The organism is Nonomuraea deserti (genome assembly GCF_004348685.1).
Classification (GTDB): domain Bacteria; phylum Actinomycetota; class Actinomycetes; order Streptosporangiales; family Streptosporangiaceae; genus Nonomuraea; species Nonomuraea deserti.
Window position 1 is genome coordinate 1 of record NZ_SMKO01000042.1, and the last position, 55,517, is coordinate 55,517.

At 72.4% G+C, this 55,517-nt stretch carries 52 protein-coding genes and 1 pseudogene; 22 read left to right on the top strand and 31 right to left on the bottom strand.

The genetic code is table 11. The features are described 5' to 3' along the window. The first annotated feature begins 438 nt into the window (after positions 1-438). From E1292_RS17900 to E1292_RS17935, 8 genes are read left to right on the top strand one after another with little or no spacing between them, the layout of a single operon-like run. A complete protein-coding gene (locus E1292_RS17900) occupies positions 439-1,473 on the top strand; it encodes a glycosyltransferase family 9 protein (RefSeq protein WP_220446910.1) in 1,035 nt (344 codons plus the stop codon). Continuing rightward, positions 1,470-2,657: a glycosyltransferase gene (locus tag E1292_RS17905; RefSeq protein WP_132596351.1), complete on the top strand. Its 1,188-nt coding sequence runs from the start codon at positions 1,470-1,472 to the stop codon at positions 2,655-2,657. Before E1292_RS17900 ends, E1292_RS17905 begins: the two co-directional genes overlap by 4 nt. Positions 2,658-2,659: 2 nt before the next feature. Beyond that, complete coding sequence (locus E1292_RS17910) at positions 2,660-3,208, top strand: D-sedoheptulose-7-phosphate isomerase (RefSeq protein WP_132596352.1); 549 nt, start codon at positions 2,660-2,662, stop codon at positions 3,206-3,208. Continuing rightward, positions 3,205-4,539 (top strand): PfkB family carbohydrate kinase, encoded by a 1,335-nt coding sequence (locus E1292_RS17915; protein WP_132596353.1) that lies wholly within the window; start codon positions 3,205-3,207, stop codon positions 4,537-4,539. Before E1292_RS17910 ends, E1292_RS17915 begins: the two co-directional genes overlap by 4 nt. After that, the gene (locus E1292_RS17920; protein WP_132596354.1) at positions 4,536-5,210 is read left to right on the top strand and encodes an SDR family oxidoreductase; all 675 of its coding nucleotides are present in this window, start codon (positions 4,536-4,538) and stop codon (positions 5,208-5,210) included. Before E1292_RS17915 ends, E1292_RS17920 begins: the two co-directional genes overlap by 4 nt. Further along, entirely contained in the window at positions 5,201-6,088 is an 888-nt protein-coding gene (locus E1292_RS17925) for a glycosyltransferase family 9 protein (protein WP_132596355.1), read from the top strand. The genes E1292_RS17920 and E1292_RS17925 overlap by 10 nt, the downstream gene beginning before the upstream one ends. Beyond that, a complete protein-coding gene (locus E1292_RS17930; RefSeq protein WP_132596356.1) occupies positions 6,085-7,047 on the top strand; it encodes a UDP-glucuronic acid decarboxylase family protein in 963 nt (320 codons plus the stop codon). Before E1292_RS17925 ends, E1292_RS17930 begins: the two co-directional genes overlap by 4 nt. A gap of 2 nt (positions 7,048-7,049) precedes the next feature. Continuing rightward, entirely contained in the window at positions 7,050-7,589 is a 540-nt protein-coding gene (locus tag E1292_RS17935; RefSeq protein WP_132596357.1) for a cysteine hydrolase family protein, read from the top strand. A gap of 44 nt (positions 7,590-7,633) precedes the next feature. Here the strand turns inward: E1292_RS17935 and E1292_RS17940 are convergent, their stop codons facing one another. The 6 genes from E1292_RS17940 to E1292_RS17970 form a co-directional block, all read right to left on the bottom strand. Beyond that, a complete protein-coding gene (locus E1292_RS17940) occupies positions 7,634-8,005 on the bottom strand; it encodes a winged helix-turn-helix transcriptional regulator (RefSeq protein ID WP_132596358.1) in 372 nt (123 codons plus the stop codon). Positions 8,006-8,421: 416 nt separating this feature from the next. Beyond that, positions 8,422-9,645, bottom strand: coding sequence for a cysteine--1-D-myo-inosityl 2-amino-2-deoxy-alpha-D-glucopyranoside ligase (mshC, locus tag E1292_RS17950; protein ID WP_132596359.1), 1,224 nt, complete (start codon positions 9,643-9,645; stop codon positions 8,422-8,424). A 10-nt stretch (positions 9,646-9,655) separates the two neighbouring features. Further along, the gene (locus tag E1292_RS17955; protein ID WP_132596360.1) at positions 9,656-10,306 is read right to left on the bottom strand and encodes an NRDE family protein; all 651 of its coding nucleotides are present in this window, start codon (positions 10,304-10,306) and stop codon (positions 9,656-9,658) included. Between the two features lie 48 nt (positions 10,307-10,354). Next, entirely contained in the window at positions 10,355-11,119 is a 765-nt protein-coding gene (locus tag E1292_RS17960; RefSeq protein WP_132596361.1) for an SCO1664 family protein, read from the bottom strand. Next, the gene (locus E1292_RS17965; RefSeq protein WP_132516004.1) at positions 11,116-11,664 is read right to left on the bottom strand and encodes a DUF3090 domain-containing protein; all 549 of its coding nucleotides are present in this window, start codon (positions 11,662-11,664) and stop codon (positions 11,116-11,118) included. The genes E1292_RS17960 and E1292_RS17965 overlap by 4 nt, the downstream gene beginning before the upstream one ends. A 9-nt stretch (positions 11,665-11,673) precedes the next feature. Then, entirely contained in the window at positions 11,674-12,360 is a 687-nt protein-coding gene (locus E1292_RS17970; protein WP_132596362.1) for an MSMEG_4193 family putative phosphomutase, read from the bottom strand. A 216-nt stretch (positions 12,361-12,576) separates the two neighbouring features. Here E1292_RS17970 and E1292_RS17975 point away from each other — a divergent pair, with 216 nt between their 5' ends. Both E1292_RS17975 and E1292_RS17980 read left to right on the top strand, forming a co-directional pair. Further along, the gene (locus tag E1292_RS17975) at positions 12,577-13,524 is read left to right on the top strand and encodes an aldo/keto reductase (RefSeq protein WP_132596363.1); all 948 of its coding nucleotides are present in this window, start codon (positions 12,577-12,579) and stop codon (positions 13,522-13,524) included. A gap of 127 nt (positions 13,525-13,651) precedes the next feature. Beyond that, positions 13,652-14,473: a hypothetical protein gene (locus E1292_RS17980; RefSeq protein ID WP_132596364.1), complete on the top strand. Its 822-nt coding sequence runs from the start codon at positions 13,652-13,654 to the stop codon at positions 14,471-14,473. A 239-nt stretch (positions 14,474-14,712) separates the two neighbouring features. Here E1292_RS17980 and fabI read toward each other — a convergent pair whose 3' ends face one another. Together fabI and E1292_RS17990 are read right to left on the bottom strand one after the other, a co-directional pair. Further along, positions 14,713-15,477, bottom strand: a complete 765-nt coding sequence (fabI, locus tag E1292_RS17985; protein ID WP_132596365.1) for an enoyl-ACP reductase FabI — start codon at positions 15,475-15,477, stop codon at positions 14,713-14,715. A 1-nt stretch (position 15,478) separates the two neighbouring features. Then, a complete protein-coding gene (locus E1292_RS17990) occupies positions 15,479-16,174 on the bottom strand; it encodes a beta-ketoacyl-ACP reductase (protein WP_132596366.1) in 696 nt (231 codons plus the stop codon). Positions 16,175-16,251: 77 nt separating this feature from the next. Here E1292_RS17990 and E1292_RS17995 point away from each other — a divergent pair, with 77 nt between their 5' ends. Together E1292_RS17995 and E1292_RS18000 are read left to right on the top strand one after the other, a co-directional pair. Next, positions 16,252-17,745, top strand: coding sequence for a TldD/PmbA family protein (locus E1292_RS17995; protein WP_132596367.1), 1,494 nt, complete (start codon positions 16,252-16,254; stop codon positions 17,743-17,745). Between the two features lie 62 nt (positions 17,746-17,807). Continuing rightward, on the top strand, positions 17,808-19,163 hold the full coding sequence (locus E1292_RS18000; protein ID WP_132596397.1) for a metallopeptidase TldD-related protein: 1,356 nt from the start codon (positions 17,808-17,810) through the stop codon (positions 19,161-19,163). Positions 19,164-19,248: 85 nt separating this feature from the next. Here the strand turns inward: E1292_RS18000 and E1292_RS18005 are convergent, their stop codons facing one another. Together E1292_RS18005 and E1292_RS18010 are read right to left on the bottom strand one after the other, a co-directional pair. After that, on the bottom strand, positions 19,249-19,806 hold the full coding sequence (locus tag E1292_RS18005) for an arsenate reductase/protein-tyrosine-phosphatase family protein (RefSeq protein WP_132596368.1): 558 nt from the start codon (positions 19,804-19,806) through the stop codon (positions 19,249-19,251). Positions 19,807-19,837: 31 nt separating this feature from the next. After that, positions 19,838-20,050, bottom strand: coding sequence for a dodecin (locus E1292_RS18010; RefSeq protein WP_132516012.1), 213 nt, complete (start codon positions 20,048-20,050; stop codon positions 19,838-19,840). 98 nt (positions 20,051-20,148) lie between these two features. On the opposite strand from E1292_RS18010, the gene E1292_RS18015 reads away from it, so the two are divergent. After that, entirely contained in the window at positions 20,149-20,463 is a 315-nt protein-coding gene (locus E1292_RS18015) for a DUF3099 domain-containing protein (RefSeq protein ID WP_132516013.1), read from the top strand. A 300-nt stretch (positions 20,464-20,763) separates the two neighbouring features. Here the strand turns inward: E1292_RS18015 and E1292_RS18020 are convergent, their stop codons facing one another. The 4 genes from E1292_RS18020 to E1292_RS18035 all read right to left on the bottom strand — a co-directional run bounded on the left by E1292_RS18020 (position 20,764) and on the right by E1292_RS18035 (position 24,458). Continuing rightward, positions 20,764-21,555, bottom strand: a complete 792-nt coding sequence (locus E1292_RS18020; RefSeq protein WP_220446908.1) for an NTP transferase domain-containing protein — start codon at positions 21,553-21,555, stop codon at positions 20,764-20,766. Between the two features lie 391 nt (positions 21,556-21,946). Further along, a complete protein-coding gene (gene moaA, locus E1292_RS18025; protein WP_132596370.1) occupies positions 21,947-22,936 on the bottom strand; it encodes a GTP 3',8-cyclase MoaA in 990 nt (329 codons plus the stop codon). Between the two features lie 140 nt (positions 22,937-23,076). Then, positions 23,077-24,051 (bottom strand): Rossmann-fold NAD(P)-binding domain-containing protein, encoded by a 975-nt coding sequence (locus tag E1292_RS18030; RefSeq protein ID WP_132596371.1) that lies wholly within the window; start codon positions 24,049-24,051, stop codon positions 23,077-23,079. Positions 24,052-24,089: 38 nt separating this feature from the next. After that, the gene (locus E1292_RS18035; protein ID WP_181958248.1) at positions 24,090-24,458 is read right to left on the bottom strand and encodes a winged helix-turn-helix transcriptional regulator; all 369 of its coding nucleotides are present in this window, start codon (positions 24,456-24,458) and stop codon (positions 24,090-24,092) included. 105 nt (positions 24,459-24,563) lie between these two features. Between E1292_RS18035 and E1292_RS18040 the strand changes: the two genes are divergently transcribed. Then, a complete protein-coding gene (locus E1292_RS18040; RefSeq protein ID WP_181958249.1) occupies positions 24,564-25,211 on the top strand; it encodes an NAD(P)-dependent oxidoreductase in 648 nt (215 codons plus the stop codon). A gap of 77 nt (positions 25,212-25,288) precedes the next feature. On the opposite strand, the gene E1292_RS18045 is transcribed toward E1292_RS18040, so the two are convergent. From E1292_RS18045 to E1292_RS18055, 3 genes are all read right to left on the bottom strand, one after another. Continuing rightward, a complete protein-coding gene (locus E1292_RS18045; RefSeq protein WP_132596372.1) occupies positions 25,289-25,780 on the bottom strand; it encodes a hypothetical protein in 492 nt (163 codons plus the stop codon). Positions 25,781-25,938: 158 nt separating this feature from the next. Next, the gene (locus tag E1292_RS18050; protein WP_132596373.1) at positions 25,939-26,814 is read right to left on the bottom strand and encodes a hypothetical protein; all 876 of its coding nucleotides are present in this window, start codon (positions 26,812-26,814) and stop codon (positions 25,939-25,941) included. Positions 26,815-26,940: 126 nt separating this feature from the next. Then, positions 26,941-28,782, bottom strand: a complete 1,842-nt coding sequence (locus tag E1292_RS18055; protein WP_132596374.1) for an AMP-dependent synthetase/ligase — start codon at positions 28,780-28,782, stop codon at positions 26,941-26,943. A gap of 151 nt (positions 28,783-28,933) precedes the next feature. Between E1292_RS18055 and E1292_RS18060 the strand changes: the two genes are divergently transcribed. Beyond that, entirely contained in the window at positions 28,934-30,412 is a 1,479-nt protein-coding gene (locus E1292_RS18060) for a peptide MFS transporter (RefSeq protein ID WP_132596375.1), read from the top strand. A gap of 11 nt (positions 30,413-30,423) precedes the next feature. Continuing rightward, on the top strand, positions 30,424-31,032 hold the full coding sequence (locus E1292_RS18065; RefSeq protein WP_181958250.1) for a trimeric intracellular cation channel family protein: 609 nt from the start codon (positions 30,424-30,426) through the stop codon (positions 31,030-31,032). Between the two features lie 7 nt (positions 31,033-31,039). Here the strand turns inward: E1292_RS18065 and yczR are convergent, their stop codons facing one another. After that, positions 31,040-32,470: a MocR-like transcription factor YczR gene (gene yczR / locus E1292_RS18070; protein ID WP_132596377.1), complete on the bottom strand. Its 1,431-nt coding sequence runs from the start codon at positions 32,468-32,470 to the stop codon at positions 31,040-31,042. A gap of 63 nt (positions 32,471-32,533) precedes the next feature. On the opposite strand from yczR, the gene yczE reads away from it, so the two are divergent. The 4 genes from yczE to E1292_RS18090 all read left to right on the top strand — a co-directional run bounded on the left by yczE (position 32,534) and on the right by E1292_RS18090 (position 37,484). Beyond that, on the top strand, positions 32,534-33,136 hold the full coding sequence (gene yczE / locus E1292_RS18075) for a membrane protein YczE (RefSeq protein WP_132596378.1): 603 nt from the start codon (positions 32,534-32,536) through the stop codon (positions 33,134-33,136). Between the two features lie 156 nt (positions 33,137-33,292). After that, positions 33,293-35,047, top strand: a complete 1,755-nt coding sequence (locus E1292_RS18080; RefSeq protein ID WP_132596379.1) for a glycoside hydrolase family 15 protein — start codon at positions 33,293-33,295, stop codon at positions 35,045-35,047. A gap of 148 nt (positions 35,048-35,195) precedes the next feature. Next, a complete protein-coding gene (locus tag E1292_RS18085) occupies positions 35,196-36,893 on the top strand; it encodes a histidinol-phosphatase (RefSeq protein ID WP_132596380.1) in 1,698 nt (565 codons plus the stop codon). Between the two features lie 117 nt (positions 36,894-37,010). After that, positions 37,011-37,484 (top strand): hypothetical protein, encoded by a 474-nt coding sequence (locus E1292_RS18090; RefSeq protein ID WP_132596381.1) that lies wholly within the window; start codon positions 37,011-37,013, stop codon positions 37,482-37,484. 21 nt (positions 37,485-37,505) lie between these two features. On the opposite strand, the pseudogene E1292_RS18095 reads toward E1292_RS18090, so the two are convergent. The 12 genes and pseudogenes from E1292_RS18095 to E1292_RS18150 form a co-directional block, all read right to left on the bottom strand. After that, positions 37,506-38,711: pseudogene (locus E1292_RS18095) on the bottom strand (RNA-guided endonuclease InsQ/TnpB family protein); the annotation flags it as partial. A 238-nt stretch (positions 38,712-38,949) separates the two neighbouring features. Beyond that, the gene (locus E1292_RS18100; protein ID WP_132596383.1) at positions 38,950-39,879 is read right to left on the bottom strand and encodes a lytic transglycosylase domain-containing protein; all 930 of its coding nucleotides are present in this window, start codon (positions 39,877-39,879) and stop codon (positions 38,950-38,952) included. A 265-nt stretch (positions 39,880-40,144) separates the two neighbouring features. Next, positions 40,145-40,831, bottom strand: a complete 687-nt coding sequence (locus E1292_RS18105) for an MBL fold metallo-hydrolase (protein ID WP_132596384.1) — start codon at positions 40,829-40,831, stop codon at positions 40,145-40,147. Positions 40,832-40,912: 81 nt separating this feature from the next. Beyond that, complete coding sequence (locus tag E1292_RS18110; RefSeq protein ID WP_220446909.1) at positions 40,913-41,785, bottom strand: hypothetical protein; 873 nt, start codon at positions 41,783-41,785, stop codon at positions 40,913-40,915. Beyond that, complete coding sequence (locus E1292_RS18115) at positions 41,782-43,221, bottom strand: amidase (RefSeq protein WP_132596385.1); 1,440 nt, start codon at positions 43,219-43,221, stop codon at positions 41,782-41,784. The genes E1292_RS18110 and E1292_RS18115 overlap by 4 nt, the downstream gene beginning before the upstream one ends. Continuing rightward, entirely contained in the window at positions 43,218-44,282 is a 1,065-nt protein-coding gene (locus tag E1292_RS18120; RefSeq protein ID WP_132596386.1) for a C45 family autoproteolytic acyltransferase/hydrolase, read from the bottom strand. The genes E1292_RS18115 and E1292_RS18120 overlap by 4 nt, the downstream gene beginning before the upstream one ends. A gap of 13 nt (positions 44,283-44,295) precedes the next feature. Next, positions 44,296-45,132: an ABC transporter ATP-binding protein gene (locus E1292_RS18125; RefSeq protein WP_132596387.1), complete on the bottom strand. Its 837-nt coding sequence runs from the start codon at positions 45,130-45,132 to the stop codon at positions 44,296-44,298. Between the two features lie 66 nt (positions 45,133-45,198). Next, on the bottom strand, positions 45,199-46,221 hold the full coding sequence (locus tag E1292_RS18130) for an ABC transporter ATP-binding protein (RefSeq protein ID WP_132596388.1): 1,023 nt from the start codon (positions 46,219-46,221) through the stop codon (positions 45,199-45,201). Next, positions 46,218-47,078 carry an ABC transporter permease gene (locus tag E1292_RS18135; protein WP_132596389.1) on the bottom strand — a complete coding sequence of 287 codons (861 nt, stop codon included), beginning with the start codon at positions 47,076-47,078 and terminating at the stop codon, positions 46,218-46,220. Before E1292_RS18135 ends, E1292_RS18130 begins: the two co-directional genes overlap by 4 nt. Beyond that, positions 47,075-48,028, bottom strand: coding sequence for an ABC transporter permease (locus E1292_RS18140; RefSeq protein ID WP_132596390.1), 954 nt, complete (start codon positions 48,026-48,028; stop codon positions 47,075-47,077). The genes E1292_RS18135 and E1292_RS18140 overlap by 4 nt, the downstream gene beginning before the upstream one ends. 3 nt (positions 48,029-48,031) lie before the next feature. After that, positions 48,032-49,558 carry an ABC transporter substrate-binding protein gene (locus E1292_RS18145; RefSeq protein ID WP_132596391.1) on the bottom strand — a complete coding sequence of 509 codons (1,527 nt, stop codon included), beginning with the start codon at positions 49,556-49,558 and terminating at the stop codon, positions 48,032-48,034. A gap of 10 nt (positions 49,559-49,568) precedes the next feature. After that, positions 49,569-50,462 carry a serine hydrolase gene (locus E1292_RS18150; protein ID WP_132596392.1) on the bottom strand — a complete coding sequence of 298 codons (894 nt, stop codon included), beginning with the start codon at positions 50,460-50,462 and terminating at the stop codon, positions 49,569-49,571. An 84-nt stretch (positions 50,463-50,546) separates the two neighbouring features. Between E1292_RS18150 and E1292_RS18155 the strand changes: the two genes are divergently transcribed. Then, positions 50,547-51,572: a LacI family DNA-binding transcriptional regulator gene (locus E1292_RS18155; protein WP_132596393.1), complete on the top strand. Its 1,026-nt coding sequence runs from the start codon at positions 50,547-50,549 to the stop codon at positions 51,570-51,572. On the opposite strand, the gene E1292_RS18160 is transcribed toward E1292_RS18155, so the two are convergent. Further along, positions 51,556-53,412, bottom strand: a complete 1,857-nt coding sequence (locus E1292_RS18160; RefSeq protein ID WP_132596394.1) for a LamG-like jellyroll fold domain-containing protein — start codon at positions 53,410-53,412, stop codon at positions 51,556-51,558. The two genes, E1292_RS18155 and E1292_RS18160, sit on opposite strands and share 17 nt — an antisense overlap. Positions 53,413-53,604: 192 nt before the next feature. Here E1292_RS18160 and E1292_RS18165 point away from each other — a divergent pair, with 192 nt between their 5' ends. Then, a complete protein-coding gene (locus E1292_RS18165) occupies positions 53,605-55,488 on the top strand; it encodes a serine/threonine-protein kinase (RefSeq protein ID WP_132596395.1) in 1,884 nt (627 codons plus the stop codon). Positions 55,489-55,517 lie beyond the last annotated feature (29 nt).

Here is a 55,517-nt window from a genome sequence, read left to right on the forward strand (position 1 = left end):
CCCCGTGGATCGACCACACCCCGCCGCCGGTCAGCAGGAACGACGTCGCCTGCCTCGTCGGCCGGTTGCGCGGCGTGGACGAGGCGGTGGTGCTGTCGTCACCAGCGTGGTGATCCCGCCGGTCGCCTGCGCGCACCGGCTGCGAGGGGAATGGGGGGCACGGCGATGAGCGCTCGCTGGGCGGAAACCGTGTCGTGCGGCTCGGACCCGTGCCGGACAGAGGGCGGGCCGGCCGGCGCGCCCGCCCACACCGGCAGGCCCGGTGGCGGCAGACGCGGGGGCGCCGGAAGACGCGCGGGCGAGCACACGAGCAGGGGCCGGCGGGGCAGGACCGGGCGCGACCGGGCCGTGCACGACAGGTCCGGGCGCGACAGGTCCGGGCGCGACAGCTCCGGGCAGGACAGCTCCGGGCGCGACGCGGCCGAGCAGGAAGAGCCGGTGCGGAGCGGCGCCGGCAGGGGGCGGGTGCTCGTGGCACGCCTGGACGACGCGGGTGACGTGCTGCTCGCGGGACCCGCCGTCAGGGCCGTGCGGACGCTGGCCGCCGAGGTGGTCTTCCTGGCGGGCCCGAACGGCAGGGCGGCCGCCGAGCTGCTGCCGGGCGTGGACCGGGTAGTCGAGTGGCAGGCCCCGTGGATCGACCACACCCCGCCGCCGGTCAGCAGGAACGACGTCGCCTGCCTCGTCGGCCGGTTGCGCGGCGTGGACGAGGCGGTGGTGCTGACGTCGTTCCACCAGTCCGCGCTGCCGCTGGCGCTGCTGCTGAGGCTGGCGGGCGTACGCCGGATCACCGCCATCAGCAACGACTATCCCGGCTCGCTGCTGGACGTCAGGCACGTCGTGGACGAGAGCGTCGACGTGCCGGAGGCGGAGCGGATGCTGGCCGTCGCCGCGGCGGCCGGGTTCCTGCTGCCGCCGGACGATGACGGGAAACTCGCCGTTCAGCGGCCATTGCCGGATATTTCGGCTCGTTTGGGGAACACGTCCGGCGCTGACAAGCGCACGTACGTCGTGGTCCACCCCGGAACCTCGGCCCCCGCCCGAACCTGGCCCGCCGATCTGCACCGGCAGGCGGTGCGGGAGCTGGCCGAGGACGGGCACCAGGTCGTCGTGACCGGAACAGAACGTGATCTCACCGCCCACGTGGCCGGAGACGTCGCCGTCGACCTGGGCGGGATGACCACGCTCGCCGAACTGGCCGCCGTGATCGAGCACGCGGGCGTGCTGGTGGCCGGCAACACCGGCCCCGCGCACCTGGCCGCGGCCGTCGGCACTCCGGTCGTGAGCCTGTTCGCCCCCGTCGTCCCCGCGGTCCGGTGGGCCCCGTACGGCGTGCCCACGGTGCTGCTCGGCGACCAGCAGGCGCCCTGCCTGGACAGCAGGGCGCGCACCTGCCCGGTGCCCGGGCACCCATGCCTGTCCCAGGTGACCAGCGAGCAGGTGGTCAAGGCAGTGAGGGAGCTGACGCAGTGAAGGTGGATCTCATCTCCGAGCACGCGGACCCGCTGGCCGCGGTGGGCGGCGTCGATTCGGGCGGCCAGAACGTGCACGTCGCCGCGCTGGCCGTGGCGCTGGCGGAGCGCGGGCACACGGTGGTCGTCCACACCCGGCGCACCTGCGGCTCGCAGCCCGCCTCGGTGACCATGGCGCCGGGCGTCACGGTCGAGTACGTCCCCGCCGGCCCCGCGGCACAGGTCCCCAAGGACGAGCTTCCTCCGTACATGCCGGAGTTCACCGAGCGGCTCGCGGACCGGTGGGCCGCGCGCCCGCCGGACATCGTGCACGCCCACTTCTGGATGAGCGGGCAGGCGGCCCTGCAGGCGGCCACCGGAGTGCCGGTGGTGCAGACGTTCCACGCGCTCGGCACCGTCAAGCGGCGCTGGCAGGGCGGGGCGGACACCAGTCCCGCGCACCGGATCGCCACCGAACGCGAGATCGCCAAGCGGGCCGACGCCGTGCTCGCGACCTGCACCGACGAGGTGCACGAGCTGCGCGCGATGGGCGTGCCCGAGCAGCGGGTCGCGGTCGTGCCGTGCGGGGTGGACCTGACCGCGTTCTGCCCGGAGGGGCCGGTCGCGCCCCGTACCGAGGGCAGCCTGGTGCTGAGCATCGGCAGGATGGTGCCGCGCAAGGGTGTCGACACGGTCGTCAGGGCGATGCGCGGGGTGCCCGGCGCCGAGCTCGTGATCGCCGGCGGCGGCCAGGACGACGCGGAGGCGCGCCGGCTGCGCGAACTGGCGGGGGCGTACGGGATGGAGCACCGCGTACACGTGATCGGCAGCGTGCCGCGCTCGCACGTGCCGGCGCTGATGCGCTCGGCCGACGTCGTCGTCACGGTGCCGTGGTACGAGCCGTTCGGCATGGTGCCGGTGGAGGCGATGGCGTGCGGCGTCCCCGTCGTGGCCTCGGCGGTCGGCGGCCACCTGGACACGGTCGCCGGCGCCGGCGTGCTGGTGCCGCCGCGCCGCCCGCGCGCCCTGGCCAGGGTGTTGCGCGAGGTGCTCGGCGACCCGCGCAGGCGGGCGGAGCTGGGCGCGGCGGGAGCGCGCCGGGCCCGCGAGAGGTACAGCTGGGCCCGCGTGGCCGAGCGCACGGAGGCCGTGTACGCGCAGGTCATCGACGGCAAGGTCGGCCATCTGGCGGCCCTGGGGGGTTGATCATGGATGCTCATCTGGAGAAGCTCTGGAACACGCTGGAGAAGGTCGACGACCACGCGGTCGCCGTCCGGGCCTGGGGTGGGAAGCTGGCCGGTGTGCTGTCCGCCGGAGGCAGGCTGCTGGCCTGCGGCAACGGCGGCTCCGCCGCGGAGGCCCAGCATCTGACGGCCGAGCTGGTCGGCAGGTTCCGGCACGACAGGCGGCCGTACGCGGCGATCCCGCTGCACGCCGACGGCTCGGCGCTGACGGCGATCGCGAACGACTTCGGCCACGAGGAGGTCTACGCCCGCCAGGTGCTGGCGCACGGCCGCGCGGGCGACGTGCTGATCTGTCTGTCCACCAGCGGCCGCAGCCCCAACGTGCTGGCCGCGGCCGCGGCGGCGCAGGAGTGCGGGATCGTCGCCTGGGCCATGACGGGCCCCGCGCCGAACCCGCTGGCCGGCCTGTGCGACGAGGCGGTCGCGGTGCCGGCGGAGGAGACGGCCACCGTGCAGGAGGTGCATCTCGCGCTGATCCACCTGTTGTGCGACGCGGTGGAGGAGGCGCTGTGAGGGGACCGCTCGTCGTCATCGGCGACTCGCTGCTGGACGTGGACGTCGAAGGCGACGCGGAGCGGCTGTGCCCCGACGCGCCGGTCCCCGTGGTCGACGTGGCCGCCGAGCAGGCCCGCCCCGGCGGGGCAGGCCTGGCGGCGCTGCTGGCCGCCCGCGACGGCGCCGACGTCGTGCTGATCACCGCGATGGGCGACGACCCCGACGGCCACCGCCTGTGCGGGCTGCTGTCCGAGGAGCTCGACCTGGTACGCCTCCCGCTGCGCGGCGGGACCGTGCGCAAGACCAGGATCAGGTCGAAGGGCCAGACGCTGGTCAGGCTGGACACCGGCGACGGCGCCGCCAGGTACGCCCCCAGCGAGGAGGCGGCGCAGGCGATCCTCCAGGCGGGCGCGGTGCTGGTGTCCGACTACGGCAGGGGTGTGGCCAGGATGGCCCGCGGGCTGCTGCGCGACGTCGCCGTTCCGGTGGTGTGGGACCCGCATCCCCGGGGCGAACGGCCCATGCCCGGCTGCGCGCTGGTGACGCCGAGCGAGGCGGAGGCCCGGCTCCTGTGCCCCGACGGCTATCACGGCCCTGACCAGGCGGCCCGCTGCCTGGTGAGGGCCATGCAGGCCAGGGCGGTGGCCGTCACGACCGGCGAGCGGGGCGCCGCGCTGGCCGTGGAGGGCGGCCCGCTGACGGCGGTGCCGCCGCCGGTGCGCGCCGCCGGGCAGGACGCGTGCGGGGCGGGCGACCGGTTCGCCGCCGCCGCCGCGCTCGCGCTGCGTGACGGCACCGACGTGCAGGACGCGGTGACGATCGGCGTCGGCGAGGCCTCGCGGTTCGTCGAGCGCGGCGGCGCGGCCACCGTCAAGGTCCGCGAGCAGCGGCTCGGCGACCGGCCGCGCACGGCGCTGGAGGTGGCCGAGCTCACCCGCGCTCAGGGTGGCCGGCTGATCGCCACGGGCGGCTGCTTCGACCTGCTCCACGCGGGCCACGTGAGCCTGTTGCGGCGGGCCAGGGCCCTCGGCGACGCGCTGGTCGTCTGCGTCAACTCCGACGACTCGGTACGCCGGCTGAAGGGCCCGCCGAGGCCGATCGTGGACGCGCGCGACCGGGTCGAGGTGCTCAGGGCGCTCAGCTGCGTGGACGCCGTGCTGGTGTTCGAGGAGGACACCCCGGCGGCCGCCATCGAGCGGCTGCGGCCCGACGTGTGGGTCAAGGGCGGCGACTACGCGGGGGAGGTCCTGCCCGAATGCGAGGTCCTCGGCAGGCTCGGCGCGGAAACCGTCGTGCTGAGCACGCTGCCGGGGCGTTCGACCACCAATCTGATCAAGGAGATCCAGTGAACATTCTCGTCACCGGGGGAGCCTCCGGGCTCGGACTGGCCACCGCCGAGGCCGTGGAGAAGGAGGGCTGGCGGCCGCTGGTCGTCGACGTCCGAGCGCCCGACCAGCGTTTCGACCACGTCACGGCCGACCTGGCCGACCGGGGGGAGGCCGAGCGCGCCGTCCGCGAGCTGGCCGAGCGGGCCGGTGGCCTGGACGGCGTGGTGACGGCCGCGGGCATCGACGCGTGCGGGCGCCTGGAGGACGTCCCCGCCGACGACTGGGAGCGGGTCATCCGGGTGAACCTGCTCGGCACGGCCTCCGTCGTGCGGGCGGCGCTGCCGTATCTCAAGCACACCCGCGGCACGGTCGTCACCTGCGCGTCGACGCTGGGTCTTCGGCCGCTGAGCGACGCGTCGGCGTACTCGGCGTCGAAGTTCGGCGTGGTCGGCTTCACCAGGGCGCTGGCGACCGAGCTGCGCGGGGAGGTCGGGGTGACCCTGCTGATCCCCGGCGGCATGCGTACGAGCTTCTTCGACGGCCGTCCCGAGCAGTACAAGCCGGGGCCCGAGGCCGGGCTGAACGATCCGGCCCACGTCGCCCAGTCCATCGTCTTCGCGCTGCGGCAGCCGGCCGGATGCGAGGTGAGAGAGCTCGTCGTCTGCCCGTCCACGGAGACGTCATGGCCCTAGATCTGCTGGTGCTCCGCGGGCTCGGCCTGGGCGACCTGCTCACGGCCGTGCCCGCGCTGCGGGCGCTGCGGCAGGCCTTTCCCCGGCACCGGATCACGCTGGCGGCGCCGCGGGCGCTGGACGCCCTCCCGCCGCTGACCGGGGCGGTGGACGCGCAGGTGGACGTGTCGGGGCCGGGGCCGATCCCCATGGACAGGGTGCCGTTCGAGCGCCCCGACATCGCGGTGAACCTGCACGGCAAGGGCCCGCAGAGCATCGAGGCGCTGCGGGACACCGATCCCGGCCGGCTGATCAGCTTCGGCACGGGCCCGCCGTACCCGGACGGTGTGCACGAGGTGCGGCGCTGGTGCGGGCTGCTGGAATGGCACGGCATCGACGCCGACCCCGCCGACCTGACGCTCGGCGTCTCCGACCGTACGGGGCCCGCGATCGTGCACCCGGGTGCCGCCTACCCCGCCCGGCGCTGGCCGCCGGAACGTTTCGCGGAGGTCGCCGCCGCGCTGGACGACGTGGTCGTCACGGGGAACGCCGAGGAGACGCCGCTGGCCAAGCGGGTCGCCGAGCTGGCGGGACTGCCGTCCACGCGGGTGCTGGCCGGGCGGACCACCATGGCCGACCTGGTCGACCTGGTCAGCCGGTCGCGGCTGGTGGTGTGCGGCGACACCGGGGTCGCGCACCTGGCGACGGCGTTTTGCGTCCCGTCGGTGGTGCTGTTCGGGCCGGTCTCCCCCGCCCTGTGGGGGCCGCCGCCCGGCTGGCGTCACGTGGCTTTGTGGGCCGGGCGGAACGGAGATCCGCACGGCGAGCGGCCGGATCCCGGCCTGTTGAAGATCGAAGTTTCCGAAGTCGTCGACGCTGCCTTGGAGGTCACGTCATGAGGGCTCTGGTCACCGGGGGCGCCGGCTTTCTCGGCTCCTACCTGTGCGAGCGGCTGCTGGATGAGGGTGCGGAGGTGGTCTGCATGGACAGCTTCCTGACCGGCGGGCCACGCAATGTCGAGCATCTGATGGACCGGCCGGAGTTCCGGCTGATCGAGTGCGACCTGACCGGGTACATACACGTGCCCGACCGGCTGGACCTCGTGCTGCACTTCGCCTCGGCCGCCTCGCCCGCCGACTACCTGCGCTACCCGATCGAGACCCTGCGGGTGGGCAGCGCCGGCACGCTGCACGCGCTGGGGCTGGCCAGGGAGAAGGGCGCCAGGTTCGTGCTGGCCTCCACCAGCGAGGTGTACGGCGACCCGCTGGAGCATCCGCAGCGCGAGACGTACTGGGGCAACGTGAACCCGGTCGGCCCGCGCAGCGTCTACGACGAGGCCAAACGCTTCGCCGAGTCGCTGACCACCGCCTACCGCCACTCGCGCGGCACCGACACCGGGATCGTGCGCATCTTCAACACCTACGGGCCGCGCATGCGCCCGTTCGACGGCCGGGCGATCCCGACGTTCATCAGGCAGGCGCTGAAGGGCGAGCCGATCACGATCACCGGGGACGGCTCGCAGACGCGCTCGGTCTGCTATGTGGACGACACCGTGTCGGGCATCCTCGCGATGGCCCGCAGCCACTTCGGCGGCCCGGTCAACATCGGCAACCCGGACGAGCTGACCATGCTGGAGCTTGCCACGATGATCAAGGAGCTGGCCGGGTCGTCGTCGGAGATCGTCTTCATCGACCGTCCCGCCGACGATCCCCAGGTCAGGCGGCCCGACACGTCGCTGGCGGCCGAGCAGCTGGGCTGGCGGGCGCGGGTGCCGGCGGCCGAGGGGCTCAGGCGCACGATCGAGTGGTTCACCGCCGAGCTGGCCTCGATGGACCAGCTCGAACAGCTGCAGGTCTGATCATGGCGCGGACCGCGATGGTCGTCGTCGACATGCTCAACCCGTACGAGCACGCGGACGCCGAGCAGCTGGAGCGCGCCGTCCAACCGATCGTGCCCCCGCTGGTCGAGCTCATCGGCCGGGCACGGTCGCGCGACGACGTGGACCTGATCTACGTCAACGACAATTACGGCGACTTCACCGCCACCAGGGACGACCTGGTGACGCGGGCGCTCGGCGGCCACCGGCCGGACCTGGTGGAGCCGATCGTGCCCCCGGAGGACTGCTCGTTCCTGCCGAAGGTGCGGCACAGCGCGTTCTTCGGGACGCCGCTGGAGTACCTGCTCGGGCAGCTGGGGACGGACACGGTCCTGCTGGCGGGCCAGGTGACCGAGCAGTGCATCCTGTACAGCGCGCTGGACGCGTACATCCGGCACTATTCGATCATGGTGCCGCCGGACTGCGTGGCGGCGATCCACCGCGACCTCGGGCTGGCGGCGCTGCGCATGATGGAGCGCAACATGTCGGCCGAGGTCACCCCGGCCAGGGGCTGCCTCACCTAGCGCGGGCCCCGCCGGGCACCTCGAGAGAGCTCTCGGCCAGGAGCTCATCGGGCCCGGGTCTCGTAGGCGGCCCTGCTGGCCTCGATGTGCTCGATGTGCCTGATGGCCCAGCCGGCGAGGGCCAGCGCGGGCGGGATGAGGCTCCGCCCGGTGGAGGTCAGCGCGTATTCGACCCTCGGCGGAACCTCCGCGTACGCCGTCCGGGAGACCAGGCCGTCGCGCTCCAGGTTCCTCAGTGTCAGCGTCCGCTGGGAGATCCCGGGGATCTGCCGATGCAGGTCGGTGAAGCGCAGCCGCTGCTGATCAAGGGTCGCCACGATCAGCAGGGTCCACTTGTCGCAGATCCGGTCAAGGATCGCGCGGATCGTCCGGCCGCCGTTCCCGCGGATCATGCAGGTGTGCTCGTACTCCGACACGACAGCCCCTTGTGCGTAACGCACACGCGTGTGCCTTTTGGAGGGCTCTCAATAGTGACGCATGACGGTGCAACTCACGAACGGTAACCGTGCGCTCGGAGCCCTCATGACCATCGCCTACTGGATCATCGCCGCGCTTGGATCGCGCCGTGGCTCGCCGTCGCCGCCGCGATCGGCCTCGTCCTGGTCCGGATCGGCGGAATCGTGGTCACGTCTCCCGCGGCGAAGTCCGGGTGATCGGACTCAACATCGCCCTCCTGGCCACCGCGGCCGTGACCGCCTGGCTGGGCACCACCTGGTTGTGAACGGGCCGCCCGCCCGCCACCACGGGCGGGCGGCCACCGATCGGCCGTCTCAGGAGGGCGGCCGCCGATCAGCCGCCCGCCGGCGGGAGCTGATCAGCCGCCTCTCCCCTGCTAGAGCTCCACGCCGAGCAGGGCGTCGACCAGGTCCTTGACCAGGCCGGGCGCGCCGGTGTCCGGGCCCTCGCCGGCCAGCGCCTCGGCGGCCCAGGCGTCGACGGCGGCCAGCGCGCCCGGCGCGTCGAGGTCGTCGGCCAGACGCTCGCGCACCGCGACCGCCAACTCCCCGGCGCGCGGCCCCGACGGCAGCGCCGTGGCCTGGCGCCACAGCTCCAGCCTGCGCTCGGCCTCGGCCATCAGCTCGGGCACGTATTCCCAGTCGGCGCGGTAGTGGTGGGCCAGCAGCACCAGCCGGACCGCCATCGGGTCGTGCTTCTCGCGCAGCTTGGAGACGAAGACCAGGTTGCCCTTAGACTTCGACATCTTCTCGCCGTCGAGCGCCACCATGCCGGCGTGCGTGTAGAACTTGGCGAACGGCCACTCCCCCGTGGCCGCGTGGCCCTCGGAGGCGCCGCACTCGTGGTGCGGGAAGATCAGGTCGGAGCCGCCGCCGGCCACGTCGTAACCGGCGCCCAGGTTGTCGAGGGCGATCGCGGTGCACTCGATGTGCCAGCCGGGCCGGCCCCTGCCGAGAGACGAGTCCCAGGCGGGCTCGCCGGGCCGCTCGGCGCGCCACAGCAGCCAGTCGAGCGGGTGCCGCTTGCCCGGCCGGTCGGGGTCGCCGCCGCGCTCGGCGAACAGCGCCAGCATCTCGTCCTCGTCGTAGCCGGAGACCTGCCCGAACTTGGGCGCGTCGGCCACGTTGAAGTAGACGTCGCCGTCGAGATCATACGTGACCCCCTTGGCGGAGAGTCTGGCGATCAGATCGGCGACCTGGTCGACGACCTCGGTCACGCCGACGTACTCGCGGGGCGGCACGATCCGCAGCGCCTCCATGTCGCCGCGGAACAACTCGATCTCCCGCTCCGCCAGCTCGCGCCAGGAGACGCCGGTCTGCGTGGCCCGTTCCAGCAGCGGATCGTCCACGTCGGTCGCGTTCTGCGTGTAGTGCACCTCGTGGCCCGCGTCGCGCCACAACCGGCCGACGAGGTCGAAGGCGAGGTAGGTGTTGGCGTGGCCGAGATGGGTGGCGTCGTAGGGGGTGATGCCGCAGACGTACATCCTGGCGGTCGGCCCCGGATCGGTCTGCCGGACCTGCTTCGCGGAGGTGTCGTGGAGACGCAGCGGGATGCTCTCACCAGGGAGCTTGGGTATGTTCGGGGCAGACCACGATCGCATGTCTTCGAGCCTATCCGTCCCGATCTGCGGTCAGGTCGGCGAAGTCGTACGTCACGCCGCCGGTCCCGATCTCGACCTCCATGACCGAAAGGGAGGCGAAGACGCGGCCGTCGGCCAGCTCGTGCCGGACGATGAGCGCGGCCGGGTCGGAGGACGGCTCCGCCGCGGCCAGGTCGTGCCAGCCGCTCGTCTCCGCGAATCTGGGCAGGTGTGCCAGCACCCGCTCGCTTTTCGGATCGAGGCCCGTGTTGACCACCATGCTGGTGCCCTCGGGCAGCTCGGCCTCGGTGCGCCGCTCGCCGTCCCAGCTGAACAGCCGCACCCGCGACAGGTCGGCCAGCACCAGATGGAAGGGGTCGTAGCGGGTCAGGTCGGCGTCGGGGAAGTCTCCGCCGTACGCGGCCCGCAGCGCCAGGTCGCCACGGGAGATCTTCGTGGTCTCCTGCGCGGCCCGGCCGTGGCCGTTGAGGAGGGCGGCGGCCCGGCGGGCCGCCGGGTTGACGGCCAGCCAGGTGCCGCCGGCCTTGAGGTCGCGCCCGCCGATCACGCCCGGGTATTCGGGCCAGTGCTCACCCGGGCCCTCCCACGGGCGGTCGGTGAACTCGTCTCTCACACCCATGAGCGTCAGCGGCCGCCCGGTTCTCACGATCAGCGTGCACATGGGCAAAGGGTAATAAACGGCTCAAGTCGCGTACCGCCCGGGGTCGGGTCAGATCGGCGGCCAGGGGATGGCGGGCCAGCCCTCCGGCGGGTAGGGGTGCACGCCGGTGTCGAGCAGCCGCCTGACGCGCTGCCAGGTGGCCTCCACCTCCGCCGGGGTGAGCAGCTCGCGCAACCTGCGCCCGAGCGAGCCCGACTCGAGGTCGCGCTCCAGCTTGGCCAGCACCGCCACCGCCTCGCGGGCCAGCGGCTTGCCGCGCCACTGCCACAGCACCGTGCGCAGTTTGTCCTCGACGGAGAAGCAGACCCCGTGGTCGACGCCGTAGACGTGGCCGGTGGGCAGCGGCAGCAGGTGACCGCCCTTACGGTCGGCATTGTTGACCACGGCATCGAACACCGCCATCCGGCGCACGACCGGGTTGCGGCTCTTGACCAGCCGCATGAGGTCGATCTCACGCTCGGTGTCGATCCAGAGCTGGCACATGCCGGGCCCGAAAGGACCGTCGCGGTAGACCGTGGGCGGCACGATGCGCCAGCCGGTCGCCTGTGACACCTCGTAGGCGGCCACCTCGCGGGCGGCCAGGGTGCCGTCGGGAAAATCCCACAGCGGGCGCTCCCCGCGTACGGGCTTGTAGACGCAGGCCGCCGTGCGGGAGCCCAGCTTGACCGAGCAGTAGAGCGTCATGTTGGTCGCCTCGACCAGGCGGCCGGCCACCTCCAGGCGGCCGTCACGCAGGAGCGTGTGGGCCTCGTCCTCGTGCAGGGGTGGCGGCTGGGACGACTTGACGGCCGGTTCGCTCTCAGGAGCGGTCATGAAGCCGCCTCACCCCCGCGGTAGCCGTTGAGTCGCACGCACACGTGACCGGCCGCGTCGAGCGGCTGGCCGCACAGGGGACACGGCGGGCGGCCCGCCGCGACGATCTGCAGCGCTCGCTGGGTGAAGGCCCGGGCGGCCCCGGCGCTGATGCGCACGCGCAGCACCGCGGGGTCGGGGCCGTCGAGGTCGTCCTCGTCGACGGCCTCCTGCGCCTCGATCACCACCTGCGACCTGTCCGAGTCCCATGCGAGCGCCATGGTCCCCACCCGGAAATCCTCCGCGACCGGCACGTCCAGGGGCGCGTCGTCGGCCAGGTCGGCGGGAGCCAGCGCGGGCACGTGCGCGGTGCCCCCGCTCAGGCGCAACACCTCGTCGAGCAGCTCGTCGAGCCTGCCCGCCAGCGCAGCGACCTGCAACTTCTCCAGCGCCACCGTGGTCAGTCTGCCCTCGGCCCTGGCCTGCAGAAAAAAGACCCGCGCGCCCGGCTGCCCCAAGGCACCGGCGACGAACCTCTCTGGTGGGTCGTAGTCGAAGACCGGCATAGCCTGACCTTACGTGGTTCCGGGTCCGCCGCCGACGGCAGCATCGCTCCCGGTGATGTTTTCTCCCCCGTCTTTCTCCTCCGAATCCTCGGGAAGCCTCAATTCCCCCATATCGTTAAGCCTGAGCACAAAGGGACGCAAGGGCGCATAGCGAATGACGGTGAGCGCTCCAGGATCGGCCGTTATCCGCTGAAAATGATCGAGGTGGAGGCCCAGAGCGTCCGCGACGATCGCCTTGATCACGTCGCCGTGGCTGCAGACCAGGTAGACACCCTTCTCCCCGACCCGCTCGTTCCACTCCCTGACCGCCGCGACCGCCCGATGCTGCATCGCCGTCAGCGCCTCGCCGCCGGGAAAGGCCACCGCGCTCGGATGCGCCTGCACGACCTGCCACAGCGGCTCGCGGGCGAGCTCTTTCAGCGGCCGCCCGGTCCACTCGCCGTAACCGCACTCGATGAACCGCTCGTCGATCACCACCTCCGCCGCGCGCCCGTCGGCGACCGCCTGGGCCGTCTCCCTGCATCGTTCGAGCGGGCTGGAGACGATGGCGTCGAGCCCGACGCCCGCGATGCGCCCGGCGAGCGCCGCGGCCTGCGCGCTGCCCGCCTCGCTCAGGTGCACCCCCGGAGTACGGCCGGCCAGCACCGGCCCTGTGAGATCCGTCAGCCCGTGCCGGGCGAGAAGCAACGTGGTCACCCTGCCAGTGTCGCAGGCGTCGATCACAACGGCTCATCGACCCGGACGCGCGACGGGCCGCCCGCTCCCCCGTGGACCCGGACGACAGCCCGCCGGGCAATCTCCTGCCCGCCGATGAGAAAACCGTATGGCTGGCCGCCGTTACAGCCCTGACCACCGACAACAGCGGAGCGGCAGCCTGCTGAGCAGGTTTCTTGTTGGTAACCTGGCGGGATCATGGAGCAGCGCTATGTCGGCCACAGCGGACTGTCGGTGTCCAGGCTGGGGCTCGGCACGATGACCTGGGGGCGTGACACCGACACGGACGAGGCGGCCGCCCAGCTCCGCACGTTCCTCGACGCGGGCGGCAACCTCGTCGACACGGCCGACGTCTACACCGGCGGTGACTCCGAGCGGCTGCTGGGGCGCATGCTGCGCGACTCGGTGCCGCGCTCCGAGCTGGTGATCTCCACCAAGGCCGTGGTCACCCCCACGGGCCGGCGGCCCCGCGACGCCTCACGGCGCCACCTGATCGCCGCCGTCGACGACTCGCTCAACCGGCTCGGGCTCGACTACGTCGACCTCTGGCAGCTGCACACCTACGACGCCGAGGTGCCGCTGGAGGAGACGCTGGCCGCGCTCGACGCGATCGTCTCCTCCGGCCGCGCCGTCTACGCCGGCGTCTGCGACTACGCCGGCTGGCAACTGGCCGCCGCCGCGATCACCCAGAAGATGGTTCCCGGCCGCATCCCGATCACCTCGGCGCAGGCCGAATACTCGCTGCTGGCCCGCGAGCCCGAGCGCGAGCTGCTGCCCGCCGCCACCCACCTCGGCGTGGGCATGCTGGCCTGGTCGCCGCTGGGCCGGGGGGTGCTGACGGGCAAATACCGCGCCGGCGTCCCTGGCGACTCGCGCGCCGCCACCCCGCACTTCGCCGACTTCGTCCGCCCTTATCTCGACGAGCGCAGCCGGCGCGTGGTCGAATCGGTCACGACCGCCGCCGACGGGCTCGGCGTCTCGCCCCTGGCGGTGGCGCTGTCTTGGGTGCGCGACCAGCCAGGCGTCGCCTCCGCCATCGTCGGAGCGCGTACGCACGCGCAGCTCAAGGGCATCCTGCCGGCCGAAGACGTGGTGCTGCCCATAGAGATCCGAGAGGCCCTCGATGACGTGTCGTCACTCGACTGACCGGGAACGAGAGACTCTCTCGTGTATCACTAGTCGATACCGAATCGCAACTTTACCCGGAAAACGCCTGCGTCCCACCGGGGATGTCCATCAGGATTTCTCCCTGAGGCAACGCAGGAGGGGACGGATGGGGAGCAGGACCGCGATCTCGGCTGGAGTTCTCGCGGTGGCGTTGGGAGCCGTTCCGGTGGCGGCACCGGCCGCGGCGGCCGCCACCCAGGACTGCACGCGGGGCGGCGGCCTGCTCTCAGGGGTGACCAACACGTTGTGCGACGTCGTCGGTGCGGTCACCGGCACGGTCGACACCCTGACAGGCGGGGCCACCGGCAAGGTGACCGACGGCCTCGACAAGACCACCGACGAGGTGCTCGGCAGGGTGGGCAGGGTCGTGCCGACCACCAAGCCCAAGACGGCCAGGACGGGCGAGCCGTCCCCGTCGCCGTCGCCCAGGACGACGGAGCAGGAGCGGGAGTCCCCCGAGGGCGAGTGCCTGCCGGAGCCCTCCTGCGCGGACGGCGAGGTCTACGGCACGCTGTCGCCGCCCACGTCCCCGGCCAGGCGCCCGGCGCGGCCGCGCGCGGGCCAGAAGGACTCCTCGTCCGTGCCCGGCACGTCGAGGACGCGCAGGCCGGAGAGCCGGCCGCAGCTCATGGACACGCGCCGGCCGCTGGCCGACAAGAAGCGGGCCGACCCGGAGGAGCCGCGGGTCGACCTGCTGTGGCCCAACCCGTTCGCGCACGAGCTGACCGTGCCGATGCAGCAGCAGCGGGTCGTGCGGCCCAGCCCGCCCGCCTCCGACGTGCTGGGCACGGCGCTGACCATCGCGCTCCTGGGGTCGGCGGTGCTCGCCGCCCGCATCGTCCAGCAGCGCCGCAGCCGCAGCGAACCCACCGAGTCGATCCCCTTCGAGCCGGCCCGCGCCGGCAACGGCCGCCACCGCCTGGCCTGACCACCACCGCCCGGCATCGGTCGAACCTGGAACCGGGCATCGCTGCGACCGCCTGGCCTGACCGCCACCGCCGGCCCCGGCACCGCAGGCATCCAGCGCGGCCGCCTGGCCCGAGTGATGCCGCCAGGCGTGAGCACCGGGATCGGCCGCGACCGCCTCGGCGCCGGCGACGGCCGCCGCCGCGTCGGAGCGCCGGTGACGTCCGCCGCCGTCTCGTCCGAGCCCCGGCGGACGGCGTTTCAGCCGCCGATGGCGTGGACGCCGCCGTCCACGTGGACGATCTCGCCCGTCGTCGCCGGGAACCAGTCGGACATGAGTGCCACGCACGCCCTGGCCGCCGGGACCGTGTCGGACAGGTCCCAGCCCAGCGGGGCCTTCTCCGGCCAGCTGTCCTCGAACTCCTTGAAGCCCGGGATCGACTTGGCGGCCATCGTGCGCAGCGGACCGGCCGCCACCAGGTTGACGCGGATGTTCTGCTTGCCCAGGTCGCGGGCGAGGTAGCGGTTGCAGGACTCGAGGCCCGCCTTGGCCACGCCCATCCAGTCGTAGACCGGCCACGCCTTGGAGGCGTCGAAGTCGAGGCCGACGACGGCCCCGCCCTCCTTCATGAGCGGCAGGCAGGCGACCGCCAGCGACTTGAAGGAGTAGGTCGACACCTGCAGAGCGGTCGCGACGTCGTCCCACGAGGTGTTGAGGAAGTTGCCGCCCAGCGCGCTCTGCGGGGCGAAGCCGATCGAGTGGACCACGCCGTCGAGGCCGTCGACGTGCTCGCCCACCCGGGCCGCGAGCGTGTCGAGGTGCTCGGTGTTCTGGACGTCGAGCTCCAGCACCGGCGCGGGCGACGGCAGCCGCTTGGCGATGCGCTCGACCAGGCTCAGCCGGCCGAACCCGGTGAGCACCACCGTGGCACCCTCCTCCTGGGCCAGCTTGGCCACGGAGAACGCGATCGAGGCATCGGTGAGCACGCCCGTCACGAGGATCCGCTTGCCTTCGAGAATGCCCATGTCAGTGCCCCATTCCAAGTCCGCCGTCGACGGGGATCACGGCCCCGGTGATGTAGGAGGCGTCGTCGCTCGCCACGAAGCGCACGACGCGCGCGATCTCTTCGGGGGCGGCCTGGCGCCCGAGCGGGATGCGCGCCACGATCTGCTCCTGGTCGAGGTCGGCCGTCATGTCGGTGGCGACGAAGCCGGGCGAGACGACGTTGACCGTGATGTTGCGCGAGCCGTATTCGCGGGCCATGGAGCGGGCGAAGCCGATGAGGCCGGCCTTGGAGGCGGCGTAGTTGGCCTGCCCGGCCTGGCCGCTCATGCCGACGACCGAGGAGATGAGGACGATCCGGCCGCGCTTGAGCCGCATCATGGGCCTGATGGCCCGCTTGGCGACGCGGTAGGCACCGGTGAGGTTGGCGTCGATGACGTCGGTGAAGGTCTCCTCCTGCATCATCGCCAGCAAGGTGTCCTTGGTGATGCCGGCGTTGGAGACGACGACCTCGACCGGGCCGTGCTCGGCCTCCACCTTGTCGAAGGCGGCCTCGACGTCGGCCGTGCTGGTGACGTCGCAGCGCACGCCGAACAGGCCCTCGGGCGGCTCCCCTGATCGGTAGGTGACCGCGACGGCGTCGCCTGCCGCGGAGAGTTCACGGGCGATCGCGAGGCCTATGCCGCGATTGCCCCCGGTGACGAGTACAGAGCGTGCCATGGCACCTGACGCTATCTCCTACCGGCGGGTATGCGCTTGTCCGGGTGACACAAGATCGCAGGGTTAGGATCGTGGACATGCGCCAGATCGATCCCGACTTCCTGGAGCTGCCGTTGCGGCAGCTCGCGGACGCCGCCCTGCAACGCGCCCGCGACCTCGGCGCCGAGCACGCCGACTTCCGGCTCGAACGCGTCAGGGCCGAGACGCTGAGCCTCTATGACGCCCGGCTCGAAGGCTCCATGGACGCCGACGACCTGGGCTACGCCGTGCGCGTCGTCAAGGGCGGCACCTGGGGGTTCGCCGCCGGCATCCACCTGACCCCCGAGGCCGCCGCGGTGGTGGCCGAGCAGGCGGTGCGGGTGGCGGAGGTGAGCGCCCCGATCAACAGGGAGCCCATCGAGCTGGCCCCGGAGCCGGTGCACGCCGACACCGTGTGGGTGTCGGCGTACGACGTCGACCCGTTCGAGGTGGCCTCGGCCGACAAGGTGGGCCTGCTGGCCGACTGGTCTGCCGGGCTGCTGAAGGGCGCCGACCACGTCTCGGCGCGGCTGCTGCAGGTCAAGGAGCAGAAGTTCTACGCCGACACGGCCGGCACGGTCACCACCCAGCAGCGGGTGCGGGTGCACCCCAGGCTCAACGCGATGAAGGCGGGCGAGAGCGGGTTCGACGACATGTCGACCATCGCGCCGCCGGTCGGGCGGGGCTACGAATATCTGACGGGCACGGGCTGGGACTGGCAGGACGAGCTGGCCAGGCTGCCCGAGCTGCTGGCGGAGAAGCTGGCCGCGCCCTCGGTCGAGGCCGAGGACTACGACCTGGTGATCGACCCGTCCAACCTGTGGCTGACGATCCACGAGTCGATCGGCCACGCCACCGAGCTCGACCGGGCACTCGGCTACGAGGCGGCCTACGCCGGCACCAGCTTCGCCACGTTCGACCAGCTGGGCGAGCTGGTCTACGGTTCACCGCTGATGAACGTGACCGGCGACCGCACGGTCACGCACGGCCTGGCCACGATCGGCTACGACGATGAGGGCGTGCAGGGGCAGAGCTTCGACATCGTCAGGGACGGCATCCTGGTCGGCTACCAGCTCGACCGGCGGATGGCGCTGATGAAGGGGTTCGGGCGGTCCAACGGCTGCGCGTTCGCCGACTCCCCCGGTCACATGCCGATCCAGCGCATGGCCAACGTGTCGCTCGTGCCGGCCCCCGGTGGGCCGTCCACCGACGAGCTCATCGCGGGCGTCGAGCGGGGCCTCTACATCGTCGGCGACAAGAGCTGGTCGATCGACATGCAACGCTACAACTTCCAGTTCACGGGGCAGCGGGCGTACAGGATCTCGCACGGGAAACTGGCCGGGCAGGTCAGGGACTTCGCCTACCAGGCGACCACGACCGACTTCTGGCAGTCGATGGAGGCCGTGGGCGGGCCGGAGACGTACGTGCTCGGCGGTGCGTTCAACTGCGGCAAGGGCCAGCCGTCGCAGCTCGCGCCGGTCAGCCACGGCTGCCCGGCGGCGCTCTTCAGGGGCGTGCGGATCCTCAACACGGTGCAGGAGGGCGGCAAGTGAACGAGCGCGGCGAGCTGACCGGCGGGCACGGATCCGTGGAAAGCCTCGTCTCCCCCCAGGAGATGGTGGAGAGGGCGCTGGAGCTCTCCCGCAACGACGGCTGCGTGGTGCTGGTGAACGAGGGGTCCACGGCCAACCTGCGCTTCGCGGGCAACACGCTGACCACCAACGGCGTCGCCCGCACGTCGCGGCTGACCGTGATCTCGATCGCGGGGCAGGGCGTCGGGGTGGTGTCGCGGTCCGCCGTACGCGAGGACCAGCTCGCCGGCGTGGTGGCGGCGGCCGACGCGGCGGCCCGCGAGGCCCGGCCCGCCGAGGACGCCGGTGACCTCGTCGCGGGCGTCCCCGCCTCGCCCGACTGGAGCGAGGCGGTACGACCGACCGACATCGGGGTGTTCGGCGGGTTCGCCCCCGCGCTCGGCGACGCGTTCGCCGCCGCGGAGACCGGCGGAGGCAAGCTGTACGGGTTCGCCCAGCACAAGCTGACCACGACGTTCCTCGGCTCGTCCACGGGCCTGCGGCTGCGCCACGACCAGCCGGCCGGGAAGCTCGAGCTCAACGCCAAGTCCGCCGACATGAAGCGTTCGGCGTGGACCGGCGTGTCCACACTCGACTTCACCGACGTCGACGTGGCGGCGCTCGGGTCCACGCTGGCGCAGCGGCTGGAGTGGGCCAAGACGCGGGTCGACCTGCCGGCGGGCCGCTACGAGACGCTGCTGCCGCCGAGCGCGGTGGCCGACCTGATGCTCTACATGTACTGGTCGTCGGGCGCCCGCGACGCGCTCGACGGGCGTTCGGTGTTCGCCAGGCCCGGCGGGGGCACCCGGGTGGGCGAGCAGCTGGCCACGCTGCCCGTCTCGCTGTCGAGCGACCCGGGGGCGCCGGGCATCGGGTGCGCGCCCTTCGTGGCGGCCCACACCTCCGACAGGGACAGCTCGGTCTTCGACAACGGGCTGCCGCTGGGGCCGACCGGCTGGATCACCGACGGCCGACTCGACGCGCTGCTGCAGACCCGCCACTCGGCGGGGCTGAGCGGGCTCCCGGTGACGCCGGGGATCGGCAACCTGATCATGTCGGGTCCCGGCGACGGCAGGTCGCTGGACGAGATGATCGCCTCCACCAGGCGCGGGCTCCTGGTCACGTGCCTGTGGTACATCCGCGAGGTCGACCCCCAGACGCTCCTGCTGACGGGGCTGACCAGAGACGGCGTCTACCTGATCGAGCACGGCGAGATCGTGGGCGAGGTGAACAACTTCCGCTTCAACGAGAGCCCGGTCGACCTCCTGGCGCGGCTGTCGGAGGTGGGCGCGAGCGAGCGCACGCTGCCGAGGGAGTGGGGCGACTACTTCCAGAACACGGTCATGCCGCCGGTGCGGGTGCCCGACTTCAACATGTCCACGGTGAGCCAGGCGAGCTGACCCGGCCGCCGTCTGCCGTCCGTCCGCCGTCTGCCGTCCGTCCGTCCGTCGTCGGTCTGTCCGTCCGCTGCGGGGGCGGGCGGACTCAGCGGGGGCCCAGCAGGGCGCCCAGGGCGTGGCTGAGCGACTCGCCGAGCGTCTTCGCGCACGTGTCGTAGCCCTCGGGCGGGCCTCCGTAGGGGTCGAGCACGTCGGGCGCCGGCTGCCGGCCGCGCCGCCCGGCGGCCGACTCGACGATCGCCCGCGCGCGCTCCGCGGTGTCGGACCGGTAGCGGCGCTGCCCCGTGCCCGCCGCGAGCGCGGCGAACTCGGGCAGCGTGAACGTCTTGCGCGCGGCGGCCGGGTCGAGCCCGACCGCGACGGCGGCGTGCCCGGCCTCCATCGTCAGCAGCAGGTCGGCCGACCTGACCAGGTCGGGGTCGAGCTGCCTGGCCCGGTGCGCCCGGCCGTCGAGGCCAAGCCGGGCGAGCGTGGCGAGCGCGTGCGGCGCCATCGGATGGCCTGTCAGCGCGTGCACCCCCGCGCTCCCCGTGGCGGCGGGCAGGCCCGTGCCGGCGAGCATCGCCCTGGTGATCACCTCCGCCATGGCGGAACGGCAGATGTTCGCCGTGCACACGAGCAGGATGCGGAACTCACCGTTCACGTGGGCCAATCTAGCCGGTGGCGCCCGGCGCTCAGGCGTCTTCCAGGCGGAAGCCCACCTTCATGCCGACCTGGAAGTGCGCGACCTCGCCGGCGTCGAGGTGGCCACGGATTTCCGTCACCTCGAACCAGTCGAGGTGGCGCAGCGTCTGTGAGGCCCTCCTGAGGCCGTTGCGGATCGCCTCGTCGACGCTCTCCCCCGAGGTGCCGACGATCTCGGTGACCCGGTACGTACGGTCCGTCATCTCCCGTCCTCCTTACTCGAAGGCCATGATCGCATGACCTGCCTCCACGTCCGGGGGCGCCGTCGCGCCCTGCTCATCCGAGGTCTACCGTGGAGGGTATGAAGGGGTGGCGCAAGAAGCCGGACGTTCACGCCGTCACAGACGCCAGGCCGTCGCTGACCGCGGACATTCGCAAACGTGAGATCAGCTACCTCATCAAGATGGGCATCCGGACGATCTGCCTGATCCTGGCGGTCGTGGTGCCGCTTCCGTGGCCGTACAGGCTGCTGTTCATCGCCGGCGCGGTCTTTTTGCCATACATAGCCGTAATCGGGGCCAATGAGAGGGGCCAGGCTGCCCCGCCTCCTACCTTTCAGTCGCCGGAGGCTAACCAAACCGAGATACCGCTGCATCGACGCGAGATCGGGTCGTGACTAAGTCTTGACGCATCCCATGGGTTGTAGGTGTACGCTTTAGCCAAGCGCTCCGGTCCCCCGTCGGAGTGCTGGTGCCGGCGTTCCGGGCCCCCGTCGGAACGCCGATGAAGCGACGCCGGGTGGTTTGCCCCCGTAACCACCCGGCGTCGCCCCTTTCCGGAAGTTTTTGATCAGTGCGACGCCGCCGGGCGAGTCGGGTAGGGCTGCTTTCCCGAAATCGTTTACACCCCTCTGCCCCTCATTTCACAGGGAACTTTCAGGGGGCAGGGGGCTTGACTTCAGCAGTTCGTTCGAGTGTCAGTCGTCGGTCAACGTCTCAGTGGTCGCCTGCGACCAGTTTTTCGCCAATGTGATCAGTTTGGCCACGGCGTCCTCGGGTGCGGTGCCGGCGCCCTGGGCGAGCCCGAGCAGATAGGCGGTCAGGGGCGCGGCCGGCCTGGCGACGCCGTGCGCGACCTCCTTGGTCAGGTCGAGAATCAGGTCACGGTCCACGGTGGCCGGGTCGATGCCGAGTTCCTTGCAGGCCAGGGCGGTCCATTCGTTGAGCACGTTCATACGAGCCTCCTCCAGATCGTCCATTGTGTCGCAGTCGAACCACGGCCGCCCGCGCAGTGCCAGGCGCACGGTCACGAGCGGGCCCAGCAGGCCCTTGAGCGAGCGTCCCCGATAGTCCGCGAGTGCCGCCTTCAGTTCGGCGGCCGGCCAGGCGCCGGCCAGCCACTGCTCGCGCCCGCCCGCGTCCACCAGCACGACCCCGCCCGCCCGCTCGGCGGCCCGGAGCATGGCCGTCACGTGGGCCGCCGTCATGAAGGGCAGGTCACCGGCGAGCAGGACCACCCACGGCGCGGTCACCTCGTTCAGGCCGGCGGCGAGCGCTGGCACGGGGCCGCTGCGCGGGGGATCCTCCCTGACGAACACGACACCCGGGATCGAGCGCTCGGGGCCGGCCACGATCGCCTTCCTGGCGCCCGCGACGGCCGCGACCACGTGCTCGACCAGGGTACGTCCGCCCACGGTCAGGCCGGGCTTGTCCGCCCCGCCCAGCCTGCGCGCCGCTCCCCCGGCCAGGATCACCGCGTCGAAATCCACACCCTCACCCCCGGCTCCGTCCACCGCGCACCTCACCACATCCTCCGCCCGCACGACGCGGGCCCACTCCTAAGGCGGCCCCAGGAGCGCGGGCACATGTCCCTCATGCAGCGTTGCCGCGGTCCGGTCGGCTGGATGCCGTGTCACGTGGCTCCACCCTTCCGGGACGGCCGGACGCCCTGGCCCTGATGGCTCGCCTTCCGGGCAGCCAGATGCCCCGGCACGACGCCTCGCCTGCCGGGCGGCCAGAAACCCCGGCGCGACGGCCCGCCTTCCATGGCGCCGGATGCCCTGGCGCGGGGGTTGGCGTTCCGGGCGGGCGGATGCCCTGGCGCGGCGGGTCGCGTTCTGGCATCCGTGGCCACCCCGTTACCGGTCGCGCCGCCGGGGGCTAGCCGCCGATGGCGGACATGGGGCGGGCGGGCTGGAGGAAGGACGGGTCGTCGATGCCGTGCCCGGCGCGCTTGCGCGCGACGGCCGCCATCCACCTCTCGGCCAGTTCGTCGTCGGACGCGCCCGCGCGCATGGGGGTCTTGAGGTCGGACTCCTCGGTGGCGAACAGGCAGTTGCGCACCTGGCCGTCGGCGGTGAGCCGGACCCGGTCGCAGGAGCCGCAGAACGGGCGCGTCACCGAGCCGATCACGCCCACCCGCGCCGGCCCGCCGTTCACGAGGAACCGTTCGGCGGGGGCGCTGCCGCGCTCCTCCAGGTCGTCGGCCGTCAGGTCGAACGAGGCGGACAGCAGGTCGAGGATCTCGTCGGCGGTGACCATGCCCTCGCGGCTCCAGCCGTGCTGGGCGTCGAGCGGCATCTGCTCGATGAAGCGCAGTTCGTAGCCCTGGTCGAGGCACCAGCGCAGCAGCGGCACCGCCTCGTGGTCGTTGACGCCGCGCATGAGGACCGCGTTGACCTTGACGGGTCGCAGGCCCGCCTCGTCGGCCGCGGCCAGCCCGGCGATCACGTCGGCGTGCCGGTCACGGTGCGCGAGCCGCTTGAACGTGCCCGGGTCGAGCGTGTCGAGCGAGATGTTGACCCGGTCGAGCCCGGCGTCGGCCAGCGCGCCGGCCAGGCGGGCCAGGCCGATGCCGTTGGTGGTGAGCGACACCTGCGGCCTGGGGGTGAGCGCGGTGGTGCGTGCGACGACGTCGGCCAGCTCGCGCCTGAGCAGAGGCTCGCCGCCGGTGTAGCGCACCTCGGTGATGCCCAGCCGCTCTACGCCGATCGTCACCAGGCGGACGATCTCGTCGGCGGTGAGCAGCTGCGGGTTGGGGAGCCAGTCGAGCCCTTCAGGCGGCATGCAGTAGGTGCAGCGCAGGTTGCACTTGTCCGTGAGGGACACCCGCAGATCCGTCGCCACCCGTCCGAACGAGTCTCGCAACATGGGGCCGTCACCTCCTGTTCGTTCGCCAGGGGACCAGACTATGACGCATGCCAGGAGGCGCTTGCCATCGCCCCTCCTTGCCAGGACAACACATCTCCATCTTGATCGATTCCTCCCGGGTACGCGAACCGGGCCCCGCCTCAGCCGGCGAGGGCGGCGTCGTCCGCCGCGGTGTCCTCATCCGTCCAGGCGTCCTCCGGCGGGTGGGCCAGGTGCCAGCGCACCGACGCGGCGACGTGCGCGGCCGGGTCGCCCGGCGCCCAGCCGAGCAGTGTCCGGGCCCGGGCCACGGACACCACCAGGTGCTGGGCGGGCGCACCCGACAGCGCCAGGTCGGGCGGGATGCGGTCGTCCGGCACCCGTTCCAGCCGGGCCCGCGAGCCGGCGGCGCCGAGGATCTGCTCGAACCAGGCGCCCATCGTCACCGTGGCCGTCTCCCCCAGGTTGACGGCCAGGCCGTCGGCGGAGCGGTGGTCGAGGGCCGACAGGACGCCGGTCGCCAGGTCGTCGACGTACCCCTTGGTCCAGAGCAGGTTGGCGGCGCCGACCGGGATGCGTTCGCGGCCGGCGCGGACGCGGCGCAGGATCGGCTCCTCCCTGCGCTGCCAGTCGTGCGGGCCGTAGATCAGCGGCAGCCGCAGGACGACGGCGCCGCGCGCCAGCCACCGCTCCTCCACGTCGAGCTTCTCGTAGTCGTCGGGCACGCCGGGGAAGCCTTTGCCGCGGTGGGGGTGGCGTTCGCGGCGCAACGCGGAATCCTCGCTGATCGGTACGGGGGCCAGGCAGCGTCCCGTCTGCAGGCCCGCGAACGCTTCGTACACGTCCTGGCTGGACAGCACCACTGTGGGCACGTGCGGCAGCAGCGGCAGGACGGCGTCCACGTCGGCGCCGGTGAGCGCGTGGGTGTCGACCACGGCCTGCGGCGCGAAGTCCTTGATCCGGGTGGCGTGACGCGCCAGGTCGTGACGGTCGGTGTGCAGGTGGACGCCCGGCACGCCGGGTGCGGAACGGTCGGACCCACGGTGCACGAGGAGGAGTTGGTCGCCGCGGGCCGCGAGGCGTTCGGCTATGCGGCGCCCGAGGAACCACGTGCCGCCCAGCATCAGGACTCTCATGCCCCCACCCTGCCCCATCCGGGACCCCGTGGGGCGGGCTAGGGCGTGCCCGCGTGCCAGGTCTCGCGGGCGCGCATCAGCTCGGCCAGGTGTTTCCTGGACCATTCGCAGCCGGCGTTCATCGGCTCGAGGAGGCTGCGGCCGAGGGCGGTCAGCTCGTACTGGACGCGCGGCGGGATCTCGTCGTATGCGGTCCTGGTGAGCAGGCCGTCGCGTTCCATGGCGCGCAGGGACTCGGTGAGCACCTTGGGGGTGATGCCGCGCAGCGGCCGCTGGAGCTCGGTGAAGCGCCGCGGGCCCGCTTCGAGGCAGCGGATGATCTTCGCGGTCCACTTGTCGCCGACGCGGATGGGCGCGGCGGTCGGAGGACATCCGCGGAACATGTCCGGATCGAGAGGCTCGGCCATGCCCGTCATCGTAGGTAACTATCGTTGCGGAAAGCGACGTCCCGCCCTCTACCGTCGGCGTGGGCGGCCGGGGAGTCCGGCCGCCGGGAGAACGGAGCGTGGACGATGAGCAGGATCGTGGTGTTCGGCGCCGGGGGACGGGCCGGGACGCGGGTGGCGGCGGAGGCGGCAGGGCGCGGGCATGAGGTGACGGCCGTGGTACGGGATCCCGCGAAATATCCGAATCTGTCGAGTGAGAGCGTACGGGTGGTCGCCGGGGACGTCACCGACGCCGACCGGGTGGCGGCGGTGGCGGCGGGTCATGACGTGGCCATCCAGGTCACGGCCCGGCTGGACATGCCGTCGGAGGAGTTCTTCACGGCGGCCTCGCACGCGCTCGTGGACGGGCTGTCGCGGGCCGAGGTGTCCCGCCTGGTGGCGCTGGGCATCGGCAGCCTGCTGGAGGTCTCACCCGGGGTCCGGCTCATGGACACGCCCGGCTTCCCCGCGGACGCCCGAGCGTTCTCGCTGGGACACGCGGCGCAACTGGGGGTGTTCGAGAAGTCGGCGCTGGACTGGGTGGTGCTGGCGCCGCCGCCGGTCTTCCTGGACGATCAGGCGGCCAGGACGGGCCGTCACCGGATCGGAGGCGGGCAGGTGCCAGCGTCCGGCGAGGGCGATCCCGTGCTCTCGTACGCCGACCTCGCGGCGGCCCTGGTGGACGAGGCAGAGACGCCCCGGCACCACCGCGTCCAGGTGGCCGTGTCGTACTGAGGCCGCCCGGGGCGGCGCGGCGGGTGGGCGCACATGCCGGACGCCCGGCCTGGTGAGGCCGGGCGTCCGAGGTGTGACTAGTGGCGGTGGCGGTGGCCGATGACCCGGACCCAGTCCGTGCCCTCGGCGCCGTCCAGCCACCTGGCGCCCTTGTAGATCGCGCGCCAGGTGCCCGACGTGCGAGCCGGCACCTTCGTGTGGAAGTAGCCGCTGCGGCTGGTCCTGATCGTGTCGACGTATTCCCACTTGCCGCTGCCCGCCGGCTGGAAGAGGATCACGATCCGCTTCCAGGCCAGACGGTGCCAGCGCTCGGAGCGCTTGCAGTGGTCGGCGTGGTGCACCGACACGAAACCGCTGATGTAGTCCTTGTCGCACTCGACGGAGAGCTTGCCCTCAAGGGTGATGGGCCGGCCCCGCCAGGCGGGCTCCGGGTTCGCGTCGAACTGCAGGCTCGTGTGCCCGCCCGCGGCCGGGTCGATGCCCGGGTCGGCGAGCGCGGGCGAGGCGGCGGTGGCCACCATCGTCGCGCCCAGGGCGGCGGCCGCCAGGCCGGCGGCGAGACGTCGCATCTTCAAAATTGGAATTCCTTCCCCGTCTGAAACGCACCCCGGGACGGGGCACGTCACTGGCCAATGACGCGTAAGGGTAAAGAAAAGTTGCGACGCAGTTGATCACGATTCTGCATCAGCGGTTTAGGCCACGCGCTGAATTAATTATGTTTGCTGCACTATTGCGCGATTTGTCGGGATTTAGAGACGTCTGCGGCGTAGTGTCCTGTTCCGGGATAGCGGACGCGCCAGAATCCCCCGGTACGGCCCGAGACCGTCGTGGCGAACGAACCGGCGGCGTCCGTACGCACCTCCCCGATGCGCTCCCAGGCCGAGGATTCATCGGCACGCCAGAGAACCTCCAGCGTCTGCTTGGCGAACGGCCCGTAATCGGTGAGACCGCGCGGATCGACCCTGGTCAGCGAACCCCGCAGCCGTACCTTTCCGCCCGCCGTCCCGTCCACCCGCACGGAGGCGAGCTTCGTGTCACGCCTGAACTGGAACGACTCGTATTCGGTGACCGTCGCGCCGCCCGGACCCGTCGCGGTGGCGGCGATCGTCCAGGTGCCCGTGGGGTAATAGCGGTTCAGCCTCTTGTCGGGCAGGAAACGCCAGGTCTCCCAGCCCTCGGCCGCCGCTGCCTGTGTGGCGGGCGAACCCACCCGCCACGCCATCATCGGCGGGAGGTCCGCGGCGGGCTCGCCACCGGTGGCGAGCCGCGGGGCCGCGGAGACCTTCGGCGACGGGCTCCGGGACGGCGTGGGCGTCGCCGTCGGCTTGTCTAGGGCCGGGGTTTTCGAGCTGAGCGCCGGGGCCGGCGGGGAGCCGGGCTCGACCTTGACGGCGACGCCGTGCTTACCCCGTGTCCCCCGGGCGACCACGTCGATCACCAGGCGGACGGAGCCTTTCGGCCCGACGACGGGCTCCGCTGGACGTACGGTGATGGATCGGATGGCGAGCTCGGTCGCGGCGGAGATCGCGGGCGCGGGCGCCGTGAGCGACCCCGCCGTGAGCGATCCCGCCGCGAGCGAGACGAGAAGAAGGCTTCTGGTCATGAGCGAGACGGTAGGAACCCGCCGGTCATGACCAGGACCACAACACACGCCCCGAATGGCAAAACCGCTCGGAGCGGCCTGTCCCCCGGGCACGCGCCTCGCGGGTGCGTGCCCCCGCCCGCCCGCTCAGCGGGGTCCGGTGTAGAGCCCTTCGATGACGTCGGCGTACTTCTGGTGCACGACGCGCCGCTTGAGCTTGAGGCTCGGGGTGAGCTCCTCGGTCTCGGCGGTCCACTCGACCCCGAGCAGGGCCCACTTCTTCACCTGCTGCACCCGCGCGAGCTTGGCGTTGGCGGCCTCGACCGCGGCCCCCACCTCCTTGAGCACCTCGGGGTGCTCGGCCAGCTCGGCGAGCGAGGAGAACGTGACGCCGCGCGCCCGCGCCCAGCCCGGCGCGACCTCGCCGTCGAGGGTCAGCACCGCCACCGGGTGCGGGCGGTTGTCGCCGTAGGCGAGGGCCTGGCCGATGAGCGCGTGCTCCTTGAGATGGTTCTCGATCTCGGCCGGGGAGATGTTCTCGCCGCCCGCGGTGATGATCAGCTCCTTCTTGCGGTCGACGACCCGGTAGAAGCCGTCGTCGTCGACCGTGCCGATGTCGCCCGTGTGCAGCCAGCCGTCGGCGTCGACGAGCTCGGCGGTGGCCTGCGGGCGGTTGAGGTAGCCGCGGGTGTTGAGCGGGCTGCGGGTGAGGATCTCGCCGTCCTCGGCGATGCGGATCTCGACGCCGGGCTCGGCCCTGCCGACGCTGCCCAGGCGGTAGCAGTCGGGGCTGTTGCCGGTGAACGCGCCGGTCGTCTCCGTCATGCCGTACACGTCGATGACCTTGAGCCCGAGCCCGGCGTAGAAGCGCTGCACCTCGGCGGGCAGGGGCGCGGCGCCGGTGGCGGTCCACTCGGCACGGTCGAACCCGATCATGCCGCGGATGACCGACAGGAGGGAGGCGTCGGCCTGGTCGTAGGCGGACTGGATCTCGGGGGTGACGGTGCGGCCGTACTGGCCGGCCTCGATGTACGCGACGCCGGCCCTCATGGCCGCGCGTACGGCCGCCTGCCGCTCCTCCGGCTGGGTGGCGAGCACGGCCGACAAGCGGGCCATCATCTTCTCCCACACCCGGGGCACCCCGAAGAACATCATCGGCCTGACCTGCCCCAGCGTGCCGCCCAGGTTGGCCAGGTCGGTGCAGAAGTAGACGTGGGAGGCCTTGACCAGCGGCAGGTAGAGGCTGAGCACCCGCTCGGCGATGTGCGCGTAGGTCAGATAGGAGATCTGCGTGCCCTCGGTGGGCAGCGAGGCGAGGCGGTCGGTGGAGGCGACCTCGTAGAAGATGTTCGTGTGCGTCAGGGGCACGCCCTTGGGCATGCCGGTGGTGCCGGAGGTGTACAGGACGGTGGCCACGTCGTCGGGGGTGACCGCGCGCCAGCGCGTCTCGGTCTCACCGGGGTCGGCGGCCAGGCGTTCGCGGCCGAGCCGGAGGAAGTCCGTCCACGCCAGGAAACGCTCGCCGTCGGGCGCCCCCTCCAGCATGATGATCGTGCGCAGGCCGTCGAGCCGGTCGAGCACCGGCTGCCAGCGGGCGAGTTCGGCCGGCCCGCCGAGCACCGCGCATTTCGCCCCCACGTCGCCGGCCACGAACGCGATCTGGTCGGGCGCGAACGTCGAGTAGACCGTGCAGCCGGCGCCGCCCGCGTGCACCACGCCCAGGTCGGCGAGCACGTGCTCGCTGCGGTTGACCATCATGAGCGCCACGGTGTCGCCCGCCTGGAGCCCGAGCGCGGCGAATCCGGCGGCGATCTCCAGGATCCGCCGCCTGGCCTGCGCGTAGGTCAGCGTGCGCCAGCCGTCGCCGTCGGGGTCGGAGTAGGCGGGTGCGTCGGGGTGCTGCTCGGCGGCCTGAGCGAGCTGCCGGCAGACGGTCATGCCGGCGATCTGCCGCTGGATCTCCGCCCGCACGTCGAGGACTTCGGCCATGGCGCGCGCCTCCCGTCAGTATTCACTTGCATGAATGGCATGCATCGCACCACACCCCGGGGGTGGCGGCAAGAGCTCGCGGGGAAACACCCGCGTCCCTCACCTGGAGCGATATTTCGTTTACGTTCGGTGCCGTGGGAGGGGGCGGCGCATGACCGACGGCGGCAGGACGTTCTTCGGGCACCCGTGGGGCCTGGCCACGCTGTTCGGCACCGAGATGTGGGAGCGGTTCAGCTGGTACGGCCTGCGCGCGATCCTGGCCACGTTCCTGGCCGCCTCGCCCGCCCACCAGGGCCTCGGCATGTCGGACGTGACCGCCCAGGCGGTCGTGGGCGTCTACGGGGCGCTCATCTACCTGGTGGCCCTGCCCGGCGGGTGGATCGCCGACCGCATCCTCGGTGCGCGCAGGTCGGTGTTCTGGGGCGGGTTCGTCATCATGCTGGGGCACATCAGCATGGCGATCCCGGTGACGTCGGCCTTCTTCGTCTGGCTCGGCCTGCTGCTCATCATCTCCGGCACCGGCCTGCTCAAGCCCAACATCTCCGTCATGGTCGGCCGCCTCTACGCCGACAGCGACGACGCGCGCCGCGACGCGGCGTTCTCGCTGTTCTACTTCGGCATCAACCTGGGCGCCTTCTTCGCGCCGATCGTCGTCGGCTGGCTGGCCGCGGGCGACCGCTGGCACCTGGGCTTCAGCGCCGCCGCGGTCGGCATGGCGTTCGGCCTGGTCCAGTACGTCTGGGGCGGCAGGGCCCTCAGGGGCGTGGGCGAGCGGCCGGGCCTGCGCCTGTCGCCGCGGGAGCGCCGGAAATTCGGCCGCCTGATCGCCCTGGCGGCGGGCGCGACGGCGGGCCTGCTGGTCGTGTGGGCGGCGACCGGCACCTTCACGGTCGACCGGCTCACCCTGGTGGTCACGGTGATCATCCTGCTCGTGCCCGTCGCGTACTTCGGCTACATCCTGCTGGGCAGCCACAATCTCACGCAGGACGAGCGGATCCGGATGAAGGCCTACATCTGGCTGTTCGTGGCCGCGTCCATCTTCTGGATGATCTTCGATCTGGCGCCCAGCAAGCTGCTCTTCTTCGCCCAGGACCACACCGAGCTGTCGCTGTTCGGGATCGCGATCCAGCCGGCCACGACGCAGTCGTTCAACCCCCTCTTCATCATGATCTTCGCGCCGGTGTTCGCGGCGTTGTGGCTGCGGGTGGGCACGCGGGTGAGCACGCCGCAGAAGTTCGGCTTCGCGCTGGTCATGGTGGGGGCGAGCTTCGTGGTCATGGCGGTCGCTGCGGCGCTGGCCGGGGCGGGCAGGGTGTCGGTGTGGTGGCTGGTTCTGGTCTACCTGATCCAGGTGTTCGGCGAGCTGTCGCTGAGCCCGGTCGGGCTGTCGGTGACGGCGAAGCTGGCGCCGGAGGCGTTCAAGGGGCAGATGCTCGGCGTCTGGTTCATCGCGGTGTCGGTGGGCGACGCGGTCGGCGGGCAGACGGGGCGGCTCACCGCCGTGCTGACGGACCCGATGTACTACCTGGTGCTGGCGCTGGCGGCGATGGCGGCGGGGCTCGCGCTGTTCATGTTCACCCGGCGGCTGCGGGTGATGATGGCCGAGCATCATGAGCCCGCCATGCGGTAGACATTCCCAACGTGTCCGAGATTCTCGACCTGGCAGGCATCTTCGTCTTCGCGCTGACGGGGGCGTTGATGGGGGTGCGCAAGCGGCTCGACGTGGTCGGGATGGCGATGCTCGCCGAGATCACCGCCCTGGGCGGGGGCGTCGTACGCGACCTGATCCTCAACGTCCGGCCCGCCGCCTTCCAGAGCGTCGGCTACGTGCTGGTGCCGCTGGTGGCTACGGTGATCGTCTTCTACTGGCATCCGCACGTCACGAAGGTGATGCCGGTCATCCTGGTGCTCGACGCGGCGGGGCTGGGCCTGTTCTGCGCCGTCGGCACGGCCAAGGCCATGGAGTACGGTCTCAGCCCTCTGCACGCCACCGTGCTGGGGATCACCACGGCCGTGGGCGGCGGCATGCTGCGCGACGTGCTGGCCGGGGAGATCCCGACGCTGCTCTACGACCGCCAGCTCTACGCCGTGCCCGCCCTGGTGGGGTCGGCGACGATGGCGGCGCTGTCCTCCTACGGCCTGCACGGCTGGCCCGCGACGCTGGCGGCGGCCGTGCTGGCGTTCGGGCTGCGCATCGTGGCGATGCGCCGCAGGTGGCAGGCGCCGCTGGCCCGGGGGGCCGGCGAGTGAGCGCCCCTCACACCATCGCGATGAGGGACTCGGGCGGGCGGGAGCCGCCGGCGGCGCCGTGGTCGCGGGCGGCGCGGATCCGGACGAGCGCGTCCTCCAGGATGCGGGGCGGCTGCGTGTACGGCAGCCGCAGGTAACCCTCGTGCGTCCCCTCCAGGCCGAACCAGGGGCCGGGCGCGAGGCGTACGCCGTGGCAGGCCGCCGCCTCGGCGAGCGGGGTGGAGCCGCCCCGGTCGAGGCGCACCCAGAGCGTGCCCCCGCCGCGCGGCACGGTGAACGTCCACTCCGGCAGGTGCTCGCGCAGCCCGGACACCAGCGCGTCGCGGGAGGCGCGCAGCGTGCGGCGGCGCTCGGCCCGCGTCTCCTCCAGCCGGTCGAACAGCCGCGCCACCGCGAGCTGCTCCATCACCGGGCTGGCGATGTCCACCGCCGAACGGTACGTGGCCAGCCGCCGGGCCAGCGCGGCCGTGGCGCGGATCCAGCCGATGCGCAGCCCGCCCCACCACAGCTTCGACGCGGAGCCGATGCTGATCACGCGGCTGTCGGTGTCGAACGAGCCCATCGGCGACGTGCGCGGCACCTCGTCCAGCGCGAGCTCCGACCAGGTCTCGTCCACCAGCAGCAGCGTGTCCACGCGCCGGGCGGCGCCCACGACGGCGGCGCGGGTGGCGTCGTCCATGAGGGCGCCCGTCGGGTTCTGGAAGTCGGGCATGAGGTAGGCGAGACGGCTCGCGGACTGGCGCATGGCGCAGGTCAGCAGGTCGTCCTGCCAGCCTTCGTGCGAGATCCCGACCGGGACGATCCTGGCGCCGCCGCGGCGGGCCGCGTCGATGGCGTGCGGGTACGTCGGCGACTCCACGAGCACCGGGTCGCCCTGGCCGACGAGGAGCCCCATGACGAGCTGGATGGCGTGCTGGGAGCCGGTGGTGACGACGATCTGCTCGGGCCTCGTCGCCAGGCCCCTGGCGGTGTAGGCGGCGGCGATGCGCTCCCTGAGCACCGGCAGGCCCATGGGGTCGTAGCCGATGCCCATGCCGTACCTCGGCAGGTCTTCCAGCGCCTCCGCCATGGCCTCGCGCAGCGCCGTGGGCGCGGGCGGGGCGGCGGTCTGGAGCTGGATCAGGCCGTCGCCGTCGGTGCCGAGCCACGGGTTGTCGGCGGTGGTGGCCGGATCGGGCAGGGCCGTCCAGCTGCCAGAGCCCTGGCGGCTCTCCAGGTAGCCTTGTTCGCGCAGCAGGTCGTAGGCGGCGGTCACGGTGGTGCGGCTGACCTTGAGGGTCTCGGCGAGGTGGCGCTCGGCGGGCATGCGGACCCGCACGGGAAGCCGGCCGTCCATGATCAGAGCCCGCACGCCGCCCGCCAGGGCCCGGTAATACGGCCGCGTGGCGGGGTCGATCTTCAGGAGCCGGGCCGCCTGGGTGGCCGACACATATCGCATAAGGCCACTTTTCGTGATTGGTTCTGTTTTGGCAAGCCCGTGGCCTGCCACTCTGGGTCCACTATGAGCGACACGACCGCCCCGCGGGTGGACTCCCTGCCCGCGCGCCTGCTCCGCCTCTACGGCGGGCTGGCCCTGTACGGGCTCGGCATCGGGCTCCAGGTGGAGTCCGGCCTGGGCAACGGCCCCTGGGACGTCTTCCACCAGGGCCTGGCGATCAGGGCCGGGATGACCATGGGCACCATGATCATTATTGTCGGCGCCCTGGTCATGCTGCTGTGGATCCCGCTGAAGCAGAAGCCGGGCGTCGGGACCATCAGCAACGTGGTGTTCGTGGGGCTGTTCGCCGACGCCGCGATCTTCCTGCTCCCCACGCCGGGGCACCTCGCGGTCCAGGCGTCGTACATCGCGCTCGGGGTCGTCTCCATCGCCCTGGCCACGGTGCTGTACATCAGCGCGGGAATGGGCCCGGGTCCGCGCGACGGCATCATGACCGGGCTGATGCGGCTCGGCCTGTCCGTACGGCTCGGGCGTTCCGTCATCGAGATCACCGTGCTGGCCGCCGGGTGGCTGCTCGACGGCACCGTGGGCGTGGGAACGCTGGTGTTCGCGCTGGCCATCGGGCCGTTGACGCAACTGTTCACCCGCTGGTTCCCGCTGACGTGATCCCGTGGCCGGTCCGGGCATGACGCGACGTGATCCGGCCCGGCCACGGCATCACCCCGTGCTCCCGTAGGCCCCGCTTCGCCGCGCGGGACGAGTTCGCTTCCGGTCTTGCGGCTGGAGCCGGAGCACCGCGGACGATTCCGGTAGCGTCTAGGCATGCGGATCGAGGATTATGCCCTGATCGGAGACATGCAGTCTGCCGCGCTGGTGGGCCGGGACGGCTCCATCGACTGGTTGTGCCTGCCCAGATTCGACTCACCGGCGTGTTTCGCGGCGCTGCTGGGCAGCGAGCGCAACGGCCACTGGTGGCTCGGGCCCACCGGCAGGAAGCCGGCCACCAGGCGGCGTTACCGTCCCGACACGCTCATCCTGGAGAGCGAGTGGGACACTCCGACGGGCACCGTCCGCGTGATCGACTTCATGCCGCCCCGCGACAAGAACCCCGACGTCGTACGCGTCGTCGAGGGCGTGTCCGGCACCGTGGAGATGTCCACGGTGGTCAGGGTGCGTTTCGACTACGGCAGGATCGTGCCGTGGGTGCGTAGGACCGACGGTCACCTCCAGGCCGTCGGCGGTCCCGACTCCGTCTGGCTGCACGCCCCCGTGCCGCTGAAGGGCGGCGACTACGCCCACCGGGCGACGTTCACCGTCGAGGAGGGCCAGCGGCTGCCGTTCGTGTTCACCTGGCACCCCTCGCACGAGCCGATGCCGCCGCAGATCGCGTGCGAGGAACAACTCGCCGAGAGTGCGGCGTTCTGGGCGGAATGGGTGGCGCGGTGCGCCTACGACGGCCCCTACCGCGAGGCCGTGATGCGGTCGCTGATCACCTTGAAGGCGCTCACCTACGCGCCCACGGGCGGCATCGTCGCCGCGCCCACCACGTCGCTGCCCGAGGACCTGGGCGGGGTGCGCAACTGGGACTACCGGTTCTGCTGGCTGCGCGACGCGACGCTGACGCTCGACGCGCTCATCTCGTCCGGCTACCTGGAAGAGGCCGCCGACTGGCGCGCCTGGCTGCTGCGCGCCATCGCCGGGCGACCGCAGGACCTGCAGATCATGTACGGCGTCGCCGGCGAGCGGCGGCTGCCCGAGCTGCGCCTCGACTGGCTCGACGGCTACGAGGACTCCCGCCCCGTCCGCATCGGCAACGAGGCGGTCAAGCAGCTGCAGCTCGACGTGTACGGCGAGGTGATGAACTCCCTGTTCGTCGCGCGCGAGCGCGGCCTGTCCCCCGACGACCGGGCGTGGGCCATCCAGCGGCAGCTGCTCGACTACGTGACCGAGCACTGGGAGGAGCCCGACGAGGGGCTGTGGGAGGTGCGCGGGCCGCGCCGGCACTTCGTGCACTCCAAGGTGATGTGCTGGGTCGCGCTCGACCGGGCCGTCAAGTACGTCGAGCAGTTCGGCCGTACGGGTCCCGTGGAGAAGTGGCGGGCCCTGCGCGACACCGTTCACGCCGAGATCTGCGAGAAGGGCTTCGACGAGACGCGCAACACCTTTACCCAGTCGTACGGGTCGGCGGAGCTGGACGCGGCCCTGCTCATGCTGCCGATGGTCGGGTTCCTGCCGATCGACGACCCGCGCATGGCGGGCACCGTGGCGGCGATCGAGAAGGAGCTCATGTCCGAGGGCTTCGTGCTGCGTTACCCGCTGGCCGACGACAACGACGTCGACGGCCTGCCCGGCGGCGAAGGCGCGTTCCTGGCCTGCAGTTTCTGGCTGGTGGAGGTGATGGCGATGCAGGGCAGGAAGGACGAGGCGAAAAACCTGTTCGAGCGGCTGCTGTCACTCCGCAACGACGTGGGCCTGCTCGCGGAGGAGTACGACCCCCGCTACGGGCGCCTGGTGGGCAACTTCCCGCAGGCGTTCAGCCACGTGCCTCTGGTCCACGCCGCCCGCGCCCTGGCATAGGCGCCCGGGCCCGTGCCGCCTCGCGGGCCGCTCGTGGCATCTGGCGGGCATGTGACGATCTCCCTGCGTTCACGTGTGATTCATTCCGTTACGCCACGCTCCCGCCGTAGCCGGAGCTCCATCTTCCGGCACGGACGGAGAGAGAAGCATGGGTCACGGGCATCACCACCAGCATCACGACCGCTCCCACGAGCCCCTCGACGAGGGTGAGGCGGCGCCGGCGCGCGACCTGACGATCCCCGACGAGGACCTGTCGCCGGCGCAGCTGTCGCGCCGGCGCATGTTCCGCAGGGCCGGGCTGCTGGGCGCCGGGCTGACGGCCGCCGGAGTGCTCGGCACCCAGGCCGAGGCGGCCGCCGCCACCCCCGGCGGCCGGGAGCCGAAGGACGGCTACCTGTGGCTGGCCGGCGACCACCACATCCACACCCAGCACAGCGGCGACGGCATCTACCGGGTGATCGACCAGGTGCGGCACGGCAACGCGTACGGGCTCGGGTGGGTGGTCATCACCGACCACGGCGGCGCCACCCACGCGAAGATCGGGGTGGACAAGGTCAACCCCGACATCGTCGCGGCGCGTGAGGCCGTCAAGGACACCCTGGTCTTCCAGGGCCTGGAGTGGAACATCCCGGCCGCCGAGCACGGCACCGTGTTCGTCGCCCCGGGCCGGCGGGAGGTCGAGACGCTCAAGGAGTTCGAGAACTCCTTCGACGGGTCGGTGAAGGACGCCGGGGCGAACACCCCGCAGAACGAGGCGCTGGCCATCGCCGGGCTCAACTTCCTGGCCGAGTCGGTCAGGAAGCGCCGCATCCCGGACGCGCTGTTCCTCGCCAACCACCCGTCACGCAAGGGCCTCGACTCGCCGCACGAGATCAGGGGGTGGCGCGACGCCCAGCCGTCCATCGCCGTGGGCATGGAGGGCGCGCCCGGCCATCAGGCCGCCGGCCTGCCCAAGCCGCACGGGCCAGGCGGCGGGCGCGGCTACTACGACGGCGGCCCCGGCGCCGACTCCTTCCCCGGCTACCCGGCGGAGAGCTACAAGACCTTCGGCGGGTTCGACTGGATGACCGCCACCGTGGGAGGGCTGTGGGACAGCCTCCTGGCCGAGGGCAAACCGTGGTGGATCACCGCCAACTCCGACTCCCACACGGTGCACGGCGACACCAGCGTCCGCGGCCCCGGCAGCGACTTCGACGCCAACGGCCGCTACGAGGACCCCGTCTACGGCGGCGTGCCCAACACGGGGGCCGGCGACTTCTGGCCCGGCTACTACAGCCGCACCCACGTCGGCAGCCGCACCTTCTCCTACGAGGCGCTCATGGACGGGCTGCGGGCCGGGCGCGTCTGGGTCGACCACGGCGGGCTCATCAGCGGCCTGGTGGTGCGGGCCACGACAGCCGGCCACGGGCGCCGCGGGGCGACGCTCGGCGAGACCCTCGACGTACGCCGGGGCGACCGGGTCGAGCTGACCATGGAGATCACCCTCGCAGGCCGGCCCAACTGGGCGCAGTTCGTGCCCACGCTGGCCCGGGTGGACGTCATCCAGGGCGACGTCACCGGCCCGGCCCCCGACAAGGACGTCTTCACCACGCCGAACACCAAGGTCGTGCAGTCGTACGAGGTGGGCAGGACCAGCGGCACCGTCACCTTCACCTACCGGCTCGGCCGCGTCGACCGGCCCGTGTACGTGCGGCTGCGCGGCACCGACGGCAAGCGCTCCGCGCCCGGCCTGCTGGGCGCGGGCGTGGACCCGCACGGCCCGCAGATCGACGTGCACGGGGACGCCGACCCGTGGAACGACCTGTGGTTCTACAGCAACCCGATCTGGATCCTGCCGCGCCGATGACCGGCGAACCCACGACCGGCGGACCCACGACCGATGGGACCGACGACCGGCGAACCCACGACCGGCGGATTCACGACCGATGGACCGACGACCGGCGGATCCGCGGACGGCGGGCCGATGACGGTCCTGGGGATCGATGCGGGCTCGCGCACCCTGCCCGAGGCCGAGCACCTGCTGCGAACCGTGGCGCGGTCGCTCGGCCTGCCGGGCGGGACCGTCGGGTGCACGCACTTCGTTCCGGCCGGCCTCGCGGGCGACGAGCCGCACATCGCCTGCTCGCTGGCCGTCCCGGGTTCGGTGACCCCGCCCGCGGACGTGTCCTGGGCGGCCGGCGGCCAGCGCGGCGGGCCGCGGGCGGAGGGCGCGGCGACGGCGGCGGCCGAGCACGCGGCGCGGCGCGGCGGCCGCGTCGTCACCTTCCCCGGGCACGACCTGCTCACCGGCACCATGAGCGTGGCCGCGATCCGCGACGGGTCGGCCATCGAGCGGGTGCTGGTGCTGGCCTCCCCCGGCCCGCCGGGCGACGACACGCTCGTCGTGACGAACGACCACGTCAGGCCCCCCGCGTCCGTCTCCGGTCTCGGCTGTTGACTTCCTCCCCACGGCTGAAGCCCGGGGGATTCCAACCGTCGCCGGTTGGTCTTCCTGCTTCACCGCCAGCCGCCCGCCGGGCTTGCGCCCTTGAGGTCTTACACCAGCTCCACAAGCGTTTCAGCTCTCCGCCAGCCCGGCGGCGAGCACGTTCTTGGCCGCGTTCACGTCCCGGTCGTGGACCGCGCCGCAGGCGCACGTCCACTCCCGGACGTTCAGCGGCATCTCCTCCTGCAGCGTCCCGCACCGCGAGCACAACCTGGAGGAGGGGAACCAGCGGTCCACCGCCACCAGCGCCCGCCCGTACCAGGCCGCCTTATACTCCAGCATCGACCGCAACTCGCGCCAGGAGGCGTCGGAGACGGCGCGCGCCAGCGAGTGGTTCTTGACCATGTTGCGGACGGTCAGGTCTTCCACGGCGATCACTTGGTTCTCGCGAACAAGCCGGGTGGTGACCTTGTGCAGGTGATCCCTTCTACGGTCGGTGATCCGGGCGTGGACCCGCGCCACCGTGAGCCGGGCTTTGGCTCGGTTGGTCGAGCCCTTGGCCTTGCGGGCGAGCGCCCGCTGCGCTTTGGCCAGCCTGCGCCGATCGCGCCGCTCGGGGCGCGGGTTGACGATCTTCTCGCCGGTTGACAGCGCCGCCAGCGCCGTGATGCCCGCGTCCACGCCCACCGACTGCTCGGCCGGAGCCAGTGGTGTGATCTTCTCCTCGGCGAGGATGGACACGAACCAGCGCCCGGCCGCGTCCCTGGACACGGTGACCGTGGACGGCTCGGCTGTCTGCGGCAGCGGGCGCGACCACACGATGTCCAGCGGCGTGTCCATCTTGGCCAACGTCAGCGTGCCGTCGCGCCAGCGGAACGCCGAGCGGGTGTACTCCGCGCTCGCGCGTGCCTTCTTCCTGCTCTTGAAGGTGGGATATCGGGCGCGCTTGGCGAAGAAGTTCGCGAACGCCGCCTGAAGGTGGCGCAGCGCCTGCTGCAACGGCACGGACGACACCTCGAACAGGAAGTCGTAATCGCCGCTGCGTTTCCACTCGGTCAGAGCGGCCGACGACTCCACGTAGGAGACGCGACGGCCTTCCATGGTGTAGGCGCGGGTGCGTTCTTCGAGGGCCTTGTTGTAGACGAGGCGGACGCAGCCGAACGTCCGGGCAAGCTCTTCGGCTTGGCCGGGGGTCGGGTAGAAGCGGTATTTGTAGGCCCGCTTCACGATCTGCGCCACGCGTCACATGGTACCGCTCGATCGGCTAAGCATCGTGCGTGTGTTCGGTATGCGGCGCTGTGCCGCGTTCCTCCCCAGGGCTGAAGCCCGAGGTCTCCACGCTTAAGGAGATTCGATGACCCTGCTCACCATGCCGGCGGCCGGAGGCCGGAGGCCGGATCACCACGGCCGAGGTGCCCGACCCCACCCCCTGCTGCGCCGACCACACGTAGGCGCAGCGGCGACCGGCCCTTCGCGGCTAAGGGCCGGTCAGGCGGCGCTCGCCGGCGGTGGTGATGACGTACACCTGCCAGTTGTAGTACACGTAGTAGTTCCGCGGATCCCGCTTGATCTGGCGGGCGTGCAGGAGGATGGCGTTCACGTACGCCTGCGACGGGTTGTAGGCGTGCAGCGCCCGCTGATAGTCGCGGGGCGCGCCGCTGGCCTTGAGGTAGTTGGCCGCGGCCATCACCGCGTCGCGCGGGTCGTGCACGTCGCCGCCCATCCCGTACGCCCTCCAGGTCGCCGGCATGAACTGCATGGGCCCCTGGGCACCCACGTGGCTGGCCGACTTCACCCGGCCGAACTTCGTCTCCGCGAGCATCACCGCCGCCAGCACCTCCCACTCCACCCCGAACCGGCGCTCGGCCTTCTTGAAGTGCCTGAGCAGCTCGGCGGCCGGCCGGGCGGGCTGGACCTTGAACGGCGTCGACGGCTTGATCGGGTGGGCCAGGGCCAGGAGCTCGCGGATGGCGCGCGTGTTGTCCTTGGCCTGGGCGGCCAGGCCCTTCGGCAGGCGGGCGAAGGCCCGGGCGGCGAGCTTGGGATGGCGGGCGGCGTAACGGTATATGCGCTGGTGGTGGAGGGCCAGGAGCTCGACATCGGCCGGTGGCTTGCCGTTCTTGCCCTTCCAGGCGTCGATGGCGTCGTTGAGCGCGGCGGTGGTCTCCTTCAGGGCTGAGGCGAGCCTCGCGGCGTTCGCGGGGATCTTCTCGTCGGGGCCGGGGAGCGTCCGGCTCGGCGTGGGTGTCGCGGTGCTGGTAGGGGCCGCCAGCGGCTGGCGCGCGGGGGCGTTCCGGACGGGCGCCGCGTTTCCGCAGGCCGCCGTCCCTGCCAGGGCCACGGCCGCCAGCGCGGCGAGCGCGCGACCCCGGCCGGTGAGTCGTGGGTGCTTCTGGCGTTCCTCCATGGGGCGCCAACCTACCCGGTTCCGGCCCGCGCCCACCGGCCGCACGGGCGATCCGGCATACGTCCCGCCCCACCCGCAGGCCCACCCGCCGTCCACAACGCACCGCCCACAGGCCCACCCCACCGTCCGAACCCGCACCACGCGCAGGCCGACACCGCCGTCCGAACCCGCACCACGCGCAGGCCGGCACCGCCGTCCGGACCCACCCCATCCGCAGGCCGGCACCGCCGTCCAGACCTGTGCGGCGCGCAGGCCGAGGCGGCGTTCAGACCTCGGCGGCGCGCAGGCGGGCGGAGGCGTCGCCGGTCAGCGGGTCGCCGTGGCCGACGCAGACGAGCGACACGTCGAGCTCCGCCAGGCGGCGGAACGAGCGGGCGGCCGCCTCCCGGTCGGCGTTGAAGACGCCCAGCATGGTATGGCCCCCGGGGTTGGCGACGGTGTCGCCGGCGAACAGCACCCCGTGCTCCGGCAGGTGGAGGGCGATGCTGCCGTCGGTGTGGCCGGGGATGGCGATCACGTGCGCGCCGCCGCCGAAGCCGAGCACCTCCCCGCCGGTCAGCTCGCGATCCACCCGTACGGGCTTCGGCGCGCTCATCGGCGGGAGGGACTCGAACAGCTCCCGCTCCCAGCCGGGCAGGTCGGCGGGGTCGGGAAGCTGCTGGCCGCGCTCGCCGCGCAGGACGGGGGCGTCGGCGGCGTGCGCCATGACGGTGGCGTCCGTGCCGAGCTCGGAGAGGGCCCCCCAGTGGTCGTCGTGGCCGTGGGTGACGATTACGGTGCGCAGGTCGCCGGGCGCGTGGCCGAGGCTTTCGACGGCGGCGAGCAGGTCGGGGCCTGAGCCCGGCTCGCCGGTGTCGATGAGGGTGAGCGCGTCACCATCGCGCCACAGGTATGCCTGGCCGACACCGAACCGGAGAAGGTGCAGGGTCGGCAGTAGTTCTGTCAGCTCCATGTGCGGGAACCTACGCCATCACCCTCACGCCTGTGTCACGTCGGTCCCGTCGGGAGTGAGCACGCCGGTGCGGAGCGGCCGTCACGGGACGCCTCTCCCGCTTCCCGTCCGTGCCGACGCGGGCGGGCCCGCCAGCTCGTCGTGGAAGAAGGCGCGTACGGCGTCCAGGACGTCGAACCCGTTGTGGGCCGCGCCGGGCACCACGTCGAACCGCACCGGGATGCCCGCCGCCTCGAAGCTGCGGCGCAGGCTCTCCAGCCGGTCGATGCGGTTGGCCCCGGCGGCGTCGGCGCCCTCGACCCACAGCTCGTCCCGCTCGGTGACGGTGATCTCCCACGTGTCGGTGTCGTCCGCGCCGACGACCATCTGCACGGCGACCCCGCGCATGGCGTCGATGTCGAGCCGCACGCCGAACTCCTCGCTCACGCCCCCGGTGCCCGCCCACCACGGCCAGCGCGGGTCGAGCAGGGTGACCAGGCCCGGCGCGCCGATCGAGGCCGCGCGCAGCCGCTCAGGATGCAGGTAGAGGAAGCGGTGCACGAACTGGCCGCCACCGGAGAAGCCGTGCATGAGCAGGCGCGAGGCGTCGACCCGGTACTTGGCGGCGACCTCGTCCACCATCGACAGCAGGATCCGGTCGAACCTGATGCCCCCGTACCTGATGAACTTGTAGTCGTGCAGCTCGGTGCGGCGGCCGAGGCCGGCGGGGAACAACGGCGCCAGCACGATGCAGTCGTGCTCGTCGCAGAAGGCGGCGAACCGGTCGCGGTACTCGCTCGCCGTGCGGTCGGTGCCGTGCACGGCCACGATGAGGTCGTACCGTCCTGTCCCGGTCTCGTCGTAGTCCTCCGGGACGTACAGGCAGTAGGAGAAACGCGGGTCCAGCTCGCAGGCGAAGAAGGGGGTGCGGCCGAGGTCGTAGTAACCGAGGTCGATCCCGTGGCGGCGGCTCACAGGGCCGGCCGCCAGGATTCGCCGGCGTACCAGGGCAGGGCCGCCGTCACCGCCGCCCCCACCTCGAAGGTGGTGTGGTCGTCGTACGGCCGGCCCACCACCTGCACGCCGGTGGGCACGCCCCGCGCCGAGCGGCCGGACGGCACGCCGAGCACGGGGCAGCGGCTGGCGAGGTTGAACGGCACCGTCAGCGGGGCCTCCAGGTTGTGGTCGAGCCTCACCCCGTCCACCACCAGCGGCGTCTCCACGTAGTCCTCTCCCGCCAGGAAGGCGGGGGTGCCGGAGGCGGGGCAGATGAGCGCGTCGAAACGTGCGAAGAGGCGGGCCAGGTCGGCGTGGACCTGGCTCTCGATCTTCAGCGCGCCGTAGAAGCCCAGCTCGGCGGCGGCTTTGAGACTGCGGTCCAGGAAATCGCGTACGTAACGGGTGACGCCGTCGCCGTGCGCGGCCATCTCCTCGGCGATGATGGGCCCGAAGATGGCGCCGTAGTGGGCCCAGGCCGCGCGCATGATGTCGGCGCGGCGCCACGGCAGCTCCACCTCCTCGACGACGGCGCCCGCCTCGGTCAGCGCCGAGACCGCGTCCCAGGTGGCGGCGGCGACGTCCGGTTCGACGGGGTAGTCGCCGAGGTGCACGCAGACGGCCACGCGCCGCCCCTTGAGCGAGCCCTGGTACGCCGGGATGGGCGGGGGCGCGGGCACCGACACGGGGTCGCGCGGGTCGTGCCCGGCGATCACGTTCTGCAGCAGCGCGCAGTCGGCCACGGTCCTCGCCATCGGCCCGTCGTGGCAGTAGTGGTCGAGGTTGTACGGCGGCAGCGCGGGCACCCTGCCGTACGGCGGCTTGAACCCGACCACGCCGTTGAACGAGGCCGGGATGCGGATCGAGCCACCGATGTCGGAGCCGGTCGCGAGCATCGCGGTGCCCGCCGCCAGGGCCGCCCCCGAGCCGCCTGACGAGCCGCCGGAGGAGTGCTCGAGGCTCCACGGGTTGCGGGTGACGCCCCACAGGTCGCTGTGGGTGAAACCGGCCGCGCAGAACTCCGGGGTGGTGGTCCTGGCGTGCACGATGCCGCCGGCCGCGACGATCCGTTCGACGATGGGATGGGTGACGTCGGCGACGTTGTCGCGCAGCAGCATCGAGCCGTCGCGCAGCGGGTGCCCGGCGATGGGCTGCTCCTCCTTGAGGGCGACCGGCAGCCCTTCCAGTGGCCTGGCCGTGCCGCGCGCGTACCGGTCGGCGGCCTTCCTGGCCTGGTCCATGGCCTGGTCGAACCACCGTTCCGCGAACGCGTTCACGCTCGGCTCGATGCTCTCGGCCCGTTCGACGACGGCGGTGAGCAGTTCGACGGGGGACAGCGTACGGGCGGCGTAGGCCGCCAGCGTGTCCGTCGCCGTCATGTAGGCCAGCTCGGCCGATCGGGCGGGCTCGGTCATGAGGCCTCCTTGAGGTCGTAGACGGCGTAGCCGCCGCGGTCGGGCGGGCCCGAGCAGACGTGCAGGCGGCGGGCGCGGACTTCGGCGACCGTGGAGACCACGGTCGCGACGTTCAGCTCGGGGGCGTCGGCGGCGTGATGGCACAGGGCGTCGGGCGCGCCGTGCCGGTCGGCCAGGACGGCGGCCAGCTCCTCGGGTCCCGCGTGCGGCCCCGCGGCGGCGAGCAGCGCGTCGAGCCTGGCCTGGCGGGCGCGCGAGTTGCGCAGCCAGGGCTGCGGGGCGTTCTCGCGGGCGGCCAGCTCGCTGAGGAAGTGGTTGGTGTGGGTGAGGACTCCACCGGACGGCTCGATCATGCCCACGCCGTCCGGGGTGGTCTCCAGGTCGAGCGCGCCCCCCTCGTCGGCGATGAGCAGGTTGCGCGGGCCCGACCTGGGCACCGCCGCGACCGCGTCGGCCGCGCGGAACCGGTCCCGCTCCCCCAGGGCGAGCCGGGTCAGCAGGTAGCGCGGCACGCCCACACGCCACTGGTCCGCACGCAGGAAGTTGCCGAACACGGCGACACCCGCGTCGTTCATCCCGTGGTGGCCGAGTTGCCCGGCCGGGGTGACGGTGATCAGGGCGGGCCCGGCGGCCGGCCGCCTGCGCAGCACCACGAACAGCGGGCCCACCTCGGCCGGGAGGTCGGCGTTCTGCGCGGCGATCGGGCCGTCCCGGCGGGCGGAGCCGACCAGGGCCAGCGAGCTGCACTCGGGTGCGGCGGTGTTCCAGCCGGTCAGCTCGGCGCGCAGCTGCAGGATCCAGCCGTCGGCCGCGCTCAGCCCTGCCCCCTCGCCGACGCCGTCCACCTCGGCGGCCAGCTCCGGCGCGAGAGTCCCGGTGGCGGCCCTGGTGGCGGCCCGGAACTCCATGGCCCGGGTCCTGGCGGCCTCGAGACCGAGACCGCTGACGATCAGCTCGTGATGCCGCAGGACGAGCGGGCGCGCGGCCTCGCCGTACGCGCGGCCCGCGGCCCGGCCGTCGCCGGGGATGTCGATCTCCGTCAACCGGACGGGAGGGCTCACCCGTCCACCTCCTTCATGATCGTTCATGGCTTCCTCGCCGCGCGGTGAGCGACGGCACGGCGGCGACCAGCTCGCGGGTGTACTTATGCCGGGGGTCGGTGTAGATCTGCTCGGCGGGTCCCAGCTCGACCAGCTCGCCGCCGCGCATCACGCCGATCCGGTCGGCGACCAGCCGGACGACGGCCAGGTCGTGGGAGATGAACACGCAGCCGAACCCGGTGGCCTCGCGCAGCCCGGCGAGCAGGTCGAGAATCTGGGCCTGCGTGGAGACGTCCAGGGCGGAGACCGGCTCGTCGCAGATCAGCACGCGCGGGCCGCAGGCGATGGCGCGGGCGATGGCGATGCGCTGGCGCTGGCCGCCGGAGAACGCGCGCGGCAGCCGGTCGGCGTGCTCCGGGCGGAGCCCGACCTGCCGGAGCAGCTCGGCGACCCGGTCACGGCGGGCCGCGGCGTCCAGGCCGGTGTGCAGCAGGAGGGGCTCGGCGATGCTCGCTCCTACGCGCGTGGCCGGGTTGAGCGAGCCGAGCGGGTCCTGGAAGACCATCTGCAGGTCCTTGCGGCGGGCCCGCAGGGCGCGGCCGCGCAGGCGGGCCAGGTCGTCCCCGTCGAGCAACACCTGGCCGCGGTCGGGACGCAGCAGGCCGACGAGCATGCGCGCGGTCGTGGACTTGCCCGAGCCGCTCTCGCCGACGATGGCCAGCGTCTCTCCCGCGCCCACCGCGAACGACACGTCTCGCACGGCGGGCCGCCGGCCGAACGTCTTCACCAGGCCGCGGGCCTCCAGCAGACCCCCGGCCCGCTGCTCCTGCCCGCTCGCCCCGCCTCCACGGGCCTGCTCAGCACCGCTCACGGTGTCGCCCCCCGGGCCTGCTCAGCACCGCTCACGATGCCGCCCCCACGGGCCTGCTCTGACGGCTCATGGTGTCGCCTCCGCCGGTTCGCGGAGCTCCTGGAGTTCGCGGAGCTCGGCGCTGCGGGCGCAGCGCACGCTCCGGGAGCCCGACCTGACGAGCTCGATCGGGGCGGTGTCGCACGCGTCCGGCAGGGCGTGGGCGCAGCGGGAGCTGAACGCGCAGCCGGGCGGCGGCTCCCCGGGGGCGGGGACGGTGCCGAGGATGGCCTGCGGTTTGCGTCCGCGCATGGCGTTCTCCGGCGCGGCGGCCAGGAGCGCCGACGTGTACGGGTGGGCGGGATCGTCGAACACCTCGCCCACGGCGCCTGCCTCCACGAGCCGGCCCGCGTACATGACCGCGAGCCTGTGGCAGGTGCCGGCGACCACGCCGAGGTCGTGGGTGACCAGCAGCATGGCCATGCCGAGCTCGTCCTGCATCCGGACGAGCAGGTCGAGGATCTGCGCCTGGATGGTCACGTCGAGCGCGGTGGTCGGCTCGTCGGCGATGAGGACGGCGGGCTCGCAGGCCAGCGCCATGGCGATCACCGCGCGCTGCCGCATGCCGCCGCTGAACGTGTGCGGGTGGTCGCCCGCGCGCCTGCCCGGCTCCTTGATGCCGACGGCGCCGAGCAGGTCCACGGCCTGCCGGGCGGCGGGGGCGCGGCCCATGCCGAGGTGGCGCCTGAGCACCTCCGCGATCTGCTCACCCACGGTGATGGACGGGTTGAGGCTGGCCATGGGGTCCTGGAACACCATGGCGACGCGCCGGCCGCGGACGTCGGCCAGCGTGCGGCTGCCGGCCGTCACGAGGTCGAGGGGCGACGGGTCGCCGGGCTCCAGCAGGCGCACCGAACCCGCGGTGACGGCGACGCCGCGCGGCAGGAGCCCGAGCAGGGCCAGGGCGGTCATCGACTTGCCCGAGCCGGATTCGCCCACCAGCGCCAGCGCCTCGCCCGCGCGCAGCCGGAAGGACACGTCGTGCACGAGGGGGACCGGGCCGGCCGCGATCGACAGGCCGTCCACCTCCAGCACCTGTTCCGCAGTCATGAGGGCTCCCGGTCCCGGCGGGCCAGCGCGTCGCGCAGCCCGTCGCCTACGGTGTTGAACGCGAGCACCGCCACCAGGATCACCAGGCCGGGCAGGACGACCAGCATGGGTTCCTGTTCGAGGTAGCGTACGGCCCGCTTGAGCATGGATCCCCAGCTCGCGAGCGGGGGCTGCACGCCCAGGCCGAGGAAGCTGAGGCTCGCCTCGGCGAGGATGGCGTAGCCGAAGGTGAGGAAGACCTTGACGATCAGCGGCGTGCCGACGTTGGGGAGGACGTGCCGCCACAGGATCCGGGTGGTGGAGCAGCCGGTGGTGATCGCGGCCTGGATGTACGTCTGGCCGCGCACGGTCATGGTGGCCCCCCGGGCCACCCGGTAGAAGCCGGGCGCGTAGACGACGCCGACGGCGATCATCGCGTTCGTCAGGCTGGGTCCGAGGGCCGTGGCGATGGCGATGGCCAGCACCAGGCCGGGGATCGACAGCAGGGCGTCGGCGACGCGTGACAGCACGAGGTCGGCGCCGCGTCCGAGGTAGCCGGCGAGCAGGCCGAGCGGCACCCCGCAGACCGTGGCCACGCTCACCGCCAGCAGCGAGGCGCCGAGCGAGACCCGGGTGCCGTGCAGCAGCCTGCTGAGCACGTCGCGGCCCGATTCGTCGGTGCCCAGCCAGTGCGCGGCGCTGGGGCCCTCCAGCCGGTGCAGCAGGTCCTGGTCCACCGGGTCGTGCGGCGCGATGAGCGGCGCCGCGAGCGCCACCAGGGTGAGGACGACCAGCACGCCGAGGGCGAGGGCGACGTCCCGGCGGCCGGCCAGCCGCCGTCCGAGGGTGTCGCGCCGCGCGGCCGTGATCGCGGTCATGCGGCCACTCCTGTCTCCTGCCCCGGGGTGAGCCACCGGTACGCCAGGTCGACCGCCAGGTTGGCGGCCACCACGACGACGGTGCTGGTGATCACGATGCCCTGCAGGACGGGCAGGTCCTGGCGGGTCACGGTGGACTCGGCGAGCGTGCCGAGCCCGGGCAGCCCGAACACGGCCTCCACCACCACCGCGCCGCCGAGCAGCTGGCCGGTCTCCAGCCCGAGCACGGTCACGAACGGCACCGCCGCGTTGCGCACGGCGTGCTTGCGCAGCACCGTGAGCGGCAGCAGCCCTTTCGCCCTGGCGGTGCGGACGTAGTCGGTGTCGAGCACGTCGGCGAGGGCCGCCCTGAGCTGGCGGGTCTGTTCGACGGCGGCGGCGACGCCCAGCGTCACGGCGGGCAGGGCGAGGTGCGCGGCGAAGGCTCCGGCGCCGTCGGTGAGCGGCCGGAAGCCGGTGGCGGGGAAGGCGGGCACGGTGAGCGCCAGCGCCAGGATCAGCATCAGTCCCAGCCAGAACGACGGGGTGGCGACGGCGAGCGCGGTGCCGGAGGAGATCACCCGGTCGAGCCGCCCGCCGGGTCGCAGCGCGGCGAGCGTCCCGAGCGGCAGCGAGATCAGCACCGCCACCGCCATGGCGGCCACGGCGAGGGAGAGCGTCACGGGCAGCCGTTCGAGGAGGATCTCGGTGACCGGCTGGGAGTTGTAGAGGGAGGTGCCGAGGTCGCCGGTGACGGCGGCCGCCGCCCAGCTCAGGTAGCGCACGGCCACGGGCTGGTCGAGGCCCAGCCCGGTGCGTACGGCGGCGATCTCCTCGCGGGTGGCGTGCTCGCCGGCGATGTGGATGGCGGGGTCGCCGGGGATCAGCAGGGACAGCCCGAACGTGATCACGGACACGACGAAGAGCACCACGACGGCCCCCGCCAGCCGTTTGAGCAGAAATATCGCCATAAGTCAGCCCATACCGACGACGCGGATGTCGTCGTACCCGGTGAGCAGCTTGTCGAAGTCGCGCACCTTGTCGTTGACCGCGTAGTACAGCTTGCGGTTGCAGATCGGCACGTTGTACGCGTGCTCGGCGGCGACCTTGGCGATCTCCCGGTATCCGGCCTGCTGCGCGGCCCGGTCGGTCGCGGCCGCGGTCTCCCCCGCGAGTTCCTCGATCCGCTCCACGGTGAGGTCGCCCGGGTTGTTGAGCCCGCCCTTCAGGTAGTCCTGCTGGGTGATGAGCCGGGGGTCGGGGCCGGCCACGCCGATCTGGCTGACCAGGGCGTCGGCCTCACCGCGGTTCTGGTAGAGGTCGATGGACTGGTCGGCGCTCATGGGCCGCAGCTTCATGTCGACGCCGATCTGCTTGAACTGGTCCTGGATGGCCTCGCCGAGCTGCACGAACGCGGTGTTGTCCCACACCAGCGCGGTGAAGGAGAACCCGTTCTGCAGCCCCGCGGCGGCCAGCAGCCGCTTGGCCTCGGCCGGGTCGTAGGGGTAGGCGTTCGCGAGCGAGGGCTCGTGCGCCCAGTGCCCGGCCGGGGCCGCCTGGACGGTCGGCTCGCAGGAGCCGAGCAGCAGCTTCTCGGTGATCGTCCTGCGGTCGACGGCGTGGTTGAGCGCCTGGCGCACCCGCTGGTCGCCGAACTTCGAGCGGCCGGTGTTGAGGTTGAGCTGGTAGACGAGCCCGGTCAGGAACTCCTCCACCTTCAGGTCGGCGTCGCGCGCGGTGCCGGCCTGCTCGGGACGGATGAGCGTGGCGTCGTACTGGCCCGAGCGCACGCCGTTCAGCCGGGTGTCGTCGTCGTTGACGAACGACATCTCCAGGCCCTTGAGCCGCTGGGAGCTCTTGTCGTAGTAGCCGGAGAAGGGCTCGTAGACGACGCGGTCGTCCCTGCGGTAGTCGGTGACCTGGTAGGGGCCCGAGCCCACCGGTTTCCTGTCGAGGTCGGGGTTGTCGAACGCCTTGGGGCTGATCAGCGCGCCGCCCCGGTGGGCCAGGGCGTTGAGGAGATCCTCCTCCGATCCGGTGAAGCGGACGGCCAGCTCGCCGTCCTCGACCTCGACCTTTGCGATCATCCTCAGCAGCGGCTTGGCGGTGCTGCCCTGGGCCGTCATCGCGCGTTCCAGGTTGGCGCGCACGGCCTCGGCGTCCAGCCGGGTGCCGTCGTGGAACGTCGCGCCGGAGCGCAGCGTGAAGATCTCCTTCCCGCCCTTCTTCCGCCACGACTCCGCGATCATGGGGGCGATCTCGCCCTCGGGCGTGATCGTGACGAGGCGGTCGTAGACGGGCAGGACGTAGAGCTCGTCCCAGGCCGTGGACGCCTTGTGCGGGTCGAGGGTGGAGGGGAACGCGGTGTAGGCGAAGCGCAGCACTCCGGCTCCGCTCCGGGTGGACGGGGCTCGTTCGCCGCCGCCCTGGGCGCAGCCCGCGCTCAGGACGGCGATCACGGCCAGGGAGGCCGCGAGAACGCGACCGGTCATACGAGACATGTGTGTCTCCTTACGGATGCATCTCCTCCCAGCACGCGCGGCTGAGATGGGCAATGTGGACCCTCGCCCCCGAAAACCCCGGCAGCCCGTCGGGCAGGACCGCGGGAAGCTCGTCCGTGTAGACCGCGAGCACGTAGCGCGGCCCGTCGTCGCCGAAGAAGACGCCGCCGTCGCTGACGTCCCGCCAGCCGGCGCCGCTCTTGTGCGCGATCTTGGTCTTGTACGGCAGGAACGCCGGCAGCGCGTCCCTGAACTGCTGGCGGCAGAGCACGTCCAGCGCGAACGAGCAGAGCTCGGGCGGGCATCCGAGCAGCCGGTTCGCCTCGCCGCCCGTGCCGCCGCCGGCCGCTGAGCCGCGGACGATCAGCTCCAGCAGCCGGGCCTGGTCTCCGGGCGTCGTCACGTTGCTCGCGTCGACCGGATGGTCGGGGGCCAGCTCCGGGATCAGCGCGTGACGGTGCCGCGTGCCGTCGAGGCCGGCCGCCGCGCACAGGTCGTTCACGGCGTCGAGGCCTACCAGGTCGAGGACATGGGCGGTGGACAGGTTGTCGCTCTGAATGATCATCAGGGTGACGGCGTCGCGTAACGACAGGCTCAGCCCCGGATCGAGGTGCTGCAGGAGCCCGGTGAACACGCGGTCGCGGTAGCGGCCGTCGATGGTCACGCGGGCGTCCAGGTCGAGCTCGCCCCTGTGCACGGCGCGCAGCGCCGCCATCATGACGGCGACCTTACGGGTGCTGGCCGCCGGGAACGCCCGCGTGCCGTGCCGGTCCGCCCGCATCCCCTCGGCCCTGCCGCCGTCCGGCAGTCCGATGAGGCACCAGCCGGTGACGTACGGCTGCGCGTCGCACAACGCGTTCAGCCGGCGGACGGCCCGTGCGAACCGGGACGTGCTCGAATGCATGCCGGCGACTCTATGCAAAATCGATTTGGCACCACAAGACCTGGCGCCTAAACGATTTGGCACCGATGGCCTTAGGCTGACCCCATGCAGCCGTCAAGACCCCGGCCGCGGATCCGCGATGTCGCGCGGGCCGCAGGGGTGTCCGAGACCACGGTCTCCCACGTGCTCAACAACAAGGGCCGGGTCGAAGCGGCGACCAGGGCCCGGGTGGCGGAGGTGGCCGAGCGGCTCGGCTACCGGCCCAACAGCAACGCGCGCGGGCTGCGCTCGGGCCGGGCGGACACGATCGCGCTGCTGATGCCGATCGTCGATCTCGACGCCACCCACCACATCCTGGCCGTCGACTTCTACCTGTCGCTGACCATGAACGTGGTCGAGGCCGCGTTCGAGCGCGACCAAGCCTTGCTCCAGCTGCCGCCGCTGCGCCGCCTCGACGACCTGCGCCGGTTCGGCATCGACGGCGGGATCGTCGTCGACCCGCTGCCCTCCGACCCGCGGGTGGCCATGTTCGACCGGCTCGGCCTGCCGGTGGTCACGATCGGCCGCGACATCGCTCATCCCGGGGACCACTGGTGGGTCGCCGCCGACAGCGCGGCCGGCACGCTGACCGTGCTCGACCACCTGGCCGCCGCCGGAGCGCGCCGGGTCGCGATGTTGTCGGTGGACATCGAATGGTCGTGGTTCGCCGACGCCGAACGGGCGTACGCGGAGTGGACGGCGCGCCACGGCCGCCCTCCCATGCTGGTGCGGGCGCGACCCGACAAGCTCGACAGCAGCGCGGCGGAGGCGGCGGGACGGCTGCTCGACCTGGAGCCGGACGCCGTCTACGTGCCGCCGCAGTGGCTGGCCACCGGCCTGCTGCGCGCCACCAGGGAGCGCGGCCTGAGCGTCCCCGGAGACCTGCTCGTGTCCGTGGGGGTCGACAGCCACCAGGCGCGCACCAGCGAGCCGGCACTCACGGCCGTCGACCTGGATCCGGCCAGGACCGCGCGGGAGGCGGTCGACCTGCTGATCAGCCGGATCGAGGGACGCCCGCCGCAGGCGCCCCGCGTCATCCCGATCACCCTGCTCCCCCGGCGGTCCACGGCGGCGATCACGCGAAGGGCATGAGGAAGTCCTCCGGCCGCAGCGCCCGCGCCACGACACGGACGTCGCCGATCCAGCCGTAGTAGCCCTGACCGTACCTCAGCGCGAACTGGGTGCCGCCGATGGCGAACGGCCGGCCCAGCGTGGTGATGCCCCGCGAGCGTTGTGACGGGTTGCGGGCGATCCTGGAGCCGTCCACGTAGATCACCGTCCTGCGGGAGTCGTTGACGACCGCGACGTGGGTCCAGCGGCCGACCGGTAACGCGTGGCTCCACGACGTCGGGTCGGCGTCACGGCCGGTCGGGTAGACGACGTACTGCAGGAACCGCTCGGGCGACAGGTTGAGACTGCACGTGGGCTCGTCGGGCGACCAGCCGCTGGTCTTTCCGGCGTCGCCGCTGCGGCCCTCCCAGTTCAGGACGCCCATCCAGGCGTGGTCGCCCTCGAACGGGTCGGGCAGCCGGATGAAGGCCTCGATCGTGTAGCCGGACGTGAACGTCATGCCGTTGACCGGCGCGCCGGGGCCGGACCGCAGGACCGCGCCCCGGTCGGGGTTCTTGCCGCCGTCGAAGCGCAGGCTGGCGTGCGCGGGCTGGCCCTCGTGGTGCTCGGCCGACCACGTGAGCGTCTCGGGCGCGCTGTCGTGCAGCAGCTCCATGGTCAGGTCGTTGCCGCCCCCCGCGAGGTCGCGGACCACCGTCCCGGCCCGGACGACCGCGCCGTCCGTCCCCGCGCCCTCCAGGCCCTCGGCGTCGAACCGCCAGTACGCCACCGTGCCCCTGGGCATGACGTCCCCGGCCGGCCTGGGCGGTGGAGGGGTGCGCGGGGCGAAGCCGGCGAAACGCTCGTCGAAGTCGACGTCGATGCTGAAGCGGTCGGCGGGGCCGGTCAGCTCCAGGTTCTCCGCCTCCAGCGGCGAACGCTCGCCGGGGTCGCGCGACAGCAGCCACGGCGACAGCGTCTCCACGTCGATCACGTTGCGGACCAGGTCGAAGGCGTAGAGCCGGACCATGCCCGCGCCGCCGTAGTAGCGGTCCTGGTAGTTGGCGATGTGCACGTGCACGTCGTGGCCCTTGTCGTTCCTCAGCACCGTGCGGCCGGGCGGCCAGTAGTGGCCGTTGAGCGTCAGGAAGATCTGGTCGTTGCGCCTGATGAGGGCGTCCCACAACCGCTGCCCGAACTCCGACAGCGCCGCCGTCCCGTCCCCCTCCGGCCAGGCCAGGTCGTGGGTGGTGAGGATGACCGGCAGGCTCCGGTGGGCGTCGATGACGCCCTGGGCCCACTGGATCCCCCGGTCGGAGACCCGCCAGTCGAGCGCGAGCACCACCCACGACCGGCCGCCCGCCGCCAGCACGTGGTAGCTGTTGTAGCCGTCGGGCGACGCCCCGCCGAACGTCGGCATCCCGGCGTACCTGCGCGGGCCGAACTCCCGCAGGTAAACGCTCTCGCCGCGCTGGTCGTCGGTGCCGGAGTCCACGTCGTGGTTGCCGGCCAGGACGCTGTAGGGCAGCCTGCCGTCCAGCGTCGCGAACGCCTGGCCGGCCAGTCCGATCTCGTGCTCGCTGCCGTGCTCGGTGACGTCGCCGAGGTGCGTCATGAACGCGATGTTCCTGCTCTCGCGCTCGCCGGTGAGGAAGCGGAATGTCTGGCGCAGGGGTGCGGGGTCGGAGCTGTCCTCGTCGAAGAGGTACTGCGTGTCGGGCAGCACGCCGATCGTGAACCGGGGGTCGTCCCGGTCGAACCGGTGGCCGCCGGCCGCCGCGCGCGCGGGGGCCGGGGTACCGGCCAGGACGGACGCCGGCACGGCGGGTGCGGCGACGGCCGCCCGCAGCAACGTCCGGCGGCCGAGGAAGGGATGAGGCATGGGCAGCACCGTGATCTCCGTACGTGGCGTGGTGGTTGTGGAGGCGGTAACGCACGCCCTCGGCGGGCGGAACATTCGGGGCGGACACGATCGGCGGCGGGACACGTCGTTTCCCGGGCACCGGTTCTTCGTTGAGGGGGCGTTATAGCCATATTGTGTGGATCGTTCAGAGAGATCGAGCAAAGGGGCGGGATGCCGGAGATACGCCCGCTCCGGCCGGACGATCCGCAGCACATCGGCGGCTACCGGCTGCTCGGCGTGCTCGGCACCGGCGGGCAGGGAGTGGTCTACCGGGGCGCCCGCGACCCGGGACCCGACGTCGCCATCAAGGTGCTGCACAGCCACCTGAGCCACGACGGCGGCGCCACCGCCGACTTCATGCGCGAGGTGGAGGCGGCGCGGCGGGTGGCCGCGTTCTGCACGGCGGCGGTGCTGGACGTCGGCATGCTGGGCGAGCGGCCGTACATCGTGAGCGAGTACGTCCCCGGCGACACGCTGCAGGCGGTCGTCCGCTCCCACGGGCCGCGCGCCGGCGGGGCGCTCGACCGGCTCGCGATCTCCACGTTGACCGCACTGACCGCCATCCACCAGGCCGGGATCGTCCACCGGGACTTGAAGCCGGGCAACGTCCTGATGGGTCCTGACGGGCCGATCGTCATCGACTTCGGGATCGCCAAGGCGCTCGACGCCACGACGCACACGTCCGGGCTGGTCGGGACTCCTGCGTACATGTCGCCCGAGCAGTTCGGGGGCGAGCGGGTGGGGCCGGCGTCGGACGTGTTCAGCTGGGCGGGCACGATCGTGTTCGCGGCCACGGGACGCACGCCCTTCGCGGGCACGACGGTGGCCGCCGTCGTCAACAGCGTGATCAACGGCGTGCCGGATCTCTCGGGCGTGCCGGGGCACCTGCTGCCGCTGATCGAGACGTGCCTGTCCAAAGACCCCGCCTCCCGGCCCACCCCCACCGACCTGCTGCAGGACATCATCCGGCGGACGAACCCCGCGGGCGGGCCGCCCTCCACAACACCAGACCCACGAGAAGGGCGGTCGCCGGCCTGCGCGGCACCCCCCGCGCAGGGCGACAGCGTGCCGCCCCCGCCACGCCACGGAGCGGCGCCCGCGCCAGGCCACGGGACCCCCGCACCGGGCGACCCGCCGCCGCCCCCGCCGCGTCACAGGGCGGCACCCGCACCGGGCCACGGGGGCGCCACGCCACCGGTCCCGCCGCAGGACAAAAGGACATCTGCCCCGGAACGCAGAGGAGCGCCCCCGCCGCACGACAACGCGACATCCGCACCGGAAGATAGGAGGCCGCTCCCACCGCGCAAAAGCGCGACGCCGACGCCGGGCGACACACCGCCGCCCACGCCGCGTCACGGGGCGGCGCCCGCGTCCGGAAGCGGGGCGGGGTCCGCGCCCGGAAGCGGGGTGGTGCCTGCGTCGGACGCCGGGGTGGTGGACGGGAGTGGGCGGTCGCCGGAGGGGGACACCGCGCCGCGCCGGAACAGGGCGCTCAGCCGCCGGGTCGTGATCGGCGGGGTGGCCGCGGCTGCCGCGGCAGGGGTGTCCGCGTTCGCCGTGTTACGACCCGGCCGCGCCTTCCTCGATCCCGGCCGCACACCGCTCCAGCCAGGCGGCGAGCGCACGGACCATCCCGGCCAGGGCGTCTCCTCGTCCGCCTCGCCGCGAGCAACCGGCACCGGCACTCCAGCACCCACCCCCGCGCCCACGCCGGCCGCTTCGGCCGAGCCGTTCGGCACGACGGTCAGGGGTCCCGTGCCGCTGCCCTCGAGGTCGGGCGAGCCGGTGTCCGTCGCCGCCGCGGAGGCGACGGTCGTGTGCGCCACCACAACGGGCCGGGTGCTCGCCTGGGACGTGAACGCGGCGGGCGAGGGCGCGGCGGCGGTCACCGCGCTCGGCGACGGCGGAGGCACGGCCACCTCGGTGGCCGCCGGCCGCGTGGGCGGCCGGCGGGTGGTGGCCTCCGGGCACGCCGACGGCAGGATGCGGCTGTGGAGCCTGACGGGCGAGAGCCTGGCCGACCACCGGGCCGGCGACCCGGTCATCTGTCACTAAAAAACAAATGACGCTGCCGACGACTAGTC

Coding starts and splice junctions, on each gene's coding strand:
- E1292_RS18030 (WP_132596371.1), bottom strand. CDS start 24,051: ATGAGAGTCCTGATGCTGGGCGGCACGTGGTTCCTCGGGCGCCGCATA.
- E1292_RS18040 (WP_181958249.1), top strand. CDS start 24,564: ATGAGCAGGATCGTGGTGTTCGGCGCCGGGGGACGGGCCGGGACGCGG.
- E1292_RS18090 (WP_132596381.1), top strand. CDS start 37,011: ATGACGGTCCTGGGGATCGATGCGGGCTCGCGCACCCTGCCCGAGGCC.
- E1292_RS18145 (WP_132596391.1), bottom strand. CDS start 49,558: ATGTCTCGTATGACCGGTCGCGTTCTCGCGGCCTCCCTGGCCGTGATC.
- E1292_RS18060 (WP_132596375.1), top strand. CDS start 28,934: ATGACCGACGGCGGCAGGACGTTCTTCGGGCACCCGTGGGGCCTGGCC.
- E1292_RS18155 (WP_132596393.1), top strand. CDS start 50,547: ATGCAGCCGTCAAGACCCCGGCCGCGGATCCGCGATGTCGCGCGGGCC.
- E1292_RS18140 (WP_132596390.1), bottom strand. CDS start 48,028: ATGGCGATATTTCTGCTCAAACGGCTGGCGGGGGCCGTCGTGGTGCTC.
- E1292_RS17965 (WP_132516004.1), bottom strand. CDS start 11,664: ATGCCGGTCTTCGACTACGACCCACCAGAGAGGTTCGTCGCCGGTGCC.
- E1292_RS18045 (WP_132596372.1), bottom strand. CDS start 25,780: ATGCGACGTCTCGCCGCCGGCCTGGCGGCCGCCGCCCTGGGCGCGACG.
- E1292_RS18085 (WP_132596380.1), top strand. CDS start 35,196: ATGGGTCACGGGCATCACCACCAGCATCACGACCGCTCCCACGAGCCC.
- E1292_RS18100 (WP_132596383.1), bottom strand. CDS start 39,879: ATGGAGGAACGCCAGAAGCACCCACGACTCACCGGCCGGGGTCGCGCG.
- mshC (WP_132596359.1), bottom strand. CDS start 9,645: ATGCGATCGTGGTCTGCCCCGAACATACCCAAGCTCCCTGGTGAGAGC.
- E1292_RS18055 (WP_132596374.1), bottom strand. CDS start 28,782: ATGGCCGAAGTCCTCGACGTGCGGGCGGAGATCCAGCGGCAGATCGCC.
- E1292_RS18105 (WP_132596384.1), bottom strand. CDS start 40,831: ATGGAGCTGACAGAACTACTGCCGACCCTGCACCTTCTCCGGTTCGGT.
- E1292_RS18115 (WP_132596385.1), bottom strand. CDS start 43,221: ATGACCGAGCCCGCCCGATCGGCCGAGCTGGCCTACATGACGGCGACG.
- E1292_RS18010 (WP_132516012.1), bottom strand. CDS start 20,050: ATGACGGACCGTACGTACCGGGTCACCGAGATCGTCGGCACCTCGGGG.
- E1292_RS18035 (WP_181958248.1), bottom strand. CDS start 24,458: ATGGCCGAGCCTCTCGATCCGGACATGTTCCGCGGATGTCCTCCGACC.
- E1292_RS17930 (WP_132596356.1), top strand. CDS start 6,085: ATGAGGGCTCTGGTCACCGGGGGCGCCGGCTTTCTCGGCTCCTACCTG.
- E1292_RS17925 (WP_132596355.1), top strand. CDS start 5,201: ATGGCCCTAGATCTGCTGGTGCTCCGCGGGCTCGGCCTGGGCGACCTG.
- E1292_RS17980 (WP_132596364.1), top strand. CDS start 13,652: ATGGGGAGCAGGACCGCGATCTCGGCTGGAGTTCTCGCGGTGGCGTTG.
- E1292_RS18000 (WP_132596397.1), top strand. CDS start 17,808: ATGGTGGAGAGGGCGCTGGAGCTCTCCCGCAACGACGGCTGCGTGGTG.
- E1292_RS18135 (WP_132596389.1), bottom strand. CDS start 47,078: ATGACCGCGATCACGGCCGCGCGGCGCGACACCCTCGGACGGCGGCTG.
- E1292_RS18080 (WP_132596379.1), top strand. CDS start 33,293: ATGCGGATCGAGGATTATGCCCTGATCGGAGACATGCAGTCTGCCGCG.
- E1292_RS18150 (WP_132596392.1), bottom strand. CDS start 50,462: ATGCATTCGAGCACGTCCCGGTTCGCACGGGCCGTCCGCCGGCTGAAC.
- E1292_RS17995 (WP_132596367.1), top strand. CDS start 16,252: ATGCGCCAGATCGATCCCGACTTCCTGGAGCTGCCGTTGCGGCAGCTC.
- E1292_RS17990 (WP_132596366.1), bottom strand. CDS start 16,174: ATGGCACGCTCTGTACTCGTCACCGGGGGCAATCGCGGCATAGGCCTC.
- E1292_RS18165 (WP_132596395.1), top strand. CDS start 53,605: ATGCCGGAGATACGCCCGCTCCGGCCGGACGATCCGCAGCACATCGGC.
- E1292_RS17935 (WP_132596357.1), top strand. CDS start 7,050: ATGGCGCGGACCGCGATGGTCGTCGTCGACATGCTCAACCCGTACGAG.
- yczR (WP_132596377.1), bottom strand. CDS start 32,470: ATGCGATATGTGTCGGCCACCCAGGCGGCCCGGCTCCTGAAGATCGAC.
- E1292_RS17960 (WP_132596361.1), bottom strand. CDS start 11,119: ATGACCGCTCCTGAGAGCGAACCGGCCGTCAAGTCGTCCCAGCCGCCA.
- E1292_RS17975 (WP_132596363.1), top strand. CDS start 12,577: ATGGAGCAGCGCTATGTCGGCCACAGCGGACTGTCGGTGTCCAGGCTG.
- E1292_RS18050 (WP_132596373.1), bottom strand. CDS start 26,814: ATGACCAGAAGCCTTCTTCTCGTCTCGCTCGCGGCGGGATCGCTCACG.
- moaA (WP_132596370.1), bottom strand. CDS start 22,936: ATGTTGCGAGACTCGTTCGGACGGGTGGCGACGGATCTGCGGGTGTCC.
- E1292_RS18015 (WP_132516013.1), top strand. CDS start 20,149: ATGAAGGGGTGGCGCAAGAAGCCGGACGTTCACGCCGTCACAGACGCC.
- yczE (WP_132596378.1), top strand. CDS start 32,534: ATGAGCGACACGACCGCCCCGCGGGTGGACTCCCTGCCCGCGCGCCTG.
- E1292_RS17955 (WP_132596360.1), bottom strand. CDS start 10,306: ATGTGCACGCTGATCGTGAGAACCGGGCGGCCGCTGACGCTCATGGGT.
- fabI (WP_132596365.1), bottom strand. CDS start 15,477: ATGGGCATTCTCGAAGGCAAGCGGATCCTCGTGACGGGCGTGCTCACC.
- E1292_RS18160 (WP_132596394.1), bottom strand. CDS start 53,412: ATGCCTCATCCCTTCCTCGGCCGCCGGACGTTGCTGCGGGCGGCCGTC.
- E1292_RS17910 (WP_132596352.1), top strand. CDS start 2,660: ATGGATGCTCATCTGGAGAAGCTCTGGAACACGCTGGAGAAGGTCGAC.
- E1292_RS18130 (WP_132596388.1), bottom strand. CDS start 46,221: ATGACTGCGGAACAGGTGCTGGAGGTGGACGGCCTGTCGATCGCGGCC.